Annotated in this window: 51 protein-coding genes and 1 pseudogene (1 of these 52 cut by a window edge); 24 read left to right on the top strand and 28 right to left on the bottom strand. The window is 62.0% G+C overall.

Translation table 11 applies throughout. The features are described from left to right. Nucleotides 1-360 (top strand): annotated as a pseudogene (locus WA950_RS04775) (hypothetical protein); the annotation flags it as partial. Between the two features lie 86 nt (nt 361-446). On the opposite strand, the gene WA950_RS04780 reads toward WA950_RS04775, so the two are convergent. After that, the gene (locus tag WA950_RS04780) at nt 447-1,457 is read right to left on the bottom strand and encodes a 2-hydroxyacid dehydrogenase (RefSeq protein WP_424550545.1); all 1,011 of its coding nucleotides are present in this window, start codon (nt 1,455-1,457) and stop codon (nt 447-449) included. A gap of 28 nt (nt 1,458-1,485) precedes the next feature. After that, nucleotides 1,486-2,847 carry a (R)-1-hydroxy-2-aminoethylphosphonate ammonia-lyase gene (gene pbfA, locus WA950_RS04785; protein ID WP_424550546.1) on the bottom strand — a complete coding sequence of 454 codons (1,362 nt, stop codon included), beginning with the start codon at nt 2,845-2,847 and terminating at the stop codon, nt 1,486-1,488. A gap of 141 nt (nt 2,848-2,988) precedes the next feature. On the opposite strand from pbfA, the gene WA950_RS04790 reads away from it, so the two are divergent. Beyond that, nucleotides 2,989-3,858: a LysR substrate-binding domain-containing protein gene (locus WA950_RS04790; protein WP_424550547.1), complete on the top strand. Its 870-nt coding sequence runs from the start codon at nt 2,989-2,991 to the stop codon at nt 3,856-3,858. A gap of 27 nt (nt 3,859-3,885) precedes the next feature. On the opposite strand, the gene WA950_RS04795 is transcribed toward WA950_RS04790, so the two are convergent. Next, entirely contained in the window at nt 3,886-5,094 is a 1,209-nt protein-coding gene (locus WA950_RS04795) for an MFS transporter (RefSeq protein ID WP_424550548.1), read from the bottom strand. Nucleotides 5,095-5,372: 278 nt separating this feature from the next. Here WA950_RS04795 and WA950_RS04800 point away from each other — a divergent pair, with 278 nt between their 5' ends. Beyond that, a complete protein-coding gene (locus WA950_RS04800; RefSeq protein WP_424550632.1) occupies nt 5,373-5,594 on the top strand; it encodes a hypothetical protein in 222 nt (73 codons plus the stop codon). Between the two features lie 283 nt (nt 5,595-5,877). On the opposite strand, the gene repC is transcribed toward WA950_RS04800, so the two are convergent. From repC to repA, 3 genes are all read right to left on the bottom strand, one after another. Next, nucleotides 5,878-7,092, bottom strand: a complete 1,215-nt coding sequence (repC, locus tag WA950_RS04805; RefSeq protein ID WP_424550549.1) for a plasmid replication protein RepC — start codon at nt 7,090-7,092, stop codon at nt 5,878-5,880. Nucleotides 7,093-7,290: 198 nt separating this feature from the next. Next, a complete protein-coding gene (repB, locus tag WA950_RS04810; protein WP_424550550.1) occupies nt 7,291-8,289 on the bottom strand; it encodes a plasmid partitioning protein RepB in 999 nt (332 codons plus the stop codon). Between the two features lie 28 nt (nt 8,290-8,317). Next, nucleotides 8,318-9,553, bottom strand: a complete 1,236-nt coding sequence (repA, locus tag WA950_RS04815; RefSeq protein ID WP_424550551.1) for a plasmid partitioning protein RepA — start codon at nt 9,551-9,553, stop codon at nt 8,318-8,320. Between the two features lie 517 nt (nt 9,554-10,070). Between repA and WA950_RS04820 the strand changes: the two genes are divergently transcribed. Further along, the gene (locus WA950_RS04820) at nt 10,071-12,452 is read left to right on the top strand and encodes an AI-2E family transporter (protein WP_424550552.1); all 2,382 of its coding nucleotides are present in this window, start codon (nt 10,071-10,073) and stop codon (nt 12,450-12,452) included. Nucleotides 12,453-12,523: 71 nt separating this feature from the next. Here WA950_RS04820 and WA950_RS04825 read toward each other — a convergent pair whose 3' ends face one another. The 4 genes from WA950_RS04825 to WA950_RS04840 form a co-directional block, all read right to left on the bottom strand. Then, complete coding sequence (locus WA950_RS04825; RefSeq protein ID WP_424550553.1) at nt 12,524-13,681, bottom strand: M20 aminoacylase family protein; 1,158 nt, start codon at nt 13,679-13,681, stop codon at nt 12,524-12,526. Next, entirely contained in the window at nt 13,678-14,898 is a 1,221-nt protein-coding gene (locus WA950_RS04830) for a Zn-dependent hydrolase (RefSeq protein WP_424550554.1), read from the bottom strand. Before WA950_RS04830 ends, WA950_RS04825 begins: the two co-directional genes overlap by 4 nt. Further along, the gene (locus WA950_RS04835) at nt 14,895-16,106 is read right to left on the bottom strand and encodes a diaminopropionate ammonia-lyase (RefSeq protein ID WP_424550555.1); all 1,212 of its coding nucleotides are present in this window, start codon (nt 16,104-16,106) and stop codon (nt 14,895-14,897) included. Before WA950_RS04835 ends, WA950_RS04830 begins: the two co-directional genes overlap by 4 nt. 174 nt (nt 16,107-16,280) lie before the next feature. After that, complete coding sequence (locus tag WA950_RS04840; RefSeq protein ID WP_424550556.1) at nt 16,281-16,769, bottom strand: Lrp/AsnC family transcriptional regulator; 489 nt, start codon at nt 16,767-16,769, stop codon at nt 16,281-16,283. Between the two features lie 242 nt (nt 16,770-17,011). On the opposite strand from WA950_RS04840, the gene glnH reads away from it, so the two are divergent. The 6 genes from glnH (at nt 17,012) to WA950_RS04870 (ending at nt 22,112) form a co-directional block, all read left to right on the top strand. Beyond that, complete coding sequence (glnH, locus tag WA950_RS04845; RefSeq protein ID WP_424550557.1) at nt 17,012-17,758, top strand: glutamine ABC transporter substrate-binding protein GlnH; 747 nt, start codon at nt 17,012-17,014, stop codon at nt 17,756-17,758. A gap of 68 nt (nt 17,759-17,826) precedes the next feature. After that, nucleotides 17,827-18,483, top strand: coding sequence for a glutamine ABC transporter permease GlnP (gene glnP / locus WA950_RS04850; RefSeq protein ID WP_424550558.1), 657 nt, complete (start codon nt 17,827-17,829; stop codon nt 18,481-18,483). 2 nt (nt 18,484-18,485) lie between these two features. Further along, complete coding sequence (gene glnQ, locus WA950_RS04855; RefSeq protein ID WP_424550633.1) at nt 18,486-19,208, top strand: glutamine ABC transporter ATP-binding protein GlnQ; 723 nt, start codon at nt 18,486-18,488, stop codon at nt 19,206-19,208. Nucleotides 19,209-19,601: 393 nt separating this feature from the next. Then, nucleotides 19,602-20,636 (top strand): methionine ABC transporter ATP-binding protein, encoded by a 1,035-nt coding sequence (locus tag WA950_RS04860; RefSeq protein ID WP_424550634.1) that lies wholly within the window; start codon nt 19,602-19,604, stop codon nt 20,634-20,636. Next, nucleotides 20,626-21,294, top strand: coding sequence for a methionine ABC transporter permease (locus tag WA950_RS04865; protein ID WP_424550559.1), 669 nt, complete (start codon nt 20,626-20,628; stop codon nt 21,292-21,294). The genes WA950_RS04860 and WA950_RS04865 overlap by 11 nt, the downstream gene beginning before the upstream one ends. 41 nt (nt 21,295-21,335) lie before the next feature. Then, a complete protein-coding gene (locus WA950_RS04870) occupies nt 21,336-22,112 on the top strand; it encodes a MetQ/NlpA family ABC transporter substrate-binding protein (RefSeq protein ID WP_424550560.1) in 777 nt (258 codons plus the stop codon). Between the two features lie 155 nt (nt 22,113-22,267). Here WA950_RS04870 and WA950_RS04875 read toward each other — a convergent pair whose 3' ends face one another. The 5 genes from WA950_RS04875 to WA950_RS04895 all read right to left on the bottom strand — a co-directional run bounded on the left by WA950_RS04875 (nt 22,268) and on the right by WA950_RS04895 (nt 25,215). Continuing rightward, nucleotides 22,268-22,816, bottom strand: coding sequence for a cytochrome b (locus WA950_RS04875; protein WP_424550561.1), 549 nt, complete (start codon nt 22,814-22,816; stop codon nt 22,268-22,270). A gap of 40 nt (nt 22,817-22,856) precedes the next feature. Next, the gene (locus WA950_RS04880; RefSeq protein WP_424550562.1) at nt 22,857-23,630 is read right to left on the bottom strand and encodes an anti-sigma factor family protein; all 774 of its coding nucleotides are present in this window, start codon (nt 23,628-23,630) and stop codon (nt 22,857-22,859) included. Further along, nucleotides 23,627-24,124 carry a sigma-70 family RNA polymerase sigma factor gene (locus WA950_RS04885; protein WP_424550563.1) on the bottom strand — a complete coding sequence of 166 codons (498 nt, stop codon included), beginning with the start codon at nt 24,122-24,124 and terminating at the stop codon, nt 23,627-23,629. The genes WA950_RS04880 and WA950_RS04885 overlap by 4 nt, the downstream gene beginning before the upstream one ends. A 15-nt stretch (nt 24,125-24,139) precedes the next feature. After that, entirely contained in the window at nt 24,140-24,526 is a 387-nt protein-coding gene (locus tag WA950_RS04890) for a hypothetical protein (RefSeq protein WP_424550564.1), read from the bottom strand. A gap of 119 nt (nt 24,527-24,645) precedes the next feature. Then, a complete protein-coding gene (locus WA950_RS04895) occupies nt 24,646-25,215 on the bottom strand; it encodes a YceI family protein (RefSeq protein ID WP_424550565.1) in 570 nt (189 codons plus the stop codon). A 230-nt stretch (nt 25,216-25,445) separates the two neighbouring features. On the opposite strand from WA950_RS04895, the gene WA950_RS04900 reads away from it, so the two are divergent. Genes WA950_RS04900 through WA950_RS04930 form a run of 7 tightly spaced genes read left to right on the top strand, consistent with a single transcriptional unit; the run spans nt 25,446 to nt 34,073 of the window. Next, entirely contained in the window at nt 25,446-27,602 is a 2,157-nt protein-coding gene (locus WA950_RS04900) for a 4Fe-4S binding protein (protein ID WP_424550566.1), read from the top strand. Nucleotides 27,603-27,633: 31 nt separating this feature from the next. Next, nucleotides 27,634-29,562, top strand: a complete 1,929-nt coding sequence (gene nosZ / locus WA950_RS04905) for a TAT-dependent nitrous-oxide reductase (protein ID WP_424550567.1) — start codon at nt 27,634-27,636, stop codon at nt 29,560-29,562. A 3-nt stretch (nt 29,563-29,565) separates the two neighbouring features. Next, nucleotides 29,566-30,897 (top strand): nitrous oxide reductase family maturation protein NosD, encoded by a 1,332-nt coding sequence (locus tag WA950_RS04910; protein WP_424550568.1) that lies wholly within the window; start codon nt 29,566-29,568, stop codon nt 30,895-30,897. Continuing rightward, the gene (locus tag WA950_RS04915) at nt 30,863-31,762 is read left to right on the top strand and encodes an ABC transporter ATP-binding protein (protein WP_424550569.1); all 900 of its coding nucleotides are present in this window, start codon (nt 30,863-30,865) and stop codon (nt 31,760-31,762) included. The genes WA950_RS04910 and WA950_RS04915 overlap by 35 nt, the downstream gene beginning before the upstream one ends. Beyond that, nucleotides 31,759-32,580: an ABC transporter permease gene (locus WA950_RS04920; protein ID WP_424550570.1), complete on the top strand. Its 822-nt coding sequence runs from the start codon at nt 31,759-31,761 to the stop codon at nt 32,578-32,580. The genes WA950_RS04915 and WA950_RS04920 overlap by 4 nt, the downstream gene beginning before the upstream one ends. Beyond that, the gene (locus tag WA950_RS04925; RefSeq protein WP_424550571.1) at nt 32,577-33,158 is read left to right on the top strand and encodes a nitrous oxide reductase accessory protein NosL; all 582 of its coding nucleotides are present in this window, start codon (nt 32,577-32,579) and stop codon (nt 33,156-33,158) included. The genes WA950_RS04920 and WA950_RS04925 overlap by 4 nt, the downstream gene beginning before the upstream one ends. Nucleotides 33,159-33,161: 3 nt before the next feature. Beyond that, nucleotides 33,162-34,073: an FAD:protein FMN transferase gene (locus tag WA950_RS04930; protein ID WP_424550572.1), complete on the top strand. Its 912-nt coding sequence runs from the start codon at nt 33,162-33,164 to the stop codon at nt 34,071-34,073. Between the two features lie 15 nt (nt 34,074-34,088). Here the strand turns inward: WA950_RS04930 and WA950_RS04935 are convergent, their stop codons facing one another. The 5 genes from WA950_RS04935 to WA950_RS04955 form a co-directional block, all read right to left on the bottom strand. Continuing rightward, entirely contained in the window at nt 34,089-35,036 is a 948-nt protein-coding gene (locus tag WA950_RS04935) for an MYG1 family protein (protein ID WP_424550573.1), read from the bottom strand. A gap of 188 nt (nt 35,037-35,224) precedes the next feature. Beyond that, nucleotides 35,225-36,565: an HlyD family type I secretion periplasmic adaptor subunit gene (locus tag WA950_RS04940; protein ID WP_424550574.1), complete on the bottom strand. Its 1,341-nt coding sequence runs from the start codon at nt 36,563-36,565 to the stop codon at nt 35,225-35,227. A gap of 10 nt (nt 36,566-36,575) precedes the next feature. After that, nucleotides 36,576-38,729 carry a type I secretion system permease/ATPase gene (locus WA950_RS04945; protein WP_424550575.1) on the bottom strand — a complete coding sequence of 718 codons (2,154 nt, stop codon included), beginning with the start codon at nt 38,727-38,729 and terminating at the stop codon, nt 36,576-36,578. Nucleotides 38,730-38,740: 11 nt separating this feature from the next. After that, entirely contained in the window at nt 38,741-40,744 is a 2,004-nt protein-coding gene (locus WA950_RS04950) for a hypothetical protein (protein ID WP_424550576.1), read from the bottom strand. Nucleotides 40,745-40,867: 123 nt separating this feature from the next. Beyond that, entirely contained in the window at nt 40,868-42,577 is a 1,710-nt protein-coding gene (locus tag WA950_RS04955; protein WP_424550577.1) for a hypothetical protein, read from the bottom strand. Nucleotides 42,578-43,218: 641 nt separating this feature from the next. Between WA950_RS04955 and WA950_RS04960 the strand changes: the two genes are divergently transcribed. The 4 genes from WA950_RS04960 (at nt 43,219) to WA950_RS04975 (ending at nt 45,830) form a co-directional block, all read left to right on the top strand. Then, a complete protein-coding gene (locus WA950_RS04960) occupies nt 43,219-44,043 on the top strand; it encodes a response regulator transcription factor (protein WP_424550578.1) in 825 nt (274 codons plus the stop codon). Next, a complete protein-coding gene (locus tag WA950_RS04965; protein ID WP_424550579.1) occupies nt 43,988-44,521 on the top strand; it encodes a hypothetical protein in 534 nt (177 codons plus the stop codon). Before WA950_RS04960 ends, WA950_RS04965 begins: the two co-directional genes overlap by 56 nt. A 173-nt stretch (nt 44,522-44,694) precedes the next feature. Beyond that, nucleotides 44,695-45,099, top strand: coding sequence for a SyrB-like regulator (locus tag WA950_RS04970; RefSeq protein ID WP_424550580.1), 405 nt, complete (start codon nt 44,695-44,697; stop codon nt 45,097-45,099). Between the two features lie 134 nt (nt 45,100-45,233). Beyond that, on the top strand, nt 45,234-45,830 hold the full coding sequence (locus WA950_RS04975; RefSeq protein ID WP_424550581.1) for a hypothetical protein: 597 nt from the start codon (nt 45,234-45,236) through the stop codon (nt 45,828-45,830). Nucleotides 45,831-45,852: 22 nt separating this feature from the next. On the opposite strand, the gene WA950_RS04980 is transcribed toward WA950_RS04975, so the two are convergent. From WA950_RS04980 to WA950_RS05010, 7 genes are all read right to left on the bottom strand, one after another. Beyond that, nucleotides 45,853-46,383 carry a hypothetical protein gene (locus WA950_RS04980; protein ID WP_424550582.1) on the bottom strand — a complete coding sequence of 177 codons (531 nt, stop codon included), beginning with the start codon at nt 46,381-46,383 and terminating at the stop codon, nt 45,853-45,855. Between the two features lie 226 nt (nt 46,384-46,609). Further along, complete coding sequence (locus WA950_RS04985) at nt 46,610-47,551, bottom strand: arginase family protein (protein ID WP_424550583.1); 942 nt, start codon at nt 47,549-47,551, stop codon at nt 46,610-46,612. Nucleotides 47,552-47,568: 17 nt separating this feature from the next. Next, the gene (locus WA950_RS04990; protein WP_424550584.1) at nt 47,569-48,348 is read right to left on the bottom strand and encodes an amino acid ABC transporter ATP-binding protein; all 780 of its coding nucleotides are present in this window, start codon (nt 48,346-48,348) and stop codon (nt 47,569-47,571) included. After that, nucleotides 48,345-49,229 (bottom strand): amino acid ABC transporter permease, encoded by an 885-nt coding sequence (locus WA950_RS04995; RefSeq protein WP_424550585.1) that lies wholly within the window; start codon nt 49,227-49,229, stop codon nt 48,345-48,347. The genes WA950_RS04990 and WA950_RS04995 overlap by 4 nt, the downstream gene beginning before the upstream one ends. Further along, the gene (locus WA950_RS05000; RefSeq protein ID WP_424550586.1) at nt 49,229-50,086 is read right to left on the bottom strand and encodes an ABC transporter substrate-binding protein; all 858 of its coding nucleotides are present in this window, start codon (nt 50,084-50,086) and stop codon (nt 49,229-49,231) included. Before WA950_RS05000 ends, WA950_RS04995 begins: the two co-directional genes overlap by 1 nt. A 107-nt stretch (nt 50,087-50,193) precedes the next feature. After that, entirely contained in the window at nt 50,194-51,204 is a 1,011-nt protein-coding gene (locus WA950_RS05005; protein WP_424550587.1) for a hypothetical protein, read from the bottom strand. 128 nt (nt 51,205-51,332) lie between these two features. Next, nucleotides 51,333-52,241 carry a LysR family transcriptional regulator gene (locus tag WA950_RS05010; RefSeq protein ID WP_424550588.1) on the bottom strand — a complete coding sequence of 303 codons (909 nt, stop codon included), beginning with the start codon at nt 52,239-52,241 and terminating at the stop codon, nt 51,333-51,335. A 176-nt stretch (nt 52,242-52,417) separates the two neighbouring features. Between WA950_RS05010 and WA950_RS05015 the strand changes: the two genes are divergently transcribed. The 3 genes from WA950_RS05015 to WA950_RS05025 all read left to right on the top strand — a co-directional run bounded on the left by WA950_RS05015 (nt 52,418) and on the right by WA950_RS05025 (nt 56,068). Beyond that, the gene (locus tag WA950_RS05015; protein ID WP_424550589.1) at nt 52,418-53,596 is read left to right on the top strand and encodes a hydantoinase/carbamoylase family amidase; all 1,179 of its coding nucleotides are present in this window, start codon (nt 52,418-52,420) and stop codon (nt 53,594-53,596) included. Nucleotides 53,597-53,885: 289 nt separating this feature from the next. Continuing rightward, on the top strand, nt 53,886-54,749 hold the full coding sequence (locus WA950_RS05020) for an FAD binding domain-containing protein (protein ID WP_424550590.1): 864 nt from the start codon (nt 53,886-53,888) through the stop codon (nt 54,747-54,749). A 146-nt stretch (nt 54,750-54,895) separates the two neighbouring features. Beyond that, entirely contained in the window at nt 54,896-56,068 is a 1,173-nt protein-coding gene (locus tag WA950_RS05025) for an MFS transporter (protein ID WP_424550591.1), read from the top strand. A 69-nt stretch (nt 56,069-56,137) separates the two neighbouring features. Here WA950_RS05025 and WA950_RS05030 read toward each other — a convergent pair whose 3' ends face one another. Then, nucleotides 56,138-56,689, bottom strand: partial view of a TetR/AcrR family transcriptional regulator gene (locus WA950_RS05030; RefSeq protein ID WP_424550592.1) — the 3' portion only. It continues 93 nt past the right edge of the window; 552 of the gene's 645 nt are visible here — the last part of the coding sequence; its start codon lies off the right edge, out of view — the gene reads right to left on this strand; the stop codon is at nt 56,138-56,140.

Below are 56,689 nucleotides of genomic sequence, written 5' to 3' on the forward strand. Positions count from 1 at the left end.
GCGGCCCGCTGTTTCGCCGTGTCACCGGCAAGGGCAAAGCGGTCGGGCCGGACCGTCTGAACGATCAGGAGGTGGCACGCCTCGTCAAGAAGACGGCGCTCGCCGCCGGCGTGCGCGGCGATCTCTCGCAGGCCGAGCGAAAATCCCTGTTCGCCGGTCATTCGCTGCGCGCCGGGCTTGCCTCTTCGGCCGAGGCCGACGAGCGTCATGTCCAAAAAACAGCTCGGCAATGCCAGCGCCGAAACGACCCACCTCGACCAGAGGCGCCGGGATCGGTTTCGGGTCAATCTTACAAAGGCCGCCGGCCTCCAGCCGCTTGTTGGGGCGCCCTCCCCTGCCTCAGCCAGCGGCGACCGCTAAATAGAGGCAGCCATTCACCAACAGACCGGGGAAGCTTGGTGGCGCAACGGCCCGCCCTTGCGGCCTGGCGAGCCCTGCAAGCAAGCTCAAACGAAGACGACATTCTGCATCTGTGCGCGCAAGCGCGGATCGGTCGATCGTATTTCGATCGGCCGGCCTTGCAGGATCTCGTGGCAGCGGGCCAGCGTATCGGCGGATAGCCGCTTCATCGCCTCGTCGGTGAAGAAGGCGAGATGCGGCAACAGGATGACATTCGTCCGCCCGAATAGCGCGCTGAGCGGGTGGCCCTCCTTCGCCAACGGCTCCTGCCCGTAGACATCCAGTCCGACACCGCCGAGCCGGTCCGCCAGCACCGCGTCGACCAGCGCCGCCTCGTCCACAAGCGCCCCGCGCGACACGTTTAACAACACCGCCGACTGCTTCATACAGTCAAGTTCGGTCGTGCCGATCAGATGTCGTGTCGAGGCGTTCAGCACGGTGTGGAGCGAAACGAAGTCGCATTGGCGCAGCATTGCATGAAGATCGTCGACTTTTTCGATGCCGCAGCCGGCCATCTCTAAGGCATCGACATGCGGATCGTAGCCAAGAACACGCGCCCGGAAGCCAGCCCCCGCCATGCGGGCCATGCTGCGTCCAATCTTGCCCGTTCCCACTAGGCCGACCGTCGCACCGGCGATATCGCGTCCGAGCCAACGCCGCTCCGGCCAGATCCAGCCCTCCCGCTCCATGGCCTGGCCAATCTCCGGCAGGCGCCTGGCGAGCGCAATCATCAGCGCAAAGGCTCCTTCGGCCACGGTTTCCTGCGCATAGTCCGGAACATTGACGACGGGTATGCCACGGATTGATGCTGCCGGAATATCGATGGCGTCAATGCCGACGCCATACTTGACGATCCCCTTGAGCCGCTTTGCCGCCGAGATGACACGGGCGCTGATCGGCGTGTAGCACATGAGCAGTAGGTCGGCGTCCGCCACCTCCTCCATCAGTCTGTCTTCGCAGACCCCATCCGGCAGCGTGACGAGCTCGACACCGTGGGCCCGCAGCCCCGCGTCGATTTCCGGGCAATCGATCTCCTGATCCGTTCGAACGGCCTTCATGACAATACTCCTGCTTCATTCAGTCGTTTCAGCCGGCAAGGATCGCCTGTTCGACGATCGTCAGCGCCCGGTCGAGCTCCTCGCGGGTAATCACCATGGGCGGCGAAAGCGTCATGACGTTGCCCTGGCTGATCTTCAGGCTCAGCCCGGCTTCCATGCACCGGTAGTAGGCTCTTTCGGCCAGCGCGTTGTCCGGCGCGAAATCCACCTGATCGTGTACTAGTTCGACACCGAAAAGCAGGCCGCGACCGCGGACGTCGCCGACCGCGGCGCAACCTTCACCGAAGGTACGCAGCCGATCCATTGCATAGGAGCCGAGTTCGGCCGCCCGCTCCGCAAGTCCCTCCTCCAGGATGATGGAGATCGTGGTCAGCGCGGCGCGCGTGGTCACCGGATTCTTCTCATGCGTATAGTGACCGATGGCATAGTCCCCCGCGACGTCGAGATCGCGCCGCGCGACCACGCCGGCAATTGGCAGGATACCGCCGCCGAGCGACTTGCCAAGCACGAGAATATCGGGAACGACATCGTCATGCTTGCAGGCGAAGAAGCGGCCTGTCTTGCCGAGACCCGTCGGAATTTCATCGAAGATCAGCAAGGTTCCATGCCGGTCGCACGCTTCACGCACCGCTTTCCAGAAGCCCGGCGCTGGCGGATTGGGCGTCGCCCGCATCGGCTCGGCCACGAGCGCGGCGAAATCACCCTCCCGCGCCAGAACATAGGAGATCATGCTGGCGCAGGCGCGGGCGGAACTTTCAAGATCATTCTGGCCGTAGGCACAGTGACGGCTCGCCCAAGGTGCGACGTGCTCTGCACCTGGCAGGAGCGGGCCCGCTATGCCCGAGCGGAAGGTCGCCTCCCCGCCGACACTCGATGCGCCGAAACCCGCACCGTGAAAGGCATCCCAAAACGAGAGCGTCTTGAAGCGGCCGGTCGCAGCGCGGGCTAGCTTCAGCGCGACTTCGATCGCATCCGAACCGCCTGTCGTGAAGAGCACTTTTCCGAGGTCACCGGGCGCCAGCCGGCCCAAGGTCTCGGCAAGCTCTACGGCAGGTTCGCAGGTGAACCGGCGAGGAGCAAAACACAGATCATCGAGCTGATCCTTGATCGCCTGTTTCAACCGCGGATGCCCATAGCCGATATGGTGAACGCTGTTACCATGGAAATCCATGTAGCGCCGGCCGCCAGTATCCTCGATCCAGATGCCCTCGGCCTTCGCGATCGCGGTCAGGCAGGGACTGGAAAGGCTCTGGTGCAGAAACGCCGTAGCATCGCGCGCCACGAGGGAATTAATCCGCTCATTTCCCATGCGGGCATTCCAGGCCCCGCGCGCAGCAGACGTGTTGGCTTCGCCTTCCGTGTGAACCATCGTGGGTGCCGTGGCCTTCATCGCTCTCTCCGGATAGTGCTGGGTTGTGGTGCGATGCAGGATCTATCGCACCTATCGGATGGCGCTCAAAATCGATATTATTGCAGCGACTTAAGAATCGCTCGATACTAGAGAACCCTTCTAACCGGTCCCTCGACTCTCATGCGCTATGTGCAGCTTCGGGCATTCCATCATGTCGCTTTGGCCGGCAGCTTTTCCAAAGCGGCCCGTGCTCTAAGCCTCACGCAGCCCGCCATTTCGGATCAGGTGCGCTGGCTTGAGGAGGAGTATGATGTCGCGCTGTTCGTGCGAAAACACCGCCATGTCGAACTGACAGCGGCAGGCTCACGGCTTCTGGCGGCAACACGCCGCCTGTTCGATGCAGAAGGGGAGGCACTCGAGGTTCTGCAGGAGGAGCGGTCGCTGCGTGCAGGCATGCTTCGAATCGCGGCAGACTCGGTCGATCACGTCCTTGATGTACTCACCGATTTTCAGCGCCGGTTTCCCGGCATCCAGATCAAGATCGTCCGAGGAAATTCCCACAGCATCGTGGAGGATCTGCTCGCTTATGACGTCGATCTTGGCGTGCTCGGCGAATTGCTTGATGAGCGCCCGTTCGAAGTGTTTTCGCTCAATGTCTCACCGGTCGTTCTTTTCGTCGCACGGACCCATCCGCTTGCAGCGCGCGCGAGCCTTTCGCTCGAAGCACTGAGCGCCTGGCCCTTGGTAATGAGGGAACATGGCTCGCGCACCCGGCTGATGGTCGAGAAACTCGCGGAGGCGCAAGGTCTCACCCTGCGCTACGCGATCGAGGCGGAGGGCAGGGAGGCCATCCAGCGCATCGTTGCCACCGGCATCGGTGTGGGCATCGTCTCCGAAGCGGAATTCGACAACGACCCGAGGCTGGTCAAGATCGCGCTCGAACACCAACCCCTGACCATGCATGAAAAGCTGATATGCCTGAAGGATCGGCGCAACAGCAAGGCAATCCAGGCGTTCTTCGCGAGCGCCCGCGCGCTCGCGCAAGGATAATTCCACCGCCTGCCACGCGCCCCAAACCTATCGCCTCTCATCGATGCGGGGCAGGAACCAGGCCAGCAACCCAGCCAGCGGAAGGAACGAGCAGAGCCGGTAAACGGTCTCTACTCCATAACTATCCGCCACGCCGCCAAGGATCGCCGCGGCAATTCCACCAAGACCGAAGTTCAAACCGTAAAACAGGCCGCCGATCAAGCCGATACGATTTGGTAGGAGTTCCATCGCATAGATCAGGATCGACGCGAAGGCGCTCGCCATGATCAGATTGATCATCACTGTCAGCACACCCGTCCAGAAAAGGTCGGCATAGGGCAGGAGCAACGTCAGCGGCAGCGGCCCAAGCACCGATATCCAGATGATGCGATATCGCCCGATCCGATCGCCAACAATCCCTCCGATCAACACGCCGACCGCCGCGGCCAAAAGGAAGATGAACAGCATCATCTGGGCGGAGGGAATAGAGAGGCCGAACCTGTCCATCAGATAGAAGGTATAGAACGAGCGGAAACTCTCGCCATAGGCGTTCTTTGAAAACATCAGCAACGTCAACATGACAAGGCCGATGGCGATGGTGAGAGGGGCGTGCTCGACATGTGCGCCACCATCCTTTTTGGCAGTCGCTCGCATCGCAACGAACTCGGCGCTGATCTCCCGCTGTCTGCTGCCGATCCAGACCAGCAGCAGCATGGCGGAGAGGGCGGCAACCGCAAACCACGCCAGGCTTGGCTGCCCCAGGGGCACAATGATCAACGCAGCGAAAACAGGCCCGAGCGCACCACCCGCTTGCCCTCCCACCTGGAAAATGCCTTGCGCCAGACCTTGCCGGCCACCGGCGGCATAGCGCGCCATCCTCGTTGCCTCCGGATGGAAGATCGATGAGCCGATACCGATCAGCGCGACGGATATCAGAATGGCGGTATAGCTCTGGGCAAAGGCCAGACTGAGCATACCGGATAGGGTGAACATCATCCCGACCACCGGTGAGAACGGGGCAGGGTGCCGATCGGTCACCATGCCGATCACCGGCTGCAACAGCGACCCGGCGATCTGAAAGGTCATGGTGATCATGCCGATCTGCACGAAGTCCAGCGCAAAGGCTTCCTTCAGGATCGGGTAGGCCGCAGGGATCAGCGACTGCATCAGGTCGTTCAACAGATGCGTCATTGCCAACACGAGCAGCACGGCGATGTGGGTTCGCGGGCGAGGGGAGGAGGCTATTGCAGTGGTCATTTGAATACCGCCGGATTTCTCGAAATTAGCATGCAGGACGATCGATCCTTCAAAACTCACCCTTGATCGCAAGGCGCGTGATAAGCAAGCGCGAGACGCAGAAATTTCACTCGTCGAACTGCCTGCGGAGGAAGGCCTCCGTTCTGGGCGGGGAGGGGAGACAGGCTTGGTGACTACGAGCCGGCACCCTCGTGTTAAGGACGGCCGAGCCGGGCGCTGGATATTACGTGGCCGTGCCGGAACCGGACCTTGTTTTAGAAGATAAGAAGGAACTGCAAATGGATGAGCAAACCGAGACGATGACGATCTCCAACCGGAGTGATTTCGCTCAATGGGCAATCGAACGCGCTAAGGCGATCGTTGCGGAGCAGGGTGGCGACCTCGCTGTTGCTGCAAGAGACAAGAGCGACGAAGAGATCGCGGTCCCCGCAAACGCACTTGGCCAGGCCATCGTCGATGCCTTGCTCGAGGTGTTCGACGGGTTGCTGCCGCAGGACTAGTGGACAGGTTCCGCCGCTACAAATTCTCCACGACAGGCCGAAGGCTGACCCAAACCGGAATACCTTCCAGTTCCAGCTCGCGAACGGGGAGGGGAGGCGGCTTGTCTCCCCATGCACTCTAGTTCTTGCCAATGAATCTGTTGGGATCTCCCAACAGCTCCAGGACGAGCCTCATCGCGCGCAAAAAATGCGCACCGCCCATCTCGCCCTTACCCTTCCGACCCTGCGCAGGGAAGGGCGCGTTGGGAGCTCCCAACAACCGGCTGCCGCTTGAAGGCAGGCGTCACGCCGATTGTTTCTGTCGTCCCCCATTGGCACGGTTGAGCGCCATCAGCATCGGTCCCAGAGTGAATTCGCCCTTTCTCGCCCGCTCGGTCAAATCGCGCAAATAGCCCCCGGGCGAATTGATGTGACCAGCTCGTTCGAGAATGCAGGCAATCACCACGGCAGCGCCCTCCGCGCCCATAACCTCGGCGGCCTCCTCATAGGCTGACGGAGAAATACCGAGCATCGCGCGGGCCACGGCCGATGCCATCATCAAATCCCGCCATTGGCTGATGGCCCCACCGGGTCCGTAATCCGAAATCTCCGGGCAGGCCCGCAGCACCATGTCCAACGGATATATTTTGATCGGCTCGTTCCGACGTCCAGAAACTTCACTCGGCCTCGCATCCTGCTCTTTTCGAGAGCGAGGTTCAAAATCAGGAGGAGATTCGGTATTTGAATTCTGTATGTGCTGACGGTTTTCGTCATCATTGGCAGCGTTTTTTTGCAAATTTAACTGCGTTTCCAGCGTGTTGACGATTCCCTCGCGCAGCAGCAGCATTTCGTCGAGGCCGTCGGTGAGCTCGCTCAGGGTTTTGGCAGCTCTAAGGCGGGCCACAGCGGCAATGTAAAGGCCCTCCACCTTCTCCCAGTCGCCTGCAGCTCCCTCTTCCAGGGCAGCGGAAATGAGCTTGCGGATATCCCGCCTTGCGATCGTGATCCGCTCCTTGATGATCTTGATCCGCCGGCGCTCTTCCGCCACCTCCTCCGCCATCAGGGCGAGCTCCTCGCTTCTGGCGAGCAGGGGCGCGAGGTTGAAGCCATAGGCTGTCTCGATCTCTCCGCCCCGCCCCTTGCGCGCGTAGCGCTTGCCATTCGGGCTGTCGTTACGGTGTATCAACCCGGCCTGAACGAGCAGCGCCAGGTTCTCGCGGAGCGTCGTTCCCGCGATGCCATTGGCACGTGCAGACAATTGGACATTGGATGGAAAGACAATGAGGTTGGCCTCGTCGCTCAACTCTGTCTGCGGGTAGAACGACAGAAGCGCGTTGAGAACGGCCAGCGCGCGATCACGCAATCCGAGCAGCGAACGGGCGTCACAGGTGTCGCGATATATCTTCCATTTGTCGACGGACTTGCCCTGCTTGATGTCTGCCGTTGCAAACTGGTTTTTCACCAAGGCAAGCGTCATCGGCCGGCGCCCGAAGGGCGTCGTCACCTGTCCACTCTGCATTTTCCTCTACCTTTATGAAGGCAACAGAAAAACGCTCACCAAAAATGGTGCCAAAGACTCTTGACGGCGATTCCGGGAAATGCGATTCTCTAGCTGTTCACACTACGAGAAGGGCTTCCGGATCCATTTCGGGGGCCTTTTTCTTTGCCAAGTTTCACCGCTCATCGAACGATTTGCATCTTGGCTTAATCCATCACGTCATCCCTCTCCGGTTTGCGTCTGAAATTGCTTGTATAGTTCATCCAGCTTTGCCGAGACGAACTGAGCGAATTCGGGCACTACCGCTTCCTCGAACACGATGGATGTCTTTCCATCGCGCTCTTCGATGCGAGCACCGCGCTTGCCCACTGGCGTGTTCCAGGCGCGAACCGTCGCGCGCGGTTTCGCCGCCGGCTCCTGCAGGGCGCGGAGAATTGCCTCGAAGCGGGTGTCACTGTCGGCTTTCTTGACCGCAAGAGCGCCGGCAACGTCGCGTGCAATCGAAACCTTGTCCGGCGAGGTGAGCTTTTCGACGAGCAACAGCCAGCGTGCCCGCCCCGCCTTCGGCGCGGGTCCAATCAGCCCTACGAGATCAGCCGGGACATCGCGCGCGACCGAAATATACCGGCTGACATCCGCCTTGTCCGCGCCGAGCGCAGAAACGATCGTCGTCCGGTCGCAGCCCTCGTCCTCGAGATTCTTTGCAAAAAAGGCCTTCTCGATGAAAGACAGATCCTTGCGGTCGAGGTTTTCACGCCCCTGTGCAACGATGAGCTCCGCGTCGGCCAGATCGCGAACGATCGCCCGGACAGGGCGGCCGAGCCTTTCGGCGGCCTTGAGCCGGCGGCGACCATAGGCAATCTGGAAGCGGCCGGGCGACTGCACGTTCGCGCGCACGAGGATCGGCACCTGTTGCCCGTGCTCGGACATGCTGTGCACCAGTTCGTCAAATGCGGGATCGATATCAAACGGGATACGGTCGGCAACGCCCCAATTGTCGATCAACGCAGGATCGATGGAGATGACCGCATCGCCATCGGCGAGCTGCTGCTGCAAGCGCGTGGCCTGCTTTGCATTTTCCGCCATTTCCTGCAGCGAAGCGCCCATGGCGGAAATCGCGCCGGTGCGCACCCGCTCGGCTGACTTGGCGGAGGAAGAGGGGAGGGTGGAACCCGGCTTCTTCAGGAAGAGGGAATCGATTGCATCCCGTCTGCTCATCGCGGCTCTCCAGAGTTGCGGTTGGTCGTCATATGCGCCCCCATGCCTGTTTGATGAGCATTTCAACTTCGGAGTTCACCGCGTCGAGTGCTTCCATTGCGCGGTCGTAGGTCGAGCGCGTCAGGTTTTCCCGGCCAATTTCGTAAAGCGTCTGCTTCGTCAGGCCTGCATCCGACACCGCGGCCGACTTGACCATCGGGTTGGTCAGGACATGGTCATCGAACAGGTTCCGAAGCAGGGCCGCAACTTTCGTCTGCGGCGCATCCTGCGGCTCGAAGCGGGTCAGGAGGTAGCGGATGAAATCGTATTTCAGTTCGCCACCAGCATCGCGAACAACGCCCAGCAGATCTCGCGTCATGAGCAGGAACTGGCTCATTGAGGAGATATCGAGCATTTGCGGATGGACAGTCACGATCATGGAGGTGGCTGCACACAGCCCGCTCAAGGTCAGGAAACCGAGCTGTGGCGGGCAATCGATCACCACCACGTCGTAGCGGTCGGCCACTTCATCAAGCGCGGCCGCTACACGGGCAAAGAAGAGAGCCTCACCGGATCGCGTGCCGGCGCTCAATGCCTTCGGCGTGGTGTGCTCAAACTCCATCAGTTCGAGATTTCCCGGAACGAGATCGAGCCCTTCGAAATAGGTCGGGCGGATAATATCGGAAAGCTTGCGGCGTTCCGCATCGTACCGGATTGCCGCATAGAGGGTCTGGTTAGCGGTAACGTCGAGTTCCGGCAGAACGCCCAGAAGGGCCGAAAGGCTCGCCTGCGGGTCGAGGTCGACGGCAAGGACCCGGTAGCCCTGAAGCGCCAGATATTGCGCCAGATGGGCGGTCGTCGTCGTCTTGCCGGATCCGCCCTTGAAATTCGTAACAGCAAGAACCTGAAGATGTTCGCCGTCGCGGCGATGCGGCACGAATTCAAAACTCTCACGACCGCGAGCGGACCGTGCAAGCAGAGCACGGATCTCATTGATATTGGCCAGGGTATAGAGGCGGCGGCCGTTGCTGGCGACTTCGGGCTGGGGACCTTCTCCCGCCAGGCTCATCTTGCGCAACGTCGAGTCAGAAACACCGATCAGACGCGCAGCTTCGCCAGACGTGAAGCGACGGAGCGTCTTCACAGAAGACGGCGCAAGCAATGCTTCACTCATGGATTGAAGCTGTGAACTCAAGAGCTCAGCCTGGGCACCGATCGTCTCGTCGACGCTTGGCAATGCCATGCGGTTTGGTTTAATCGCCACGCTCACGTTGATTTCTCTCATCACGGATTTTTCGCCGGAATGGCATATTTATCGTGACGATACGCAAAAGCCATTCATTGGCAAGAGCTTAATGGATATCAGGAGGTCGACGGCAGAGCTGAAAGCCGTTTGAAAAATCGTAATTATCCGTTGCATTTCAGTGCCTTATAGAATTTCAGCGCGACTGGAAGGCTGCCTCCTTATCCTGTGACTTCAGCAGCATCCTCCGCGCAGGCCCTTGGATCCCACATGAAATCCGTGCTCTCCGCTCCAGAAATCCATGGACGCATGCGATTCTGATTCGCTCCCATACCTCACCGGTCCTATAGCAGCATATGGAATGCAGCCCTTTCCAGCGGGAAGCCGAAATCGTCGGGAGGGCGCCGCTCCACACGGCACGCGAGTTGCCCCCGCCAAGTCCCAATCCCCGCAAGTTCCCGATTGAACCGATGCAACAAATGCGGGTTTGGAGCGTTGTCGTTGCTTGAGGTTCCGGCCGAGGATTTGTCGGTCGGGAGCCAGTATGTGGAGGGGATTTATGAGTGGTGAGCCGGTCGCTGAAACCTTGTCTCAGGTCGAGGGCGGGCACGCCGACATCGTGCGCTTTGCCGCCTGGCTCGGCGCGGCTGCCATTCTTATAGCAGCGCTCTATTTCGGACAGGGGATCCTTATTCCCCTTGCGGTGGCTTTCCTTATCGGTTTTGCGCTGAACCCCGTCGTGACCTGGCTTTCCCGACGCGGTTTTCCCCGTGCGGTTGCCGTTATCACGGTGATGCTTGTTCTCGTAATGCTGGTGGCAGCCCTTGGTTTTCTGGTCACGAGCCAACTGCGCACATTGAGCGCACAGCTACCTGTCTACCAGACGACGATCCGTGAAAAAGTCCACGATCTCAGCGCGGGGATGCGCGGGCCGGGTATTCTGGACAAAGCCATGAAGACAGTGGAAGTCGTGCAATCGGAGGTCAGCCCTGATGACGCGACCTCCAAGGCGGAGGCCCTGCCGCCGCCGCAGCGCGTCGAGGTCGTCGACCCGTCCTACACGCCCCTCAAAACGGCTATCACATGGCTTGCTCCTGCCGTTGAGCCGATTGCTACCGCCGGCATCGTGCTTGTGTTCGTTTTCCTCGTTTTGCTCGATCGCAGCGACCTGCGTGACCGGCTCATCAGGCTTCTTGGCGGCAACTTGCACCGATCAACCGATGCCATGCAGGAAGCCGGCAGGCGCATATCGAAATACCTGCTGATGCAGCTTGTGGTGAATGTGTCCTACGGCATCCCCATGGGGCTTGGACTTTGGGCGATCGGCGTTCCGGGGTGGCTGCTGTGGGGAACGCTCGCGGCGCTGATGCGCTTCGTACCCTATGTCGGCCCGATGCTCTCGGCGATTTTCCCGATCGCGCTCGCCTTTTCCGTGGATCCCGGCTGGAACATGGTCCTGCTGACGATCGGGCTGATCGTTTTTCTCGAACTGGTCAGCAACAATGTCGTGGAGCCCATGCTCTACGGGTCCAGCACGGGGCTGTCGGCCATGTCGTTGATTGCCGCCGCGACGTTCTGGACGGCTTTGTGGGGGCCTGTCGGTCTCATACTGTCCACTCCGCTTACCGTCTGCCTGCTGGTTCTGGGGCGCAGCCATCCGCAGCTCCAGTTCCTTGATACCCTGCTCGGGTCGGAACCTGTTCTTGACGTCCCCACGCGGATCTATCAGCGCCTGCTGGCGGATGACCCGGAAGAAGCCCTTGAGATCGTGGACGAAACTCTGGAAGACGACAAAATCGTCGATTTCTACAACGACTACGGCATCGAGGTCCTGCGGCGCGTCAGCGATGATTATCTCAGCAACGCCCGGGCAGAGCACCGCTTGCGCGTAGCCAATGGCATGGACATGCTCCTGGATGACTTGCGGGAGGAATATCCAGCGGCGCTAGACCCGTCCTCCAGACCGCGCGTCGCTTGTATCGGGGGCAAGTGGGAGATCGACAGCGTCGCCTGCGAGATGCTGGTCCATGCACTGGCGCTCGAAGGAATCGCCGCCGTGGAGCGGCGTGAAGGCGTCGTGACCGCACGCTACCTGAGCGGGCTGGAGCTCGACGGCATCGACATCATCTGCCTTAGCTACTTCAGTCGTGACCCGGGAGTCCCTGCAAGGACCTTCTGTCGCCGGCTTCGCAAGCTCTGGCCGGGCAAGAAAATCGTGCTTGCTCTATGGAACGCGCCGGAATCGCTGCTTGAAAGTGAGGCGGTCGAGCGGCTTGGGGCGGAAGAGGCCGTCAATTCCGTGCATGAAGCCGTCAGACGAATACACCGTATGATCGCGCCGGAAGCCGCACGCGAAACCCAGATAGCCGCCGCCCCCGAGAACGATGCGGAGAGGGTCAAGGCGCTGGTGGACACCCAGGTGCTGGACGGTCATGCCCGTGAGGATCTTGACGGGCTCGCCAAGCGCGCCGCCGATGTCTTCGACGTCCGTTTCGCCGTGATTTCCGCTATCGACGAGAAGAATGAGTTCATTGTCGGCCAAAGCAAGGATCTTCCCGGCAAGCTCACGCGCAACGGAACCGATATGATCACCATGCCCCGGGATGAAGCCATATGCGATCATGTCGTGAGCAAGGGGCAAACGCTTGTGGTCGATGATACGCAGCGTGATCCGCGCTTCGCCGACCATCCCGCCATCAAGCTCTGGGAAACACGCTTTTATGCCGGCGCGCCCTTGATGACGACTGACGGGATGGTGCTGGGAGCCTTGTGCCTGCTCGATACGGAACCTCGAACCCTCCAGCCCGAGGAGCTGGAATTGCTGGAGTCGATGGCGGCCGACGTCGTCTCGACGATCACCGGGAATGATATTGCACCACCATCGCCTGCACGCGACCGTGAGGGGACCGGCGCCAAGCTCGGTCAGAGAGTTCCGGACTAGCTCCCGCTGTGGACGGGCCTATTGCAGTTGGCGCCGCGCTGCCTCTATTCCCGCGCTGCCAGCGGGTCTTGTCACGCGTCCGAACTCGAAGGAAGCCTGTTCCTGACGATCGCGGCATGGATCCGCGCGCCATGGATCAAGGCCTCGTCGTTGAAGTCATAGCCGGGATGGTGAAGGGGCGGGCACGTTTCACCATTGCCGATGAAGGCGAAGCAACCGGGCACACGCGTCTGGAACCGCGCGAAATCCTCGGAGGCGGTCATCGGCTCGGCGCGAAGCGCAACCGTGCGGGATACCGGACCTGCGGCAGCCATCATCTCCTCGGTGAGAGAGGCATCGTTGATCGTGGGCACGAATTCGCGCGTGTACTTGACGTCAGCTTCCACACCGTGCCCCTCGGCAATGCCGCGGGCGATGCGGCGCATTTCCTCCTCGATCCGGGCCGAGACCTCAGGGCGGAAGCTCCGGCAGTCGCCCAGAACCCGTGCCCGGCTAGGCAGGGCGTTGCGCGTTCCGTCCGTAAGAAGTTCGGTGACGGAAACCACGGCAATCTCGGAGGGGTCGAGACGGCGGGCAACGATCGTCTGCAGGTCGAGAACCAGCGCGCAGGCCGGCACCATGACCTCGCGCCCCCAGTCGGGGCGGGAGGCGTGACCGCCTTTGCCATTGATGGTGATCTCGAAAATATCCTCCGCCGACATGATGGGGCCGGGTCGGGTTTCGAAATGCCCGAGCGGCAAGCCGGGCATGTTGTGAAGACCGTAGATCTCATCGAATGGAAACCGTTCCATCAGCCCGTCGTCCAGCATCGCGAGCGCACCCTGGCCCCATTCTTCCGCCGGCTGAAACAGGAAGCGCACGGTTCCGTCGAAGCCACCGTCCTCGGCAAGAAGCTTTGCTGCGCCAAGCAGCATTGCGGTATGCCCGTCGTGGCCGCAGGCATGCATGGTGCCGGGGGTGGCAGAGGCCCATTGCGCGCCCGTCGCTTCGGTGATCCGCAGGGCGTCCATATCGGCGCGTAGCGCGATGGCACGGTTCGACGTGCCGCGCTTGAGCGTGCCGACGACGCCGGTACCACCAACGCCCTCGGCAACCTCGATGCCAAAGTTGCGCAGGGTTTCGGCGACGAAGGCCGCGGTGCGTCTCTCCTCGAAGCCGAATTCGGGATGGCGGTGAAGATCACGCCGCCACGCGGTCATTTGTGCCTGAAGCTTTTCGAGATCGGTCATTGGCTGAGCTTCCTTGCGACGTCGAGGAGAATGTTGGCCCCTGCGACCAGATCGCTGTCCGCGGTAAATTCCGCCGGGTTGTGGCTGATGCCGCCCTTCGAGGGAACGAAGATCATCGCCGAGGGAGCGATACGCGCAATCATCTGCGCGTCATGGCCCGCTCCGGAGGTCATGCGGCGACAAACCAGTTGCCGCTCCGCCGCGGATGCTTCGATGGCGGCAACGATCTCCGGCTCGAAGATCACGGGCTGAAAGCGGGCCAACCGTTCAGCCTTCACCTCGAAACCTTCGTTACGCAGACCGTCGAGGAACGCATCGAGCGCCGTCTCCTGCCCCTGCAACAGCACCTCGTCGGGATTGCGCAGGTCAACGGTGAAGGTGGCCGCTGAAGGTATGACATTGATCGCGTTCGGCTCGAAGCGGATCGTTCCGACCGTTGCGACGGCGCCTTCTGTGTTGCGGGCGAGCTGATCGAGAAAGACGAGAACGCGGCCGGCGGCGACACCGGCGTCGCGGCGCATCGCCATGGGGGTGGTGCCCGCATGATTGGCCGTGCCGCCGATGGTGATTTTCTGCCAGGAAATGCCCTGCAGGTTTTCCACCGCACCGATCGGCCGGCCTTCAGCCTCCAGGATCGGTCCCTGCTCGATATGCAGTTCGACATAGGCATGCGGTTTCAGGAAGCCCGGCTCACGCGAGCCGACATAGCCGATACGGCCAAGCTCCGCGCCAAGCGTCGTTCCATCCGTCCCGACGATGGCCAGCGCCTCATCGGCCGAGAGGCCGCCAACGGCCACAAGGCTGCCCATCATGTCGGGTGCGTAGCGAACGCCTTCCTCGTTGGTATAGGCGACAACGGCCAGAGGACGCGACGGTCTCAGGCCCGCCTGCTGCATCGCCTCGATCACGGCAAGGCCCGACAACACGCCGTAGCAGCCGTCATAGATACCCGCGTCGATGACGGTGTCGATATGCGATCCCATGATGACAGGGTCGCCCGCCGCACCTTCCGGCTCCCATATGCCATGGATGTTGCCGATGCGATCGATCTCGATCCGCAGCCCGGCTTTCCGGAGCCAGTTGCACAGGAGGTCACGCCCTTCGCGGTCCGCATCGGTGGCGGCAAGGCGGCAAAGCCGTCCCGCCTCGTCACGGCCGGTCGCACCGAGTTCCTTCAAGCGCCCGATCAGGCGGGCGGCGTCGACCCCGATGGTCATGCTGCGGTTCCCTTCAGGACGGTTTCGGGGCTGCGTCCGACGATCTTTTCGTAGAGCGCCGGATCGGTGGCGCCTTCCGTGTTGATGACCAGCACACGCGCCTCCCGGCCAAGCCCTATCGTTGCGGCGAGTTCAGGGTCGCGCAGCACGGTCAGGACACCAGCCAGACCCGCGCCGCCGCTTTCGCCGGCTACCACCACCGGATCACCGGCGACGGGAGAGGCCAGACGGCGCATCACCTCGGGCGCAACGTCCTCATCCACGGTCATGAAGCCGTCCGCTACCCGTTCGAGAATGCGGAAAGCAACCATCGACGGTTCGTAGCATTCCAGCATCGCCATGACGGTCGGCTCGGCGTCTTCCACCTTCACGATATGGCCAGCCCGGGCGCTTTCGTAGAGGCAGGCGGCGCGCGCGGGATCAACGACGGTGACATGCGGCCGCTTGTCTGCAAGCGCGATGGCCAGATGCCCGGCGACGGAGGCGGCAAAGCCGCCGACACCCGCCTGAAGGAAGACATGGGTCGGCATCTCCGGCAGCGCGGACAGGATTTCGCGTACCATCGCGGTGTAGCCCTGCGCCACAAGGCCGGGAATGTATTCGTAACCGGGCCAGGATGTGTCGGACAAGACTGTCCAACCCTGCTCGGTCGCGACGCGGGTCGCCTCGGAGACGGAGAAGTCGTAGTTACCCTCGACGCGCACCATCTCGGCACCGAAACGGGCAATCGCCGCGATCCGCGCCTCGCTGACCCCGGAATGGACGAAGATCACGGCGCGCGCGCCCATCAGCTCGGCGCCCTGGGCGACGGAGCGACCGTGATTGCCATCGGTGGCGCAGGCGAAGGTCATGGTCGCGGCAATAGCGCGAACCTCGTCCGACATCAGCTCGTTTATAGCGACCTCGCGGCCGAGACGGCGAGAGGCTTCTTCCCGCACCAGGATCATCAGCGCATAGGCGCCGCCGAGCGCCTTGAAGGAGCCAAGCCCCAGACGGAAACCTTCATCCTTGATGTGCAGCGAGCCGAGCCCCAGCTCCCCGGCAAGCCCCGGAAGAGCGTGCAGCGGGGTTGCGGCGTTGCTCTCGCGCAATGCAAGCACTTGTGCCACCTGCTCGACCGCCGCCAGGCTCAGCGTTTCGGCATCGCGGATGTCCAGAGGCTGGCCGTGCGAGGGAAGGGTATTCATCAAATAGGGCGTGGTGGACATTGGCGGCTCCCGGCAGGTCAAGAACTGATTGATGAAATACTATTTCAAGGCCTGAGAGAAAGGCGCTGCATTTTAGTGCGTTCGATGCAATTTTTCTTCGTTTTTGCGCTCCGATTCTGACTTTTGTTTCGTGAGGCGTTCTGCACGGCACAGGCGCCGCGTAGCCGGAAGCACTCACTCCAATGGCACGGTCATGCCTACCTTGACGCGCTCCATGGACACGAAAGTTCGAAAACGCTTGACGTTGTTGTTGCCGAAGAACAGCTTGCGCGTCAGCGCCTCGTAGTCGGACATCGCGCGCACGACGATCACCAGGATGAAGTCGGCTTCTCCCGTCACGTAATAGCATTGCTGCACCTCGGGCGTCGCCGCGAAGGATCGCTTGGCCGCGTCGTACACTTCCGCCCGCTCGCTCTCCATCTCGACCTCGACGAAGAGCGTGATCGAATGATCGACCTTGGCAGGATCGATGAGCGCGACATTGGCGTGGATCACGCCAGCCTCTTCCATGCGCTTGATGCGCCGCTGCACGGCAGGGGCCGACAGATTCACTATCTCCGCGATGGTCCGCTGCGGCGTCTTGTTGTCACGCTGCAGCACCTTGAGGATGCCGAGATCCAGCCGGTCCAGCTTGAACGACGAGCCAGCTGATCTTTCGCTCATTTCCCGCCCCCACAACGAAACAAACTTGCATAGCGATAGGCGTAATAGAGCGCCTTTTTCAGAGTCAGGTGAATATTATTGCATCACATGCCTGAAGTCATCAGTGAAACACGGGCGTGTTTTCGGTTTCCGGGGCGTAACCGTGCGGCGGAGGATAGCCGCTCGGGGGACAGCGCCGCCAGACGGGCGGCATCGTCTTCTCAGCCTCCGGCAACCGAATCCAACAGGGAGAGGAATTCATCGTGAGATCAATCAAGAACATGCTTGGGGCGGCCTGCCTCGCAGCGGCGTTTCTGTCCGCCGGCGCACACGCCGAAGACATCGTTGTCGCGACCGGCTCCGGATTCGTGCCCTTCCACTTCAAGGAAGACGACAAAATGGCCGGCTTCGACATCGATGTCTGGGAGGCGGTCGCCAAGGACGCGGGCCTCACCTATTCGCTGCAGGCAATGGATTTCAACGGCATCATTCCGGCGTTGCAGACAGGGCAGGTTCAGGCCGCCATTGCAGGGATGACCATCAATGAGACGCGCGCCAAGGTCGTCGACTTCTCCGACGGCTACTACGAAAGCGACTTCCTGTTCATGGTCCCGGCCGACAGTGAGCTGACCGGCGATGCCGACATGGACGGCAAGGTGATTGCAGTCAAGACCGGTACGACCGGGCATGCCTATGCAAAGGCGCATTTCCCGAATGCTGAACTGCGCCTCTTCCCGAACGGCGAGAACGCCTATCTCGAAGTGATGAGCGGACGGGCCGACGCCTCCCTCCAGGACAAGCCCAATGTCCTCTACTTCATCAAGATGAACGGCGAAGGCCGCGTGAAGGGGGTTGGAGGCGCAATGCAGGCCGAGGACTATGGCATCGCCTTCCCGAAGGGCAGCGATCTTCGCGAACGCGTCAACGCTTCCCTTGCCAAGATCAAGGCAGACGGCACCTACGCCACGATCTACCGCAAATGGTTCGACGCCGATCCTCCGACCAACTGATTGGTCTCTCGCGGGCTCCTCGGGGGCCCGCGAGCTCCGCAAGAACAAAGCAGAACATGGAGGAAAGCATGGAGTTCGACTGGTCTGTCATCGTGGAGGCGATGCCGACTTTGCTCGTGGGTGCGCGCGTCACGATCATCATCACACTGCTCGGGCTTGCGGGCGGCATGATCCTCGGCGTGGTCGCGGGGACCATGCGCGCCTATGGAGGCACGGTCCTCAACACGATCGCCCTTGCCTATATCGAGCTGATCCGCGGCACGCCGATGCTTGTCCAGGTAATGTTCATCTATTTCGCCTTGCCCATGCTGGCCAATATCCGGGTCGATCCGCTATCGGCTGCGATTACCGCGATCATGATCAATGCTGGCGCTTACATCGCGGAAATCGTGCGCGGTGCGCTGCTTTCCGTAAACAAGGGCCTGCGGGAGGCCGGTCTCGCTCTTGGCCTGCCCACATGGAAGGTGCTGTTTTACATCATTGGGCCACTGGCCTTTCGGCGGATGATCCCGCCGCTCGGCAACCAGTTCATCATCAGCCTCAAGGATACGTCCCTCTTTATCGTTATCGGCGTCGGCGAATTGACGCGCCAGGGGCAAGACATCATGTCCACGACGTTCCGGGCAGTTGAGGTCTGGGCAGCAGTGGCCATCCTCTATCTGATCATGACCGGCACGATGACGCTCGCTCTGCGCATCACGGAGAAAAGGATGCGGATTCTATGAGTATGGTTGAATTCAAATCCGTCACCAAGAGCTTTGGCGCGATCACTGTCCTCAAGGAAGTGGACCTGAAGGTCGAGGCGGGCGAAGTGGTCGTCCTCATCGGCCCGTCCGGCTCGGGAAAGTCGACGCTTCTGCGCTGCATCAATGCACTCGAGACGATCGATGGCGGAGATCTCATCGTCGATGGCATCAGCGTCAAGGACGGTCGCTCGAAAGTTCGCCTGATCCGGCAAGAGGCCGGCATGGTCTTCCAGCAATTCAATCTGTTCCCGCAGATGACCGCCCTTCAGAACGTTTCCTTCGGATCCCGGAAGGTGAGGGGGCTCGGCAAAAAAGAAGCGGAAGAGCTGGCGCTTGAGCTGCTTGCCAAAGTCGGCCTTGCGGAACGGGGGCATCACTATCCGTCGGAACTCTCCGGTGGACAGCAGCAGCGCGTCGCCATTGCCCGCGCCCTTGCGGTCAAGCCGAAGCTGATGCTGTTCGATGAGCCGACATCTGCGCTCGACCCGGAGCTGCGTCACGAAGTCCTTCGCGTCATGCAGCAGCTTGCCGAAGAAGGAATGACCATGGTTGTGGTCACGCATGAGATGAGTTTTGCCCGCAAGGTCGGCACCCGGCTAATTTTCATGGAAGGCGGCAAGATCTCGGTCGATGGCGATCCTGCCAAACTGCTGGACGCACCCGAAAACACGCGATTGCAGGATTTTCTCCAGCACGTTCACTGAAACGGCACGGCCGCCGCAGTTCGATGCGGCGGCATTCGTTTCCTGCATTGTTCCTCCGCGCCTGAACGACCGGCAAAGACGGATCGGGAGGAGTGGGGACGATTGGTCGCGGGCCAAAGCGAGAATATTCCCCGGAACGGCCCGCTTTGGGAATTTCATTCCTGTCAAATTGCGGCGGGTCAGGGCATTGGTTCCTCATCGGAACGCCGACCATAGAGACCAAAGCCGACCCATGCCACGGATAGTCACCTTTCATCGAATGTGTTGCGTCTTCGCATGACGCCATGGCGATGCTATTTCGCCGGATGACCTGACTGAACCCGTGAGGTGAAAATGATATCCCCAGCAGTAGCGGCCGATGCCGTTTCGCATGAGCGCGCGCAAACCGCGCCCATGGTCACGTTCGAAGGCGTGACCAAGCGCTACGGCGACGACGCAAAATCCTTCACGGCGCTTGACGGCGTAGACCTGACCGTCGGCCGGGGCGCGATCACCGGCATCATCGGCCGGTCCGGCGCCGGCAAGTCCACGCTCATCCGGCTCGTCAACGGGCTCGAAAAGGCAAGTTCGGGACGGGTCGTCGTCAACGGCACCGAGGTTGGCCGGCTGAACGAGGCGGGCCTGCGCGGCCTGCGCCGCGAAGTCGGGATGATCTTCCAGCATTTCAACCTGCTGTCCTCGCGCACAGCTTTCGACAATGTCGCACTGCCGCTCGAGATCGCCGGTCTAGACCGCGCTGCGATCAGGCAGAAAGTCGCCCCGCTTCTCGACCTCGTCGGCCTCGGCGACAAGGCCGGGCGCTATCCGTCCGAGCTTTCGGGCGGGCAGAAGCAGCGCGTCGGCATCGCCCGGGCGCTCGCCACCTCGCCGAAACTCCTGTTGTCCGACGAAGCCACCTCCGCTCTCGACCCGGAAACGACGCAGTCGATCCTGGCGCTGCTGCGGCAGATCAATGCAGAACTTGGCCTGACGGTCCTGCTGATCACGCACGAGATGGAGGTCGTCAAGACGATCGCCTCGCACGTCGCCGTCATCGACAATGGGCGCATCGTAGAGCAGGGCGCAACCTTCGATGTATTCACCGCCCCTAGGCACGACACGACGCGCATTCTCCTCGCCTCGACGCTGGGCACCAGCCTGCCGGAATGGCTGCGCTCCGGCCTGAAGGCCGAACCTTCCGCGAGTGACCGCGTTCTCGTGCGGCTCACCTTCTTCGGCGCAACGGCCTTCCAGCCGCTGACCGCGCGGCTCGTCACCGAGATCGGCGGCGACGTCAACATTCTTGCCGGGGCGATCGAGGAGATCGCCGGCGAACCGTTCGGGACGCTCGTCGTCTCGTATCCGGCCACGCCCGAGGTTATCGAGCGCGCCAACAGGTTCTATGCCGCAACCGGCCTGTCCACGGAGGTGCTCGGCTATGTCGCCTGACATGCTTTTCGACCTGCTCTGGAAATCGCTGCTGCAAACGCTGCACATGGTGGCCGTTTCCGGCCTGATCGGTTCGCTGATCGGCCTGCCGATCGGCGTTTTCCTGGCGACCAGCGGCAAGGGCGAGCTTTTCCCGGCACCAGCGCTCAACCAGACGATCGGGCTTATCGTCAATGCCGCCCGTTCGACGCCGTTCATCATCCTGGTCGTAGCGATCATCCCGTTCACACGTCTTCTGACCGGCACCTCGATCGGCACCACCGCCGCCATCGTCCCGCTGACGATCGCCACCATTCCGTTCTTCGCCCGTCTGGTAGAGGCGGCGATCCGGGAGATCGACAAGGGGCTGATCGAAGCCGCCCGCGCCATGGGCGCGACGCCGATGCAGATCGTCTTCAAGGTGCTTCTGGCCGAGGCCCGGCCATCCATCCTTCTCGCCTTCACCATGACCATCGTCAGCCTCATCGGCTATTCCGCCATGGTCGGCGCAGTCGGCGGAGGCGGTCTTGGCGACCTCGGAATCCGCTACGGCTACCAGCGCTTCATGCCGGACGTGATGCTGGCCGTGGTCATCGTCCTGATCGTGCTCGTGCAACTGGTCCAGAGCGCCGGCGATGCGCTTGCCCGCCGCTTCGACAAGCGAAACCGCAAGAGCTGATTTTCAATCCCTCAACTCGTAGAACCATCAAGGAGAGACACATGATGAAGTTCCTCGCTACGGCAGCATTTGCCGCCCTGCTCAGCGTTCCTGCGCTTGCCGAAGACATCAAGGTCGGCGTCACGCCCGGCGAGCACGCTCAGATCATGGAAAAGGTCAAGGAAGTCGCCGCAAAGAAGGGCCTCAATATCGAGATCCTCGAATTCTCCGACTACGTGGTACCGAACCAGGCACTTGCCGACGGCGACCTCAACGCCAATTCGTTCCAGCACCAGCCCTATCTCGACAACCAGATCGCCGATCGCGGCTTTGATCTCGTCAGCGTCGGCAAGACCATCACCACGCCGATGGGCGTCTACTCGAAGAAGGTGAAGAGCCTTGGCGAAATCGCCGACGGCGCGACCGTCGCGATCCCGAACGACCCGACGAACGGTGGCCGCGCGCTTCTGGTTCTCGCCAAGGAAGGCCTCATCAAGGTCAATCCGGAAGCGGGCCTGAAGGTCGGCCCGGCCGATGTCACGGAAAACCCGAAGAACATCCAGTTCTCCGAACTCGACGCCGCCCAGCTTCCCCGCTCGCTCGAAGACGTCGACGCGGCGGTCATCAACACCAACTATGCCCTCGAAGCGGGCCTGCACCCGAACTCCGACGCCATCGCCATCGAAGGCAGCGAGTCGCCCTATGCGAACCTGATCGTCGTGCGCAACGCCGACAAGGATGCATCGTGGGCCAAGACGCTTGTCGAGGCCTATCATGACGACAGCATCAAGGCGTTCATCAACGAAGAGTTCAAGGGCGCGCTGATCCCGTCCTGGTAAACAGCGCTCGGGCACAAGCCCGATCCTGCAAGACTGACCGAACTGCGACATCCGGCTGGCCCCGCGCCTGCCGGATGTCGTGCATTCAGGGATAGGCCTGACGTTTGCATTGCGAAAAAAGCGCAGGACCGCATCGAGCACGGACCTATGGTTCGTCAGTGAATGCGCTGGCGATTTCCAGCTGCCCTCGTACCAAGCATCCGCACGAGCGTATCGTCTCCGCGCAGAAGATGATGGTGGATCGCTGCGCCGGCATGTACGAGCGCCAGTAGCCCCGCCCCATAGGCCAGCAGTGCATGCGTGCCCGACCAGAATGCCTCCATGGTGTCCGATCGCGCCAGCGGCAGATCGGGAATCAGGACGAGATCGAAGATGAAACTCGGAATTCTCAAGGGGGATGTCGAGGCGATCATCCAGCCGGCAAGTGGCACCGCGACCGTCAGCGCCAGCAGAAGGCGATGCGTAGCGTGCGCCGCCATGGCCTCCCATCGTGGCACACCGGCCAAGGGCAGGGGCCGCACGCTTGAAAGGAACCAGACGAGCCTCGACAGGGCAAGCGCCAGCACAACGAAGCCGAACGATTTGTGCCACTGATAGAGGTCGAATTGCAGCCGCGGATAGTCGGCCACCGCCTGCGTGAGATAGCCTAGTACCATCTGCCCGAGAAAGAGCAGGGCAATGGTCCAATGGAGGACAATCGCCACCGCTCCGTATGACGCGTGGCTATTGCGCAACATGGCCGCCTCACTCCAGTTGTTTGTAGGCCCGGAAGGCGATTTCCTGCAGCCGCTCGCGCGGCAAATCGCCGACAAGCGCGCAACTGATCGTTTCGTCCGTCCAGAAGAAGGCCTCGAGCGGGTCGAGGCTCGCATAGCGGAAGGAGGTTTCGCGGCCGGCACGCGCGGGAATGATGTAGAGCGTCACCCTGCGACCGGTCTCGTCCTCGTACATGAACTGCGCCGCCGGGCCGTTCGCCGACGGCAGCAGCCGTCCGCCGACGAGCGCGAGCCCATCGGCCCTCAGGTCCGGCACCGTCAGCGAGCGGGCAAGGCGCTTGGACAGCCATGCCTGAAGGTGATCCTTCTCGCCCGCCCCGACTTCCACGGGATGGATGACCTCGCCGGAATAGATCTGGTGCGCCATCATCGCTTCATCGACGAGGGCGGTCTCGACCGGCTGCAGCGAGGTGAACATACCGTGCCCGTACCAGCCGGCAGCCGTTCCCACAGCGAGCAAAAGCACCGCTGCTGCCGCCATCCGGCCCCAGTGGCCGGTTTCAGCCCGGTTCTCCCGCTCGATGCGATGGACGTCGAAACGTGACGGCATCGGCTGGGAAGCGACCTGGCGGTAAAGCGCGCGCAGGGTGTCGTTCTGCCGCCTCCAGCTCTCCACCTCTTCAGCGGCCGCAGGATTGTCCGCAAGATAGGCTTCGACCGCCGCATGCGCCGACCCGTCGAGCATGCCGTCGGCATAGGCGTGAAGATCGTGCTCGTTGGTCCTGGGTTTATCGCGGTTCATTTCACGGCTCTCAGTTTGGACGTCCCCGTTTCCGCCAAGCCGCGCAGCGTGGCACGGGCACGGGCCAATCGTGACATCAGGGTGCCGACTGGAATGGAAAGCACCGCCGCTGCCTCGGCATAGGTCATCTCCTCAAGGGCGATCAGGAGCAATGCTTCACGCTGTTCGGCCGGTAACGCCTGCATCGCCCGGGCGGTCTCGGCAAGCGCCAGCCGGCCCGGCTGTACATCGGGGCCGGCTGGATCGCATCCCTGCAAGGCATCGAGCGAAACTGGCGTGAGCGAGCGCCGAGACCTTCGCAGATCATTGCGATAGACATTCAGTAGGATGCGGAACAGCCACGAACGGACGGAACCGGACGGACGCCAAAGGCCACGCTTGCGGATCGCCCGTTCCAGGCAGTCCTGGACGAGATCGTCAGCGCGATCGGGATCATGGGTCAGCGCACGCGCATAGCGCCTGAGCGCCGGCACGCATCCCTGGATCTCGTCCATGACCTGTGACATCGGTTACTCTTTGGCTACATGCCAGACACCGCCGACCCCGTCTCCGGTAACATCCCCCGGTTTCTTGTCGTTCTGCCAGAGATAGAGCGGCCTGCCGTTATAGGCCCATTGCTTGCTGCCGTCCTTGCGCGCGATCTGGGTGTACTTGCCGTCCGCAGCTGCATCCATCGCGGCGGCCAGCGGCGGCCATTTTTCCGCGCAGCTATCGTAGCAGTTGGACGTGCCGTCCGCATCCTTGTCGAATATGTAGAGCGTCATGCCATTGGCATCGGTGAGAACCTCGCCCTTGGCGGTGTCCATCGACTTGATGGCGCCGCCGGCATAGTCGTCCGCATGGGCAAGGGGCATTGTTGCCGCCATGATGGCGGCAGCCAGTAGGAGGGAGCGCATGGCTGAAATCCTCTTCGTTGCGTTTTCTGAACGGGCAGTCGTCCGCCCGCAATCCAACAAAACACCGAGCGGGGGCAATTAATCCCGACACCCTGAAAAAATCGTGGCGGGGACTTCGATCATCTACGCCGTCCGTTGAGCATCATTTCGAAGCGGACGATGTTGGAATAGATCGGCGTTCCTACATCCATGCCGTAGGGCGAGCGCATCACGTCGCCCACCACACGGAAAGCAATCGTCCGTCCCTGCCGCTTGACGAGGGTCGCCTCGAATGTCTCCCTACGCGTCGTACCGCGCGCGGTGAGCACCCCCTGAATGACGGCGCGATCGGAGCCTTGCGACTGGATAGCGGTCGAACGGAACGTGATGACCGGATAGGCGGCCACGTCGAAAACAGCGGAAGAACGAAGGAATTTCTCCACCCGCGGCTCTCCGGTCGTCACACTCTCCGGCCGGAGTGAAAAGCGCACGTTCGAACGTGCAATATCGTCAGGGCGCAGGTCGAAGGTGCCTGAAAAACGCGCAAAAATGCCGTTGATACCGCCGCCGCCGATCTGGGCGACCGAGAAGGCGATACGCGAGGACGGGTCGATCGCGTAGCGCCCGTCCAGGTTCGACAAGGTATCTGCCTGCGCCGGAACGGCGAAGAACAGCACAACAAGACCGATTGCCAGCGGCGTTCTGTGCATGGGGAAATCCTTCACTCGTCATGTTTCGAAGGAGCGAGCTGAGAGGAGAACACCGCGCAACGGCAGATAATCCATGGATCCGCCGATATTTTCGCCGCCAGGAGAAAAAGGGCAACAAGCTGCCGGACGCTTCGCCCGAATAGACAATCATCACTTGTTTGACCCAGGTCAACGACCGCGCTGCGCGAACGTCCCAATGGTGCAGCAACGATTTGCGGGATTGCCTTGGAATGAAACTCATCCGTCTTGCCCTTCTGCTCTGCGCCAGCCTGTGCTTCGCAGTTTCCGCCAGCGCGGCTTCCGTGTTGCAGGAATTTTTGCCCGCCGCGACGGCCTCGGATCTCGTGCCGGGAGCGGACGGTTTCGGCCCCGTGCGGGACGATCTTGCCGCGGCCCCGGTTCTAAAGGGCGGCGAGACGGTGGCGTGGGCTTTCATCACGTCGGATTTCGTTGGAACGACCGGCTATTCCGGCAAGCCGATCCACACGCTCGTGGCGGTGGACAAGGATGCCAAGATCGTCGGCGTCCAGCTGGTGAAACATTCCGAGCCCATCGTTCTCATCGGCATTCCCGATGCGAAGGTGAAGGCGCTGGTTGCCGGCTATGCCGGCCTCGACCTCGTTGCCGAGGCGAAATCCGGCGGCACAGGGCATGAGGTGGACATCATTTCCGGCGCGACGGTGACGGTGATGGTGATCGACGATTCGATCGTCCGTTCTGGATTGAAGGTTGCGCGTGCGCTCGGCCTTGGCGGTCTGGTTTCGGAAGGAGACAATAGCGGCCCGCGCTTTACGATCGACCCCGCCGCCACCTCGCCATCCGACTGGACCGAAGCCGAAGGAGACGGCACGCTACGTCGGTTGTCGCTCGATGTGGGGCAGGTCAACGCGGCTTTCGCGGACAATTCCGATGCACGCGCCCGCGAGCGTGCAATCGCCGACGCGCCGCAGACCACCTTCATCGACATGCAGGCGGCGCTGGTCTCCATTCCCGCCATAGGCAAGGCGCTGCTCGGCCCGGCCGAGGAAGCCAATCTGCAGAACTGGCTGGCCGAGGGCGACAATGCCATCGCGGTGATGGGACGCGGGCTTTATTCCTTCAAGGGCTCGGGCTACGTGCGCGGCGGCATTTTCGACCGTATCGTGCTGATCCAGGACGACGTTTCCGTGCGCTTCCGCGACCGCGACCACCGTCGCCTCGGGTCCATCGCGCTCGATGGTGCGCCTGAATTCAACGAGATGGACCTGTTCCGCATTCCAGCCGGCCTCGGGTTCGATCCTGCAAAGCCCTTCCGCATCCAGCTCCTGGTGCACCGCGAAGTCGGACCGATCGAAAAGGTCTTCCACACGTTCGATCTCGGCTACCAGCTGCCGCAGAAATATCTCAGCGTCGTCGCGCCGCCGGCAAAGGAGGTTGCTGTTGTAGCCGACCGTGACGAGGGGACTGCGCAGGCCGACCTGTGGAAACGCATCTGGAACGACTCGAAGCTGAAGATTGCTGTTCTCGGCGCCATGCTGGTGGTGCTGACGGGAGTGTTCTTCTTCCAGACCTATGCAGTCAGAAACGCGAAGGGCTTTTATATCTTCCGTATCGCCTTCCTGACGGTGACGCTGGTCTTCCTCGGCTGGTACGCCAACGCGCAGCTTTCGGTCGTCAACCTGATGGCGCTGTTCGGCAGCTTGGTGAACGGCTTCAGCTGGCAGGCTTTCCTGCTCGACCCGCTGACCTTCATCCTGTGGTTCTCCCTGGCCGCCGCGCTGCTCTTCTGGGGACGAGGGGCCTATTGCGGCTGGCTCTGCCCCTTCGGCGCCCTGCAGGAACTGACCAACCAGATCGCGCGCAAGCTTCGCATTCCGCAATGGACGCTGCCCTGGGGCCTGCATGAGCGGCTCTGGCCGATCAAGTACATGATCTTCCTTGGTCTCTTCGGGGTCTCGCTGATGAGCGTCGAACAGGCCGAGCATCTGGCCGAGATCGAGCCGTTCAAGACCGCGATCATCCTGAAATTCATCCGCGCCTGGCCATTCGTCGCCTATGCCGTCGCACTTCTCGTCGCGGGCCTCTTCGTCGAGCGGTTCTACTGCCGCTATCTCTGCCCGCTCGGGGCGGCGCTGGCGATCCCCGCGCGCATGCGCATGTTCGACTGGCTCAAGCGCTACCGGGAGTGCGGAAATCCCTGCCAGAGCTGCGCCAACCAGTGTCCCGTTCAGGCGATCCACCGGACCGGCGAGATCAACCCGAACGAATGCATCAACTGCCTTCACTGTCAGGTGCTCTACCAGTCCGAGACCATCTGCCCTGTCGTGATCAAGAAGATGAAGTCGCGAGCCAAGCTCGCGGCCAGCCCGGGAGGAATCCCGAGCCACCAACCCGCAGCCAAAGTCTAACTGAATCCAGGATCTACAAAGGAGTCCATGCATGGAATCGAAAGAAAACAAGGGACTGAGCCGCCGCGCGCTGTTCAGCGCCACGGCAGGTAGCGCCGTACTGGCCGGCACGATGGGGCCTGCTGCACTGGGCCTCGGCACTGCGGGGCTGGCAACGCCCGCGCGCGCCGCCACCGGTGCCGACGGTTCGGTCGCGCCCGGCAAGCTGGATGACTATTACGGCTTCTGGTCTTCAGGCCAGACCGGCGAGATGCGCATCCTCGGCATCCCGTCCATGCGCGAACTGATGCGCGTGCCGGTGTTCAACCGCTGCTCGGCGACCGGCTGGGGCCAGACCAATGAATCGATCCGCATTCACCAGCGCTCGATGTCGGAAAAGACGAAGAAGCAGCTCGCCGCCAACGGCAAGCAGATCCACGACAATGGTGACCTTCACCATGTCCACATGTCTTTCACCGACGGTAAGTACGACGGCCGCTACCTGTTCATGAACGACAAGGCCAACACCCGCGTCGCGCGCGTGCGCTGCGACGTGATGAAGACCGACGCCATCCTGGAAATTCCCAATGCCAAGGGCATCCACGGCATGCGTCCGCAGAAGTGGCCGCGTTCGAACTACGTGTTCTGCAACGGCGAGGACGAGGCGCCGCTCGTCAATGACGGCTCGACCATGACGGACGTTTCGACCTATGTGAACATCTTCACGGCGGTCGATGCGGACAAGTGGGATGTCGCCTGGCAGGTCAAGGTTTCGGGCAACCTCGACAACTGCGATGCCGACTACGAAGGCAAATGGGCCTTCTCGACCAGCTACAACTCGGAAATGGGCATGACCCTGGAAGAGATGACCAAGTCCGAGATGGACCACATCGTCGTCTTCAACCTCGCCGAGATCGAAAAGGCCATCGCGGCCGGCCAGTACGAGGAGATCAACGGCGTCAAGGTGGTTGACGGGCGCAAGGAGGCCAAGTCCCTCTTCACCCGCTACATCCCGATCGCCAACAACCCGCACGGCTGCAACATGGCGCCGGACAGGAAGCACCTGTGCGTCGCCGGCAAGCTGTCGCCCACGGTCACCGTCCTGGACGTGACGAAGTTCGACGCCTTGTTCTACGAGAATGCAGAACCGCGCAGCGCCGTGGTGGCGGAACCGGAACTGGGCCTCGGCCCGCTTCATACCGCCTTCGACGGACGCGGCAATGCCTATACCTCGCTCTTCCTCGACAGCCAGGTGGTGAAGTGGAACATCGACGAGGCCATCCGCGCCTATGCCGGTGAAAAGATCAACCCGATCAAGGACAAGCTCGACGTCCAGTACCAGCCGGGGCACCTGAAGACCGTGATGGGCGAGACGCTGGATGCCGCCAACGACTGGCTGGTGTGCCTGTGCAAGTTCTCCAAGGACCGCTTCCTCAATGTCGGTCCGCTGAAGCCGGAGAACGATCAGCTCATCGATATCTCGGGCGACAAGATGGTACTGGTGCATGACGGCCCGACCTTCGCCGAGCCGCATGACGCGATCGCCGTCGCCCCCTCGATCCTCCCGAATATCCGCTCGGTCTGGGATCGCAAGGATCCGTTGTGGGCCGAAACGCGCAAGCAGGCCGAGGCCGATGGCGTCGATATCGACGAATGGACCGATGCGGTGATCCGCGACGGCAACAAGGTGCGCGTCTACATGACGTCGGTTGCGCCCAGCTTCAGCCTGGAGAGCTTCACGGTGAAGGAGGGCGACGAGATCACGGTGATCGTCACTAATCTCGACGAGATCGACGACCTGACCCACGGCTTCACCATGGGCAATCATGGTGTGGCGATGGAAGTCGGGCCGCAGCAGACGAGCTCCGTCACCTTCGTCGCGGCCAACCCCGGCGTCTACTGGTACTATTGCCAGTGGTTCTGCCATGCCCTGCACATGGAAATGCGCGGCCGCATGTTCGTGGAACCGAAGGACGCCTGATCCATGACGCGTCTGCCCGTTCTTCTCATCGGCCTTCTTCTCGCCTTGCCGCTCGCGGCGGCGGAGCGCGACGTCGCGCCGGGAACGGGCAGTCTGGCCGCTGCCATCGCCGGGGCTGAGCCCGGCGATGTGCTGCACCTGACCGACGGAGCCTATCGCGGCCCCGTCACCATCGACCGTCCGCTTACCATTACCGGCCCGCGCGGCGCGGTGGTGGACGGCGGGGGGCAAGGCAGCGTGGTGACCGTTTCCGCGCCGGACGTGATTTTGACGGGCTTTGCCGTCACCGGTTCGGGCCGGGTGAACCAGGATCTCGATTCAGGCGTGAAAATCCTTCAGGGGGCTGACCGCGCCCGCATCGAAAAGCTGCTCGTCACCGGCAACATGCACGGCATCGACGTGCATGGCGGCCGGAACGCCGCCGTCATCGGAAACGAGATCGTCGGAACGGACAGCCCGCGCATGAACGAACGCGGCAATGGCATCTATGTCTGGAACAGCCCGGGCACGCTGCTGGAGGGAAATTCGATCCGCTACGGCCGCGACGGCATCTTCTCCAACGCCAGTGCCGACAGCGTCTATCGCGGCAACACCATGCGCGATCTGCGTTTCGCCGTGCACTTCATGTACACGCGCAACACCGAGGTTTCCGGCAACATCTCGATCGGCAACCATCTGGGCTTTGCCATCATGTTCTCCAACCGGGCGAAGATCCTGAACAATCTCAGCCTTGGCGACCGTGAACACGGGCTGATGCTGAACTATGCCAACAACGCGGATGTCTCCGGCAATCTGGTACGCGGCGGCACGAAGAAGTGCCTCTTCATCTACAACGCCCACAAGAACCTCGTCTGGGACAACCGTTTCGAGGGCTGCGGCATCGGCATCCATTTCACCGCCGGCTCGGAAAAGAACGTCCTGACCGGCAACGCCTTCATCGCCAACCGTGAGCAGGTGAAATATGTCGGCACCCGCAACATGGAATGGAGCCATGAGGGCAGGGGCAATTTCTGGTCGGACCATCCGGCTTTCGACCTCAACGGCGACGGCGTCGCCGACAGCTTTTATCGACCCAACGACCTGATGGACCAGATTCTCTGGTCGCAGCCGGCGGCAAGCCTGCTCATCGGTTCGCCCGCCGTGCAGCTCGTGCGCTGGAGCCAGCGGGATTTTCCCGCCACGCTCCCCGGAGGCGTGCGTGACAGCGCGCCGCTGATGCGGCCCCTGACTATATCCGTCCCGCTCGAAGTCCTTGGCCATGAAGCCGAGGCCGCCGGGCGCTGGACCGAAGGAAATTATGATGACACCGACCCTGACAATCTCTCGGCTCACTAAGCGCTTCCAGACGGTGGAAGCACTGAAGTCGGTTTCCCTGACGCTGGAACCGGGAAGACGCGCAGCATTGCTCGGCCACAATGGCGCGGGCAAATCGACAATGATGAAGATCGTGCTTGGCCTGATCCCCTTCGATGGCGGCGAGGTCTCGGTCTGCGGCGCTGCGCCCGGTTCGCCGGCTGCGCGCACGCAGGTGGCCTATCTGCCGGAAAACGTCGCTTTCCACCCGGCCTTGACTGGCGAGGAGCAGCTTCGCCACTATCTGGCCCTGCGCGGCGAGAATCCGCGCCACGCCATGGATCTTCTCTCGCGCGTCGGGCTTGCCCATGCCGCACGGCGGCGGATCGGCACCTATTCCAAGGGCATGCGCCAGCGGGTGGGCCTTGCCCAGACGCTGATCGGCCGCCCGCGCCTGCTGGTGCTGGATGAGCCGACCTCGGGCCTCGATCCTGTGTCGCGGCGGGACTTCTACGACCTGCTCGACGGACTGTCCGCCGAGGGAACCGCGATCCTGCTCTCCTCCCATGTGCTGACCGAGGTGGAGGCCCGCACCGACCGCATCCTCATCCTGTCCGGCGGGGAACTGGTGGCGGAGGGTACGCTTGCGGACCTGCGCGCCCGCGCCGCGCTGCCGGTCGCCTTCTCGGTTCGCCCCGCGTCCGGCCATGGCCCATCGCTGGCGACGGCCTTTCCCGAAGGCATGCAGGATGACGACGGTCTTTTGCGCCTTTCCTGCACGCAGGCGGAAAAACTGCCGCTTCTCGCCCGTATCGCAGCGCTTGGGGAGGCAGTCACCGACCTCGATGTGCTTCCGCCCAGCCTCGAGGACATCTACAGCCATTTCAGCCGGAGGGACGGGCAATGAGCCGCATCCTCGCCACCGCGATGAGCGAATTCCGCATCGCCTTCCGCAATCGCTGGGTCTCCATCGCCACCGGCATGATGGTGCTGTTCGCGCTGGTTCTGGCCTTCGCCGGCTCCGCCCCGACGGGCGATGTCGGCGTCGATCGGCTCTCCGTGACAGTTGCCTCGCTCACCTCGCTCGCCGTCTATCTCGTGCCGTTGCTGGCGCTCTTGATGAGCTTCGACGCGGTGGCAGGGGAAGTGGAACGGGGCACGCTGCCGCTTCTGCTCACCTATCCCGTTTCACGCCTGCAGGTCCTGCTCGGCAAGCTTCTGGCGCATCTGGCAATCCTCGCCCTTGCGGTGACGCTCGGCTATGGCGCGGCGGCGCTGGTGGCCATCTGGACAGACCCCGGCGCGATCGCCGGGCTTGGCTCGCTGTTGCGGCTGATCTGGTCCTCGGTCCTGCTGGGGGCAACCTTTCTTGGCGCCGGCTATGCGCTCTCCGCGCTGGCGCGGCGGCCGTCCGGCGCGGCAGGGTTGGCCATCGCCCTCTGGCTGGTCGCGGTCGTGCTCTACGATCTTGCGCTCCTCGCGCTGATCGTCACGGACGGCGGCGGGGCTTTCACGACACAGGCCCTGCCGGTGGCATTGCTCGCCAACCCGGCTGATGCCTTCCGCGTCTTCAATCTTTCAGCGGCAGAGGCTGTCGCGGCTGCCGGTGGCATCGGCGGTGCTGCGGGTGCCATCCCCCTCTGGCAATCGGCCGCTTCCCTCGTCCTCTGGCCGCTTGCCGCCATCGCGCTCGCCGTCGCGGCCTTCCGGAAGGTGACGCCATGAAGAACCTGCTTCGCCCCGTACTGCTCGTGGCAATGCTCACGCTGCTTTCCGCCTGCAAGGAGGAAGTCGCGCAAAGCACAGCACCCCAGGACATGACGCCCGAAACCCTCGGCCACTATTGCCAGATGAACCTGCTGGAACATCCCGGCCCCAAGGCCCAGGTCTTTCTCGAAGGCAACCCCGCGCCACTGTTCTTCAGCCAGGTGCGCGACGCCATCGCCTATATGCGCGGCCCCGAGCAGGTTGCGCCGATCCTCGCCGTCTATGTCAACGACATGGGGACTGCGGGCGCAACGTGGGAGCAACCCGGCGACGGGAACTGGATTGTTGCCGACAAGGCGTTCTACGTCGTCGGCTCGGCCCGTCAGGGCGGCATGGGTGCGCCTGAGGCGGTGCCCTTTTCCAGCCGGCAGAGCGCCGCCGCCTTCACCCTTGTGGAGGGCGGCCATGTGCTGGCGCTCGCCGACATTACCGATGACATGGTTCTCGCCCCGGTCGAGACCAGCACGGACCAATCGGCCGACGACGACGATTTTAACGGTCGTCTACGTGCCCTGCCCAACAAAGCCGGAGGCTGAACCATGGCAATTACTCGCCGTCGCCTGATTACAATTTCCGCCGCACTGGCCGTTCTGCCCGCCGCCGCCCGCGCCGAGCCGGGAAGCACCCGCCTGTGGACCGGGCAGGCGCTTGGCGCGCGCGCCTCGATCCGGCTGAACCATCCGGATGCAGAGGCTATCAGCGCTCGCGTCATGGCCGAGATCGAACGGCTGGAGGACATTCTCAGTCTCTACCGCCCGCACAGCGCATTGTCGCAACTCAACGGCAAGGGGCATCTCGCCGCGCCACCATTTGAATTGCTGGAATGTCTGTCACTGGCAGGCGCCGTGCATCGGGCGAGCGGTGGACGGTTCGATCCTACCGTGCAGCCGCTCTGGGCGCTTTGGGCACAAGCTGCCGCCGGCGGCAGTCGGCCCGATGCGAAAGCTGTCGAACAGGCGCAAGCCAGAACCGGCTGGGGCAAAGTGGGGCTCGATGCTGCGGCGATCACGCTGCAGCCGGGCATGGCTCTCACCCTGAACGGGATCGGTCAGGGCTATGTCGCCGATAGGGTCGCCGCGCTGCTGGAGGCCGAGGGCCTGACCGATATCCTGATCGACACCGGCGAATTGCGTGCGCTCGGCGGGCAGCCGGAGGGCAGTGACTGGCCGGTGCGGCTGGAGACGGGCGAGCGCCTCGCCTTGCGCCAGCGCGCGCTCGCAACGTCAGCGCCTCTGGGCACCACCTTCGATCAGTCCGGACGAGACGGCCACATCCTTGATCCCGCGACCGGCATGCCGGCACCGGCGATCTGGCGCGCGATTTCGGTCTCCGCTCCCACGGCCGCCATCGCCGATGCACTGACAACAGCCGCTTGCCTGATGCCGGACACAGGATCGATCCACGCCATGATCGAAGGGTTTACGGGGGCGAAGCTGGAGGCAGCGGCGTAGGCCTTCAGCGTAAGGTCACGCTGCGGGCGTCGCCCGCGCTTGCGCGGACAGAGCTTCCGCCACGGCAATCGAAGCCATTTCGAGGGCTGCTTCCCGCGTCCTGGCCGCGGCGATGAAGAGGCCGTTATGGCAGAATGTCGCCCCGGCCACGCCGCTGGCCTCTTCCAGCGCCGGACCAGTCAATCCGGCCCACGCTGCCGGAAGGTCGGCGCGCAGCTCGAAGCCTTCGCTCGATCGGCGGATGCCGGTCACGCACCAGTCGGTGTCGCGCGGGTGGACGACGAACAGGAGATGGTCGGCGCCCGATTTCACGATTGCCGGCCGGAAGGGCATTCCCATCGGAAGCTCCAGAACGCGGCTGGCGCCTGCCGAGACGATGGCCTGACGCACCATCGATTCCGCCCGCAGCTTGGCGGCGCTCTGGGCAATGGTCGCTTCCACGAAACTGCGCGCGATGGAAAGCGCGGCGTGGAAGGCCCGGTCGTCCGCATCCGGCTCCGTCTCATCGAAGACCGGCTTCAAGGTTTCGAGAAGGCTGGGCAGCGTCAGCTTGGCCATCTGCCCGGCGGCCGACGGGCTCAACGCGCCGTTGTCCATGAGATCCACCGGCAGAACGAAGTCGGCGTCGAAACTCGCATGTATGGCGTCGACGTCCGCTACCGGGACGCCGATGGCATTCAGGTAGCCCCGCCCGAACTGGCGCCAGATCAGTCCGAACGAACTGAAGGGCTGGCCGTCATCGCGCAGCGGCGCCCCGCGCTGGTGGTGATCGAAAATCCGCGCGTCCGGATCGTAGGCCCCGCCCACGTCGTAGATGATCCTGTCGGACGCCGGTGTAATCCACTCGGGCTTCCGGCTGCGGATCAGGCGTGCTGCGGGAAACAGGCGCGTCAGGACGACGCTCGACAACAATTCGTCGGCATGGAAGCCGCCAGAATGCGTGACAAGAAATTCCGGGGCCATAGGGATCAACTTTCAAGAGCTTTGCGGGACCGTTCCTACGCGTCGGATACCGACTGGAGGGCCGTAGTTCAAGAGGCAGCTGATCCCACTGCACGTCACCGGACGCGTATTTCAAAATCTCCCGCATGGCGGGAACATGCGCGCACGAAAGCGTCGATGATCTTGCGTTCAGCCGAATATCGAGGGCGTCAGCGTTCGGTGAATGCGCGTGACATGCTGTCGGTAATCGGCTTCACGATGTAGCTCAGGAAGGTTCGCTCGTGCGTTTGTATCATCACCTCGACGGGCATTCCGGGGTGTGGCGCGAAGCCCTTGACGCGCTTGAACTCTTCCGCCGAGACGTTCACCCGGGCGATATAGACGTCATGGGTCGTCAGTCCCGCCTTGCTGTCTTCCAGCGCATCAGCGGAGACGTAGAACACCTCTCCGTTGAGAACGGGTGTTGTCCGCTGGTTCAATGCCACGAGACGAACGCTCGCGGTCTGGCCGATCTTCACGTTGTCGATTTCGCTGCGCGAGACCTTAGCCTCGATGATAAGCGGCACGCCTGACGGCAGAATCTCCATGATACCCTTGCCGCTTTCGATCACGCCGCCGGTGGTGTGGTAGTAGGTTCGGATGACCGTACCGGAAACAGGCGCCAGGATCGTGGCCCGGCGCAGGATATCGTCGGCTTCACGGGACTGTTCGCGTGCGGTGTCCCGATCCCCCTGGATCGACTGCAGACGGTCCAGCGCGTCCTCCCGATAGCTTTCCTCGGCCTGGGCGATCTCCCGCTGCTCCTTCAGCAGTTGAACAGCGGTTTCAGCAATTTCTGCTTCCAGTCGACCGATCTGTCCCTCGGCATCGACGATCGCGCGCTGCATCGCCTTTACTTCCGTAGCGCGCAGCAGACCCTTCTTCAGCAACGCCCGCTTGGTCTTGTACTCTTCTCCGAGCAATTCGACCTGGCGCCGGATCGCCTCCTTGTGATTGGTGTATCCTTCGCCACGAAACTCCAGTGCCTTTGCATTCTGCTTGACGAGCGCAACCTCGGTGGAAAGCTTGACGCGCTGCGCCCTGAAATTGAGCTGCTGCGTCAGGACGATCTCGGCGACATCCGGATCGTTCTTGAACTCCGTGACGAAGTCCGGGACTGTCATGCTTTCTGCATTTTCGGATTGGGCCGCCAGCCGTGCCGCCGTCACCTCCAGTCGGACACGGCGGAGGAATATTTCGCGTTTTCTGGAAAGCGCCGCCGTTTCGTCGAGACGCACGACAGGCTGGTTCCTGATCACCTCGTCGCCTTCCTTGACGATGAGTTCCTTGATGATGCCGCCCTCGAAATGCTGGACGATCTTGTTGCGACCGGTCGCGACAAAGCTTCCCTGGGCGATTACCGCGGCGGCCAGAGGGGCGGTCGCAGCCCAGGTGCCGAAACCGCCAAAGGCGAAGCCTGCCAATACCAGCCCGGCCAAAGTCTGTTTCCAGATCGACCGCGGGACCTCGGAGTACCATTCGATATCGTGCAGTCTGGGAGTGTCGGTCATGATCCGGTTCCTACTCCAGCTGATGGCCAAAAGAGCCGGCGTCGATACTGATCCCGCGCGCCTCGATCGCGCTCAGCACGTCCATGCGCATGCCAAACAGCGCGACCGTCCCGTTAACCAGCAGCAGGATCTTGTCGACGGAATTCAACAGCGCGGGCCGCTGCGTGATCGTGGCCACGGTGATCTTGTTTTCCTGGGCGTGCCGAAGCGCCCGCAGGAGCGCAGCATCGCCGGCATTGTCGAGGTTCGAATTCGGCTCATCCAGAATCACCAGACGAGGATCGCCAAAGAACGCGCGGGCGAGGGCGATACGCTGCTTCTGCCCGCCCGAAAGAGGAGAGCCGTCGGCGGCAACCACCGTTTCATAGCCGTGCGGGAGGTTTGCAATCATCTCGTGAACATCCGCCAGCATGGCCGCGCGGTAGATCTGCTCGTCGGACGCATCCGCGCGCATCCGTGCAATATTGGCCTTGATCGTGCCGGGAAAGAGTTGAACGTCCTGCGGCAGATAGCCGATGTTCTCGCCAAACTGCCGTTGATCCCAGTTGCGGATATCCATGAGATCAAGTCGCACATTGCCCGAGGTCGGCAGGATCGAGCCGACCAGCATCTTGCCGAGCGTGGTCTTCCCGGCCCCGGAGTTCCCGATGATCGCAAGCGAATCGCCGGGCTGCAGCGAGAAGGAGATTCCGTTCAGTACGACCCGCTTGGTGCCCTGGGGCACGTAGAGCAGACGCTCGACATCAAGCTTGCCTTGCGGTTTCGGCAGGTTCAGGCGCTCGAAATTAAAGGGTGAAGCTTTCAAAAGCGCGGTTATCCGACCATAGGCGGCGCGCGACTGGCTGTACTGGTTCCAGCCCTCGATTGCGCCTTCGATCGGCGCCAGCGCGCGCCCTGCGATGATGGACGCGGCGATGACCATGCCGCCCGTCATCTGTCCTTCGATTGCCAGATAGGCTCCCCAGCCGAGCATTCCGATCTGCGTCAGGAGGCGAAAGGCCTTCGAGATGGCCGCAATCGTGATGTTCCGGTCCTGCGCGATCACCTGCGACTTGAGCGATGAAGCCGTGTCCTTGCCCCAGATCTGCACGGTTTCCGGAATCATCGCGAGCGCATTGATGATCTGCGAATTGTGCGACATGGCCTCCAGATGGAGGTTGGCCTTCACCTGATCCTTGTTTGCCTCGGCGAAAGGCTGCGCGGTGATACGCTGATTGAGCAGCGTGAACGCAAGCAGAAGAATGGCGGTTACCACGACGATGAAGCCGAGATGGGGATGGATAAGGAAAACGGCCAGCACGAAGAGCGGGGCAATCGGCGCATCGAGGAAGGACAGCAGGGTTCGTGACACAAGGAAGGAGCGGACCTGCTGAAGGTCGTTGAGGACCTGGTATTCCCGCCCGTTGCTGTGAAGCGCTGCCCGGGCCGCAGCGGACAGGATGGGCGCCCCGAGGTGGGCGGCCACTTCGACGGCCGTCCGCATCAGGATGATGCGACGCAAAGCGTCGAAGGCCGACTGAAGCACGACGGCCATGACGATGACGATCGTCAGCATCGCCAGCGTATCGAGAGAGCGACTCGTCAGCACCCGGTCGGATATCTGGAAGAGATAGATCGGAATGGCGAGCACGAGGACATTGCTGGCAATCGTGAACAGCATCACGATCGACAGGTTGAACCGGACCGCGTTGATCCCTGCCCGCAGGCTTGCGGAGAAATCCACCGGCGGGAGACGCTTGTGGAAGGCGCCGCCACCCGTTCCCGAGCCCGATCCGCCGCCGCCGGCCTCGCTCTGCGGTTTCTTGCCGGGATCGGGCGTCTCGGCCTTGAGCGGGCCGGTGTTGCCTTCAATGGTGATCATGCCTTCGGGGGATTTCGCCTCCGTGGCGTCACGCCTCACCGGCCTGGGGCGGGGTTCCACGACGGGTTCGGCCGTCGTGGTGTCGCGCGGTAAGTCAACAATATCCGCGATCAGTGGTTCGGAGGTAGACGCAGGGGACAGTCCGGCTCTATCGGTTGCAGGAGAAGCGGTATCGGACGACAGCTTCACGCACTCCTCCACGGCGCGTTCCAGTCTGTTGTAGATATCGTCCTCCTCAGCTTGCCGCTCCACGTCCGCATCCCGGGTTGGCATGAACTCCACCCGTCTTCCTGTTTCCGCCATGTGGTTTCCCTCTATCCAAGCATGTGTTGCAGTCCGTCACCCTGATCGTAATTGTCCGGTCCGGTGGAGATCGGAGCGGCCTCCTCTTCCACGCCGTCGCCGAGCATCGAACCGTCGAGGAATGCGACCGCCTCGTTGACCAGCGCATCTGGATCACGCGCGGCAAGCTCCGGTTGATCCGCGACCAGTCCCGACTGGAACAGCGTTTCCTGTGAATATTGCCCGCCGCCGACATAGGTTTTGCCGATGGCATCCAGATCTAGGATGGCGGCATTGTTTATGAGTGCGTTGCCTCCGGTGGAGACCGACCAGTCGGCGCCCGGCTGCGGTGCAACGGCGTCCATGGCGAGCGCGATCTGATCGCTGTCGCCCATGATGCTGACCTGCTTGATATACTGGGTGTTGATCAGGTCGCCGCTGACATAGAGGACGCGCAGGCCCGCAAGGCCGGCAAAGGCCGGGTCCTGCAATATGTCGCCTGAAAGCGACATGCTTCCTGAAGCCATTGCCTCCACCGCATCCAGATAGGCGGAAGGCAATGCGTCAAACCGGTCAGCGCCGCCGATATTGTGGATATACGCCTGGTTCCACAGCAGGTTCCCCGAGGCGGCAATCGTGCCGGCGCCGGTCGTCGCAAATTCAGAAACCGCCCCCACCACGTCATTGTCGAACAGGATGTTGATCTGCTGGATGATGTTGGCGTCATAGATGGAGCCGCCTACGATGATGAGGTCGTAGGAAAAACCCAGCTCGAAGATCGACAGCTGATTGGTGCTCAGATTGCCGCCGGCCATGACGCTGGTGGTAATGCCGGAGGAAGACAGGATGCCGATATCGTTGTCGGACATGAATATGTATTGCTGAAGCCAATTGGTGATGATCAGATCGCCCTGGATTTCGGCAACGGCCCAGGCGCTCGGAAAGCCAATCTGTCCAGACTGGTCGGCCCCATCGTCCTGGAGGGGATCCGTCCGCTCGAAGGTGGCGATATTGTAGATTTCGTTCGGCTGGTTTTCCTGCGTCCAGGACCTCACCGCATCGGTAATCGCGTCGGTATCCCAGACTGCATTGACCTGGATAATGGCATTGATCTCGAAGTGATCGCCAACGACGGCCGTGACTTTGGCGCCCGTCCAGAGGTTCTGCACGACGGCATTGTTAAGCGCGGTGTTGCCACCTGCTTCCACTTCCACCGAGCTCAGGATCGTGATCGATCCATCCGGCGATTGCACGGTATTGGACTTGAGACCGCCCTCTGTTGCCGTCTCCGTGTCGTCCTCCGGCTTGTCGAAGCTGTGAAAATCTTCCAGCTTCGGCGCTTCATCCACAAGCACGCCGTTGACGTAAATTCCTTCGATCGTATCCGCTTGATGGACGAAAGCGTCGCCTGCCTCTTCAGATGCCGCGACAAGGGCTTCCAGTTCCAAGGTCATCGACTGGATGACTGCGATGAGTTCGGCGCTGGATCCGGGAATCTCGTTGCCGCCGATCGTTGAAGCGGAAAGGACATCGCTGGTTGCACGCAGAAGATCGGCGTTGTCGATGGCCTGAGGGGTAAAACGCAACCCGTGCCCACCGACACTGAAATAGTCGTCATCGGCGAGCGCCGCCGCCTGAACAATATAGTTCACCACCGAACCCGGCGGATCGATCTCGAATATTTTCTTCGCATTCACGATACGGACGGCAGCCGGATCCCTCTCCAGGTCATCGATGAAGCGCGCACGCCCCCCTTCGACAACGGGATCGGAATGAAGGTGGCTGCTGAGCACGTAGGACGCAGGCAATACCGGCATAAGGCCACCGGGAGCCTTGTATCGGATTTCCGGATCGAAGCCGAGCAGATCGTAGGAAGCATCGAACTCCGTCTGCCAGAGCGGATGCGTCGGTAGATGGTCCTTGGGAACCAGATAGGAGAAGTCGGTGTAGGTGTCGCGCCCGCGCGCGTCTTCGACGATCGTGTGGAAAAGACCGATAAAGTGGGAGATCTCTTCGGTGATCCTATCCATCGTCATGAGCCCGAACCTCACTGCTTGCTGCTTTTCGCTGCACGTTCTTCAGAATGAACGGACTGCGCAGGGAGCCTGCGCAGTCCAGTGACACGATCTTCGCGATGTGGCGCGAAGAGACGCTATGTCTTACGTGCCATCGTCCAGATCGTCGCCGACCGTGGTGCTGCTCAGGCTGCCGCCAACGATCGTCATATCGATCGCGTTCTGCTGCAGGTTCGCACCCATGACGATTTCCTGGTTGAAGGCGCTGGTATCGATGGAAGCATCCGTCGATGCCGAGCTCGTCCCGGTGACGAACCCGTCGTCGCCGTTGTTGGAGCCCCAGGTCCCGCCGGCACCGCCAGCGCCGCCGTCTCCGGTCAGGGCACTGCCGCCAGCGCCGCCGTACCCTGCAGCTCCACCGACAGCCCAGCCACCGACCGCGCCGCCGCCGAACCCGTCGGCCCAGGCGCCGCTGAGCGCAGCCCCGCCGTCACCGCCGGTCGACCAGGCGTCGCCTCCATTGGCTTCGCCGCTTACGGCAGCGCCACTGATAGCACCGCCGCCAACGCCGCCACCGCCAGCGCCACCCGCGCCACCGGCACCTACGCCACTGCCTGCGCCGAAGCCGGCGCCAAGGCCTGCGCCGAGAGCATCGCCGCCCCCGCCACCAGCACCTGCGCCACTGGCCGCGCCACCCGAGCCGCCGTCACCGCCGACGGGATGGCCACCGTCACCGCCGTCGTTGCCGCCACCGGAGCCGGTGGTCCCGCCGTTACCGGCATCGTTGTCAACGAAGAGCGGGTTGATCAGGCCAAGGCTTCCGGCCAGGGTGGTTGCCGCCCCGCCCGTGGAAGCGCCGCTGTCGCCAGCATCGGAGGCATCGCCTCCGGTGGAATCGCCGGCATCGCCGCCATTACCACCATCGCCGGCTGTGTTGCTGCCGCCATTGGCTCCGTCACCAGCCATAGCAAGGCCGGCGCCAAGGCCAAGACCCAGGCCGAGTCCCAGGCCGAGACCATCACCGCCGCGGCCGCCAGCGCCGCCATTGCCGGTGCCGCCACTGGCAGAGCCGGAATCAGCATTGCCGCTGTCGCCGTCACCGCCGGTCGAGTCGCCGCCAGCGCCGTCTCCGGCATTTGCGGTACTGGCAGCAGCGCCGCCTGCACCAATGCCGCCGAGGGCGAAGCCACCCAAGGCCGTGCCGCCGCCGCCGCCATTGCCGCCATTGGCATAGGCGTCGTTACCGCCATCGCCGCCGCCGCCGCCGGTCTCGATGCCTTCCGCGGCGCTTGCATGGCCACCCTGGGATGTCGGCGTCAGGTTGAACGAACCGTTGTTGCTGACATTGGCACTTTCGAGATGGTCATTGTCCTGGATATTGGCGACCTGGCTTATGGCGTTGCCAACGTCATTGCCCTGGCCGTTCAACGCATCGTTCATGACGTCGTCGATACGGATGTTGAACATTCCGTCGATGGAACTGTCCCTCATGTCGACATCGGCGAAGTCATTGTCTTCGGGCAGGTAGTCTTCAAGACCGACAGCCACCGTCACGTCGACTGTGGTCGTGCTGACGTTCTCATTGTAGTTTTCACTGGCGTTGAAATTGGCGTTCAGGTTGCCATTGCCATTGCCGTTCAGATTGCCATTGCCGTTCAGGTTGCCGTTCCCGTTGCCATTTCCATTGGCGTTCCAGGATTCGCTACTCTGATGCTGGCCCTGTCCTTGGCCCTGACCTTGTCCTTGGCCCTGTCCCTGGCCCTGCTCTTCCTGCTGTTGCTGCTGCTGCCTTTCCTGCTGCTGTTGTTCCTGGCTGTCGTCATCGAACAGATCAAAAAGGGTTGGCTTTGCCATAACTGCATCCTCACATCTTTGTCCGCTATGGCTCGACCTCCATTCATCTCCTTGGGGTCATCGCCTGCGGTGTTGAAGTCGCATGTCCTTGCTGAAGCTCGCGGATGCGCGTCTACGCAGCCGATCGCTTGTACTTCCTTGTGCGATATCCTCTGATGGGGCCTCCTCTCAGCTCCCGGAGGCGTGAGGGTCGAGCGTGATCGTCCGGCGACGCGCTACCTGGCGCCAACGGTCCGCCCTGACCTGTCATCTAGCCTTGGAGCGCGCCCACTGTGTTCCCAATGGGCCGAAGTTTTAAGACAACAGTTCGAGCTAGAGCGGTCTGATGACCACGATGTAGACCCGCAGGCGAGAGGTGGAGATGGTCGGGACATAAGAGGTAGCCCTCTCGGCCGGCTTACCGCCTAAGTATGCGACGGTTGCCGTTTTTCCTTCGGCACGCCGATTTTGATCGCGTTTTGTTCTCTATTTCCGCGGCAATTCCAGCGCTTTTCAGCCGATTGTACGCCTCCCATAGCTCTTTTGAGCTATTCCAAGCGGTTGGGCCGTGGCGTACCGTTCATCCAATAAAAGACCGAAACAACTTCACTGAGTCATGCCGGTCGAAGGGCAGGCCGGCCGAATGGCAGGGGGGTAGACACATGCGTATGCCGCACAATTTGCAGGATCGCCCGATTGCCAGCGCAACGAACACGTCACTGATCAAGGTGAATTCTTTCCGCACGTTGCTCTTTGTATGCGCACCTGGAACTGTATCGAATGCCATGGTGGCCGCGATCGAAAGCGACTTTCCCTGGCTTTCCGTCAAAACCGTCCCGCATCTGAGGCTGGCCTTGACGGATTTCGACCATCCCGTGCAGCTTGTCTTGCTGGAATTCGGCATGGCGCCGCTGCTCGACGAGTATTGGCCGCATTTTGCGAAAATCCACCCTGCGGCGCGCCTCGCTTTTCTGAGCAACGAGGATATCGGTGCGGCGGGCGCGGAGCATCTGGGCTCGCTCGATCCTCAGACCGTGCGCGGTCTATTGGGCCTCAACACGCATCTGGATGTATTCCTTTGTATATTACGTCTTGTCCTCAAAGGCGGGACCTATTTTCCGCCGTCGGGCAAGCGGCCGGAGAATGGAGAGGGGCCTGGGCGCCATGAGAGGCAAAATCTGGCCCACCATGCGGCGCCGGAGCCGGCCAAACCAATGCGCCCGTCAATGGACAGACTGACGAAGCGGGAGAAGGAGATCGTCTGCAGGATTGCGATGGGAAACCAGAACAAGATCATTGCCGCCGCGCTCGGCCTCTCGGAGCACACGGTGAAGATCCATATCCACAACATCATCACCAAGCTCGGCCTTCACAATCGCACTGAAGTCGTTGCGCTTTATTTCGAACAGAAGAGCAGGGAAACGACCAGCCATGCACGCAGCACGAACAACCACGACGGCGACACCCCAATCAGAGCCGAGGACTGACCGGTTCCACGACGTTCTCCTCCTGCTTGGCCAGTTGAACTATACATGGACGAACACCGAGAGCCTCCTGATACACATGATTGCCGGCCTAGCGAAGGTCGACAAGGAGACGGCGATCGTCATTTTCCTTACCCTCAACACGACACGCGCGCGCATCGATATCGTCGAGCGGTTGACGAAGATGCAGAAGACGCCGGCCGTTTGCCGGCGGGATATACTCGAAGCGACGCGCCGCCTTTCCGAAGAGGCTAAACTTCGGAACAAATACAATCATTGCATCTATTCATTCGACCCCGACAGCGGGCGCGGCCTCACCCAATCTATGCGGATTTTCGACAGCCGGGAGGAAATCAAGTACGGCAAGATCGAGGAACTCGACGATCGGGAAATGCGGCGTATCAGCGAGAGCATCCGCTCGCTGGGCGAGATAAACCGGATGTTCTGGGCGATCACCGATCGATATGAGTTTCCCAGATAGGACAGGCGTCAAGGGCCACCCAGGCCCATTGCGCTCTCACACCCCGCCCCGGACAGTAAAATCGCTGCACAAATCGCCTGTCTGCTGCCCTTCGCAGTCATAGACCGCCCCGGATATTGACTCTATTCATCGCGCACCCGAAGAATAGTGCGAGCGATCAAGGGAGATAAATGATGGCTGACGAGCAGACACCAACCGGCAATACCGAAGTTGTTTCGACAAATGCAGACGCCACCGCGCCAGCCGTCAAGAAACAGCGCCCGCCGCGAGCCAAAAAAGCTCCGGCAGAAGCAAAGGTAAAATCGCCCCCCTCCAAGACTGCGAAAGTCGACGGGCGCAAGAAGCGCGGCGCCGAAGCGGCTCCCGCTGCCTCATCCGAGCCGGTTGTTGCAAAACGTCGTGGCAATGCTGTTGCGGCAAAGAAAAGCGGCACCGTCGCGCGTGCGCCAGCTTCGGCCGGCGACGAGATGGCAGCGCTTCTCCAGCTCGAGGAAGAAAACAAGCGGCTTCGCAAGACCTTGGCTGACAAGCTTCGCGCGGAAAATGCCGACCTGCGCAAGAAGCTTGGTCTCGCCTGATCGGCGAACGGATCGGGGCTGAACCGTTTCAGCCCCGGTCTACATCGTCGGCAGCGAAATTGCCCCAGGTTCCGTCGCGGGGCGGGGCAGTGGGCTCTGCTTTTCGTGGCGGGAATGCGCTAGGTTGAAGCACGATGAAATCACCATGGAAATTTATCGGGAACCTGATCTCGCGCGGCCGGCCGGCAGAGCCGGATGATTCCGCACCTTCGGACATGCCCGAGGCAGCGGCAGAGGGGCGCCCGAACCTGCCGCAGCAAAGTGCAGAGCTTGTGGCACCACCGGTAGAGGCAGAGCTCAAACCACCCGCCAACGACAGCCCCCCAGTTCGTGAGTCGGAACTCGCACCAGCGGAAAGAAGCCCGGATAGCTTGGCTTTGACCGATACGGCGCGCATGGACGGTCCAGCCGAAAAGCCAGCACCCGTGCGGCAGGGCAGGGCTCGCACCGGCGCGGGCAAGGCTTCGAAGCGGAACGAGACGATCAAAGTCGTCGCAACCCGGCCGAAACGAACCGGCCGGGCAAAGAGTCCCCCAGCCACCGCCGGCGTTGAAAAGCGCGAGGCCGGGAACACCCAGATAAAACGACCTGCACAGGTACAGGACGGTTTCCACGCTGACGTGGAGAATATGGAAATCGAGGTCCAGAGGCTGAGGCGCCAATTGGCGCAGGCGCTGATCGTGCAGAATGCGCAGCTCAGAAAACTGCTGGAGCGGTTTGGCGAGGCGTGATCGTTTCGTCCTGGCCCGCGGATCATCCCGTGATGTTGCGGCGCTCCAGTCGCTCAAGCATCCGGACGAGCTGTGCGCGCTCCGCTTCAAGCTTTTCACGCCAGCGGGCCGCCAGCGTCCGGTTTTCGCCCTCAAGTTTCATCAGCGCACCGAAAGTCATCACAGCGGCCACCGGCACTTCGACCAGTTGCGGCGCAGCCTTGCGGTGCGGCCGCGATGGCTGTTCCGTCGTTGCACGCTGGCGCGAAGAGCGCCGTTTCTGGGTCATCAGTGCGGGTGGGGTAGCACCAACGGGCTTGTCCGTCGGGCTTGTCTCGACTGGTTGAGCCCGGTCGGAGGGCTCCAGGGTGTCGGCCGCCTGTTTGTCCATGATCGGTGCGGTTTCCGACGCTGCGGCTGATTGCTGCTGTTCCTCGAACACGTGTGGCGCGTGAACCTCGGCGTCGCGGGCGAGCGCCTTGAAATCCGTGTCCCCCCAGATGGAGGATGCCTGGGCCTTCTGTCGGCGGCGGCTGGATTTTCTCTCGACAACAAAACTGCGCTGCGATTTCATGCCGGACAGACCTTTGGCTCAAATCAGGTGCCCCACGGGTCGCAAGGCCTGCCGTGACATACAGTCGTCGCAGCAGTCATACAACCCTCAGCCTGTCACGAGCCTTTTGCGGAGCGCCGGTCTGCGAGCTGACCGCGAAGGCCAGCGCGAGAAATCGTCGTTAATCCCTTCATGAGCTACCCCGAAAACGGGAAAGCCGTGGCAGGCTCTCCCGTTCCTGGCGCTATCATTTCGGCTTGATGCGTTCCGGCTGGCGCTGCAATCCGAGGATATTGAGGATCAGGCGGGCGATGACATGCGCGGTTGCGTCGCCGATGTCCCTGGCGGGCTGGTACTCCGTGAAGACGATGCCGGCCAACCGGTTGTTCCGGGCGAGATGGTTCAGGAGGATCGCCGTCTGGATGAAGGTCAGTCCGCCCGGCTCTATCGCGCCGACGCCCGGCGCGACGGACGGGTCCATGCCGTCACAATCCAGCGAGACAACCCATCGTCTGGAAAGATCGAGCGATTCCGCGACGGATTTCGCGCCGTTTTCATAGACGTCCCAGACAGTCACGATCCTGTTGCCGGCCTTCTTCGCGGCTTCCACTTCCTCCCGGCGGGCGCTGCCGATGGCGCGTGCTCCGACCTGAACGAGATCGTGAACGCAGGAATAGTCGCGGGTGCGGCGCATCGGACTGGAAAAACCGTCGCGACGGCCGTTTATCTCGTCACGGAAGTCGATATGCGCGTCGATCTGGAGAACGTTGATTTCCTCCTGGCCCTCGAAAGGGGCGATGAGCATCGGGGGCACCGAATCCATGCCGCCGATCACCACAGGCACAATACCGGCCTTGACGAGCGGCCCGAGCACGGCTGCGGCGTCCGCAACGATACACTCAGGATCCCGCACATTCGCGGCAATGTTGCCGAGGTCGGTCAGGTTCGGCTTTCCGTCCTCGAACTGCGGTTCGCCGATGTCGAAATTCCAGTGCGTCAGGAAACGGGTATAGGCATGCGCAACGGCCGAAGCGCGCACCTTGTCGGCGCCGCCGGCAGCCGCCGACAATTCCCAGGCCTCGTACGAGGGACCGTAAGGGATGCCGAGAAAGGCATAGGGCGTTTTGACGTTGGCGGGATCGACGCTGCTTTCAGCGCCGAGGAAGGTCGGAAATGAAGGGGAGAGCATTGTCGTACTCCGAAAAGTTATTCTAGGATTCTGCGCAGGAAAGCGCGGGTGCGTTCGTGTTCAGGATTGACCAGCACATCCTGCGGCTTGCCCTGTTCCACCACGACGCCGCCATCCATGAACATGACGCGGTCGGCGACGCTGCGGGCGAAACCGATCTCGTGGGTCACGACGATCATCGACATCGCGTGCGAATCCGCGAGAGAGCGCATCACATCGAGAACCTCGCCGACCAGTTCGGGGTCGAGCGCCGATGTGGGCTCGTCGAACAGCATGACCGAGGGCTCCATCGCGAGCGCACGGGCAATCGCAACACGCTGCTGCTGGCCACCGGAAAGGGCACCGGGATAGGTGTCGATCTTCTCGGCAAGGCCAACCTGCTTCATCAGGCGCTCCGCGCGCTGCGATGCTTCGGTCGCCGACAGGCCAAGCACCCGGCGCGGCGCTTCCATGATGTTCTGGCGCGCCGTGAGGTGCGGGAACAGGTTGAAGCGCTGGAACACCATGCCCATGGCGGCACGCTGCTTTTGTATCTCACGCTCGGGCAATTCGCGGAAAGTCGTACCCGACAGGCGGTAGCCTACCGGCACGCCGTTCAGCTCGATCATGCCGCGATCCGGTTGTTCCAGATGGTTGATGCAGCGCAGCAGGGTGCTCTTTCCAGAGCCTGAAGGTCCCAGGATGCACAGCACTTCACCCTTGGCGAGGTCGAGGTCAACGCCTTTCAGGACTTCCAGTGCGCCGAACGATTTGCGAATGCCGCGTGCGCGGATGGGATTCACCACAGAGCCGCTCATGGGCGCACCACCGACTTGGCGAAATGCCGTTCGATGCCGGACTGAATGATCATCAGGATCGTGCTGACGATCAGATACCACAGGCTGGCGACGAGAAGCATCGGAATGACTTCGAAGTTGCGCGAGGAGATGAGCTGCGTCGAATAGAGCAGATCGGGCAGGGCGATGACGCTCACCAGCGAGGTATATTTCAACATGGACAGCGTCTCGTTGCCGGTTGGCGGGATGATGACGCGCATGGCCTGCGGCATCACGATGCGCCGGAAGGAGTCCCAGGACGACATGCCGAGCGCGCGGGCAGCCTCACGTTGCCCGGAATCCACCGAGTTGAGGCCCGAGCGGACTATTTCGGCCATATAGGCGCCTTCGTTCAGCGACATTGCGATGATTGCCGCGCTGACGGCGGTTATCACGCTGTTGGTGTCGAATTCGACGATCGGCGGGAGGAAGGGGATGCCAAAGCCCAGTTTCGGGTAAAGCGCCGCCAGATTGTACCAGAAGATGATCTGGACCAGCAGCGGGATGGCGCGGAAGATCCAGATGTATCCCCTAGCGACAGATGACAGCACCGGATTGCGGCTGGCGGCGGCAACAGCGACGACGATGCCGAGCAACAGCGCCAGCGTCATGGAGATTGCTGTCAGCATCAGCGTCGTGAAAAGGCCCGCCATCACCTGGGGAGCGAAGAAATACTCGCCGACGACGGGCCAGCCGAAGCCCCGATTGGTGAGGATCGAATAGAGCGCATTCGCAAGCACCAGCGCGACGGCCACGGCCGCGACCCATGTCCACGGCTGCCGGCGTGGCATCAACTGCGCCGATGCGAGCTGCTCGTCCGTGAGAACGGACGGCAGCCCAGCCTGGTTGGCGGTACCGGCCATTATCTGTCCACACCGCCGTTGATGACAGCCTTGGTGACGTAGGACTGTGGGACGAAGCCGTTGCGCTCCATGATCTCGGCATAGGTTCCATCGGCGATCATCGAATCGAGGGTTTCAGCGATCAGCGGACCGAGCGGAGAGTCCTTCGGCACGGCAATGCCGCACGGGCCGAAGTTGAAGGGCTCGCCAACCATCGTGAACTGTTCCGGCTGCTTCCTAGCAAGCATGCCGACATAGATGAGGTCGCTCATCGCGACATCGGTGCGATTGCTCGTAAGGGCCGTGATCTGGGCGCCGGTGTCCGGGAAAAGCTGTACTTCGATGGCAGACTTGCCGTCGGCGACGCACTTTTCCGACTGCTTGGAAATCGACAGCGATTCCATCGAGCCACGCAGCGCAGAAGCCTTGAGGCCGCATACGTCGTCGAGGGACGCAATCTTCTGCTCGGAGCCGGCCTTCTGCATCATGGCGGAGCCGCCCATGATGTGATCGACAAAATCAACCTTCTTCTGGCGGACCGGCGTGTCGAGCATGTCGGACATGATGACGTTGATGCGGTTTGCTTCAAGGCTGGGGATGAGTGAATCGAAGCCGAGGTTGTTTACTTCGAGCTTCAGGCCCAGACGCTTGGCGATCTCGGCGGCAAGCTCGGGTTCGACGCCGACATAGACGTCGCTGGTGCCTTCCTTGATGCCGGTCCAGGGCAGGCCGATGCTGGATGTCGTGCCGAGCACCAGAACGCCCGATGCCTTGATCGCTTCGGGAAGCTTTTCGTTCGGCGCGGCAAAGCTGCCCGATGCGAATGTTACGCATGACAGAACCGCGATGGCGGGCAGGATAGAAATAAGTTTCCGCATGATGTTCTCCTCCGGTGTGGACTGGGTGACCCCAATCCCGTGATTTTCTGAAGTCTGGTTGGGCCGCGCCGCCCTATGCCGGCGCAGTTGTAGGCTGTCTCGCGCCTTCAGACGCGAATGAGTGGCTGATGGGCGCAGCGGAAGGAACCACCGGCCATGCAGGGCACGCGATAGGGAATGCGAATGACCTCGAACTTTCGGGCTGCAAGCGCCTCGGCCACCGGATCCAGCGCGTCTTCCGAGGGAACCACAACGGTGTGGTCGTCGAGCACGAGATTGTTGCAGCCCATATGGCCCTTGGCGAGGCTCTTTGGAACGGCAAAAACGTCCCAGTCCTTCATGAAGGCCGGCAGTCCCTCGGGGAGCGCCTCCATGCAGGCGACGGCGACACCCTCGCGCGGGGTCATCAGCACGCAGTCGAGATGCGGGAACATCGGATCGATCTTGACCGTCTGGACGCGATAGTCCGGCCCAAGCATGTGCTGCAGCCAGCGCGCGCCTTCGGGGTTGCTGCAACCGCCCGAATTGCCGACCAGAATGTCCCTGCCGAGCACGAAGACGTCGCCGCCCTCCAGATATCCCCATCCGGGGCCTTCATTGTAGTCATCAGCCCCGCTGTCGGGCTGGGAGAAGTAGCGTGCGCCGCGCTCCATGGTGCCGGCGAGAATTTCGCGGATGGCAAAGCGCTGGCGGCGGTGGAAGAAGCTGCGCGGCGCGAGCTCGATCACATTGTTGCCGATCGTCACGAAGGGGTCGCGCATCCAGGGCGTCGAAACACCATGGTCCTGTCCGCGCGGATATTTGCGGTTGTTGGCGCTGATCTCACCGGCCACATGGACCTTGACGCCATGCTTTTCCAAAAGGCTGATCGCGCCGTTGATCTGGCTGTTGAATTCGGCGAACAGCTCGGGCGATGCGTCCTTGACGTCGCGGCCCTGGTTCTTCGCCCAGAACTCGCCGAACTCGCCCTGGGCACGCAGCTTCACATCGCTGAGGAAGACCGGAAGAACCCATGTGTCGGGCGATCCATAGACGCATTCCTTGAGCGGAGCCCATTCGGATTCGACATAGATCTGATCCACGGGTGAAGTCGTCGACGCCGACGTCGAAGCAGCCATGCATTCCTCCATACATTGCAAGGTTCGTGAAGGTTCACTGAAATTGACGCTTGCAAAAGCGCAAAGGGCGCAATCGAACTTGCAGAAAACGCAAGTTACGAACAGTCATGAAGATTTCCGGAGGGTGGCTACCGTTTGCGGAAGCAATCGAGCATGGCCCGGATCGCACGGCGCTTGGCAGCATCACGCCGATAGGCGAAATGGAACTGGACATCGATGGGTGTATGCCGTGTCTTTACTTCAACGAGCTGGATGTCACCCGCACTCTGCACCAGATGCGAGGGCAGCAGCGCGCATCCAACGCCCGCAAGCACGGAGGCCAGAATGGCTTCCAGTGTGCTGCCGCGCGCCACGACCTGGAACGGATATTCGCGCTCGAACGGCTTGAAAATATCCGTGCGATACTCCCGCGCGATATAGGGGACGCGCGGTTGCGTGTGGCCCTGCGGCCTCTCGTCCATCTTGAGGGTGAGGTCGAAATAGGGAGAATGACGGGCTATGTAGAGTTGGTGGCTTTCCACGAATGCGGGTTCGTAGACCAGCTGTTCCAGCTCCTCGGGCTGACCCGTAATCCCCACATCCAACTTGCTGTCCCGCACATATATGTCGATGATCGAAACCGTGTGCATGCTGACATTGACCTGCATGTCGGGGAACATACGATGCATCCTCGCCAGCGCCGCCACTATTCCCGCATTCGGATTGGTGATCACGCTGTCTATCGTGCCCAGCATCAAGGTGCCGCCGAGGGACTGGCGCGTGTTCTCCACCGTCTCCTCGAACGACTGCAGGGCTGAGCGCAGGCCGACTGCCGCCTGATAGACGTCCTCGCCTTGTGGCGTAAGCGAAAAGCCGGAGCGGCCGCGCCGGCACAGTTCAAGGCCAAGCCTCGTCTCGAACGCGGTCAGGTCGCGGCTCACGCTGGAAAGACTGACGCCAAGGCGATAGGCGGCGGAAGACAGGCCGCCATGCTCGACGACGGCGAGAAAGGTACGCAGGTGGCGTACGTCGTAGCTGGAGGTCAAAAAGCGGGCCATTCAAACTCTCACTTGCGCAAAACAGCAAGTGAACTAATCATCTTGAACCTTTCTCCGCAACATCGAACCGCTTAGGCTCGATGCTGCGGGCATGCGGCGTTTCGAGGAGAGGGGCTGCGGCTTCCCTAAGGAGGATGAGATCGACCATGGCCAGCTTCAGGATAAACACTCAGCGCATGCTCGCGGATCTGGACATGCTGCGCAGCATCGGAGCGGTGAAAACCGGCGTCGTCCGCCCGGCCTATTCCGAAGCAGACCGACTGGCGCGGATATGGCTGGCCGAACGCATGGAAGATGCGGGGCTCAAGGTTACGGTCGACGCCATCGGAAACGTCTTCGGCCTGCCGCCAGGAGACGGAAAATGCATTCTGGTCGGCTCGCACTCCGATACCCAACCCGAGGGCGGCTGGCTGGACGGGGCCTATGGGGTCATCGTTGGGCTTGAGATCGCCCGCGCAAGTCTGGAGCAGGGCGGCCCTCCGGTTGCCTGCGTATCCTTCCAGGACGAGGAGGGGCGCTTTTCGACCCTTCCGGGAAGCCGGGTCTGGGCGGGCCTGATGTCGCTGGAAGAAGCCGATGAGTGCTGCGACAGCACCGGACTGCGCCTCGGGCAGGCACGGCTGGAGCGTGCGGGCCTGCCGGCTCCACGGGACGTCTCCACGGAGCGGTTCTCGGCATTCCTGGAAATCCACATCGAACAGGGGCCGGTGCTTGATACGACCGGCGAGCGTATTGGCGTTGTGGAAAATATCGTCGGCATCCGAACCGAGAAGATGAGTTTCCTTGGCGAGCAGAACCATGCCGGCACGACGCCGATGCATCTGCGCCGTGACGCTTTCCAGGGCTTGAGCCGTTTCGTTACCCTGGTGAACGAGCGGCTGGCCGAAGTGGCGACGCCGGCCACCGTATGGACGATCGGGCATGTCGATCTTCATCCCAACGCCAATTCGATCGTTCCGGGCCGCGCGGATTTCACGATCCAGTGGCGCGACGCGGATGATGCGCGGCTCGACCGGATGGGAGAGATCATCTACGCCACCGCGCGCGAGACGGCTGGCGGCCTTGGTCTCGAATGGCAGCATTTCGGCTGCGACCTGATCGCGCCGACACAGTCGAATGCGGCAGTGGTGGAAGCCCTGGCGGAGGCTGCCGAGCATCTGGCTCCCGGTCTCTGGCGCCGAATGCCTTCGGGCGCTCTTCACGATGCCGCCAATGTATCGAGCGTGCTGCCCATGGCCATGCTGTTCGTGCCATCCAAGGGTGGTATCAGCCATAATTTTGCGGAGGACACCGACAGGGCGGATCTGGCTCTGGGTGCTGAAGTGTTGGCCGAAGCCGTCGCCAGATTGAAATAGAATTGGCGAACGGCCAGCGTTCAGCAGCAGCCCGGTGATGCGATCATTGCCGGGCCGCTTCGCGTAGTGCTGCGGATCACCCGCATACAGGTTGCCGGCGCACGCTGTAGCGCCTCGTTCCGTGCTTTTCCGGCGGATGCTGATCGGTGCAAGTTTAATCGCATGTGTTTGACAAGAGAAAAGTGACCAGATGGTCACTTTTCTCTTGTCAAACACACCCATTCCCGGCATTTATAACCAATTGGTCACGAATTGCGCCGAGGGCCGCTCAGGCCGAAATGGGACAAGCATGAAACCATCACCTTTCGGATACCGGCTTGCGGAAAGTCTTGAACACGCGCTGGAGCTCCATTCGGAATCTGCCGGCGACGCGATCTGGCTCGCTGGCGGCCATAGCGTCGTACCCTCGCTGGCCCTTCGCCTGCAGGCGCCCGCCGTCCTGGTCGACATTTCCCGCCTGCCCGAACTCTCGGGCATCACCTACGACGATTGCGGTCTACGCATAGGCGCGCTTACGCGGCACGCAGAGATACTCTCTCACCCGCTTGTCGCATCCCATGCCCCGATGCTGGTCGAGGCGGCCCGTTTCGTGGCGCATCCTGCGATCCGGAACCGCGCGACCTTCGGCGGCAATCTGGCGCTTGCCGATCCGGCCTCGGAATTTCCCGCGGTCGTGCGATGCCTGGGTGCCGTTTTCGATATTGTCGGTCCTGAGGGCGAGCGCGAAGTGTCCGCCGAGGATTTCTTCCTCGACCTCTACACGACCGCGATCGAGCCCGGCGAGATCCTGCGCTCGATCCTGATTCCTTCCGCGCCGCTCGGAACCCTGACGGCATTCGATGAGCTTGCTCGCCGTCACGGGGATTTCGCGATGGTGGGAACCGCTGTGCGGATCGTGCCGCGAGCCGGCGCAATCGAGGATGTGGGAATCTGTTTCCACTCCGTGGGGGCGACACCCATGCGCGCCAGAGCCGCCGAGGAGCTCCTGCGGGGCCGCCCACTGGATCGTGCGGCGATACGGTCGGCGCAGGAGGCGCTCTCGCTGGATCTCGACCCCATGGACGACCCCACCTTGTCGGGCGCGACGCGGCTGCATCTGGCCCGCGTGCTCCTGGGGCGCATCCTGGCACGACTGGCGGAGCAAATGGACTAGGCAGGCCGCTGGAAGGAGCCAGCGGGCGGGCAACTTGATCGGGAATATTCGCAAGGACGGTAAGCGCGAGACAATCGCGCCATCAAGGGAGGACAAACATGGACAACACGCAAAGCGGCACCCCACATCGATGGAAGGTGCTCCATATGACGTTTCTGGCCTATCTCTACGATAGTCTGGATCTTCAGATTCTGGCCATCTGCATGCCGGTCATCATCGCCGCGCTCGGTCTTTCGCTGACCGATGCGGGCCTGCTCGCATCCGCAACGATGATCGGCACCGCGCTCGGCGGGGTGATCTTCGGATGGGTCGCGGAAAACTGGGGCCGCAAGAACGCCGCCGTCATCTGCCTGATCGAGTTCGGCATCTTCACCGCCGCCGTCTACTGGGTCACGTCCTGGGAGCAGCTCATGGTGCTGCGCTTCCTGCAGGGCATCGGCATGGGCGGCCTCTGGGGGCCCATCGTGGCGCTCATCGCCGACCACTGGGCGCCACGCTACCGCGCCAGAGCGGCCGGCTTCATGCTCTCCACCTTCGCGCTCGGTGGTATCCTGGCTTCACTGATGGGACGCTATCTTCTCGCCGACCTGGGTTGGCGGATGCTGTTTGTGATCACCGGAACCGCGGCGATCGTCGGCATTCTCTTCTGGCTCATCGTTCCGGCAGATCCGCCACGTCCTGCAAAGACCAAGCAAAAGCGCATCGGTTTCGGCGGCCTCTTTACGCCCGACATCCGCATGCTCACGATCGGCGCGACGATCGCGGCGGCCTGCCAGATGGGCGGCTTCTGGGGCGTTTCGTCGTGGATCCCGACCTATCTCGTGCAGGTCCGGGGGCTCGACGTGGCATATATGAGCCTGTTCTCGGTGGTGATCTTCTCGGGCGCCTTCGTCGGTTACTTCGTCTTCGCCTGGATCGCCGACCATATCGGCCGGCGGAACGCACTCATGCTGGCATTCCTGGCGGACACGATCATTGTGCCCCTCTATGTGATTGTCCCTGACGCAGAGCTGCTGTTCTGGCTGGGGCCGCTCATGGGCCTGTCGTTCGGCGGCGTGTTCGGGCTCTTCGGCGCCTACTTCGCCGAACTCTTCCCGCAGGAAATCCGGGCCATGGGCTCCGGCTTCGCCTTCAACATCGGCCGTGGCATCGGCGCCGTCGTCACCCCGGTCACGGTGGGGGCAATGGCCAAGACGCAAGGTCTCGCCTTCGGCATCGGCGCCTGCTCGATCGTCTTTTTCATCGGCGCGATCACGGTCTGGATGATGCCTGAAACGCTGAAGCGCGAAGCGGAAGCAGGGGTTCCGAAAAGCGCCTGATATCAATGATTGCCCGGGCACCGGCATGGCCGGAGCCCGGGCAATCTCATTTTCTGGCAGGTGTGTAGTTCAGGCGCCTTCGGCCTGCATCTGCGCCCTTATTCCGGCAAGGAACGCGCGGGTCGTCCGGGTAACAGTGCCCTCGATATCCTCCGGCACTCCCACCTCGTATATGTATTTGCGGATGGCGACGTAGAACACGCCGCCATGGAGCGCCCAGAAAAGCTCCTGCTCTGCTTCCGACGGAGGCCGCTCCGGCAGGCCGAGATCGTGCCGCATCTCGGCAACGGCGGGCACGATCACGCGGTCCCGGATGATGCCCAGATAGCGTTGCGGAAGTCCGTAGGACTTCAGGCCGGACGAGATGAAGATCCGCACCCAGTCATATTCGAAAACGCGGTCAGCATATTCCCGATAGAAGCGCACCATCCGCTCTTCGAGCGACAGGCTGCGATCCACGATAAGCCCGTTCCAGCTCTCGCGCCAACGGCTGGTATAGACCTGTGCATAGACGCGCTCGATCAGGTCTTCCTTGCTGGCGAAGTGCCGGTAGATCACGGCATGGGAAACCCCCAGTCGCGTTGCCAGCTCACGGGTTTGCCCTTCGAAGCCGCACTCGGC

It is taken from the genome of Shinella sp. (assembly GCF_049651085.1).
GTDB lineage: Bacteria > Pseudomonadota > Alphaproteobacteria > Rhizobiales > Rhizobiaceae > Shinella.

Bases quoted from the DNA above. Each gene is read 5' to 3' on its own strand.
- WA950_RS04780 (WP_424550545.1), bottom strand. From the start codon at position 1,457: ATGAAGGCCGTTCGAACGGATCAGGAGATCGATTGCCCGGAAATCGAC.
- pbfA (WP_424550546.1), bottom strand. From the start codon at position 2,847: ATGAAGGCCACGGCACCCACGATGGTTCACACGGAAGGCGAAGCCAAC.
- WA950_RS04790 (WP_424550547.1), top strand. From the start codon at position 2,989: ATGCGCTATGTGCAGCTTCGGGCATTCCATCATGTCGCTTTGGCCGGC.
- WA950_RS04795 (WP_424550548.1), bottom strand. From the start codon at position 5,094: ATGACCACTGCAATAGCCTCCTCCCCTCGCCCGCGAACCCACATCGCC.
- WA950_RS04800 (WP_424550632.1), top strand. From the start codon at position 5,373: ATGGATGAGCAAACCGAGACGATGACGATCTCCAACCGGAGTGATTTC.
- repC (WP_424550549.1), bottom strand. From the start codon at position 7,092: ATGCAGAGTGGACAGGTGACGACGCCCTTCGGGCGCCGGCCGATGACG.
- repB (WP_424550550.1), bottom strand. From the start codon at position 8,289: ATGAGCAGACGGGATGCAATCGATTCCCTCTTCCTGAAGAAGCCGGGT.
- repA (WP_424550551.1), bottom strand. From the start codon at position 9,553: ATGAGAGAAATCAACGTGAGCGTGGCGATTAAACCAAACCGCATGGCA.
- WA950_RS04820 (WP_424550552.1), top strand. From the start codon at position 10,071: ATGAGTGGTGAGCCGGTCGCTGAAACCTTGTCTCAGGTCGAGGGCGGG.
- WA950_RS04825 (WP_424550553.1), bottom strand. From the start codon at position 13,681: ATGACCGATCTCGAAAAGCTTCAGGCACAAATGACCGCGTGGCGGCGT.
- WA950_RS04830 (WP_424550554.1), bottom strand. From the start codon at position 14,898: ATGACCATCGGGGTCGACGCCGCCCGCCTGATCGGGCGCTTGAAGGAA.
- WA950_RS04835 (WP_424550555.1), bottom strand. From the start codon at position 16,106: ATGTCCACCACGCCCTATTTGATGAATACCCTTCCCTCGCACGGCCAG.
- WA950_RS04840 (WP_424550556.1), bottom strand. From the start codon at position 16,769: ATGAGCGAAAGATCAGCTGGCTCGTCGTTCAAGCTGGACCGGCTGGAT.
- glnP (WP_424550558.1), top strand. From the start codon at position 17,827: ATGGAGTTCGACTGGTCTGTCATCGTGGAGGCGATGCCGACTTTGCTC.
- glnQ (WP_424550633.1), top strand. From the start codon at position 18,486: ATGGTTGAATTCAAATCCGTCACCAAGAGCTTTGGCGCGATCACTGTC.
- WA950_RS04860 (WP_424550634.1), top strand. From the start codon at position 19,602: ATGGTCACGTTCGAAGGCGTGACCAAGCGCTACGGCGACGACGCAAAA.
- WA950_RS04865 (WP_424550559.1), top strand. From the start codon at position 20,626: ATGTCGCCTGACATGCTTTTCGACCTGCTCTGGAAATCGCTGCTGCAA.
- WA950_RS04870 (WP_424550560.1), top strand. From the start codon at position 21,336: ATGATGAAGTTCCTCGCTACGGCAGCATTTGCCGCCCTGCTCAGCGTT.
- WA950_RS04880 (WP_424550562.1), bottom strand. From the start codon at position 23,630: ATGAACCGCGATAAACCCAGGACCAACGAGCACGATCTTCACGCCTAT.
- WA950_RS04885 (WP_424550563.1), bottom strand. From the start codon at position 24,124: ATGGACGAGATCCAGGGATGCGTGCCGGCGCTCAGGCGCTATGCGCGT.
- WA950_RS04890 (WP_424550564.1), bottom strand. From the start codon at position 24,526: ATGCGCTCCCTCCTACTGGCTGCCGCCATCATGGCGGCAACAATGCCC.
- WA950_RS04895 (WP_424550565.1), bottom strand. From the start codon at position 25,215: ATGCACAGAACGCCGCTGGCAATCGGTCTTGTTGTGCTGTTCTTCGCC.
- WA950_RS04900 (WP_424550566.1), top strand. From the start codon at position 25,446: ATGAAACTCATCCGTCTTGCCCTTCTGCTCTGCGCCAGCCTGTGCTTC.
- nosZ (WP_424550567.1), top strand. From the start codon at position 27,634: ATGGAATCGAAAGAAAACAAGGGACTGAGCCGCCGCGCGCTGTTCAGC.
- WA950_RS04910 (WP_424550568.1), top strand. From the start codon at position 29,566: ATGACGCGTCTGCCCGTTCTTCTCATCGGCCTTCTTCTCGCCTTGCCG.
- WA950_RS04915 (WP_424550569.1), top strand. From the start codon at position 30,863: ATGACACCGACCCTGACAATCTCTCGGCTCACTAAGCGCTTCCAGACG.
- WA950_RS04920 (WP_424550570.1), top strand. From the start codon at position 31,759: ATGAGCCGCATCCTCGCCACCGCGATGAGCGAATTCCGCATCGCCTTC.
- WA950_RS04925 (WP_424550571.1), top strand. From the start codon at position 32,577: ATGAAGAACCTGCTTCGCCCCGTACTGCTCGTGGCAATGCTCACGCTG.
- WA950_RS04930 (WP_424550572.1), top strand. From the start codon at position 33,162: ATGGCAATTACTCGCCGTCGCCTGATTACAATTTCCGCCGCACTGGCC.
- WA950_RS04935 (WP_424550573.1), bottom strand. From the start codon at position 35,036: ATGGCCCCGGAATTTCTTGTCACGCATTCTGGCGGCTTCCATGCCGAC.
- WA950_RS04940 (WP_424550574.1), bottom strand. From the start codon at position 36,565: ATGACCGACACTCCCAGACTGCACGATATCGAATGGTACTCCGAGGTC.
- WA950_RS04945 (WP_424550575.1), bottom strand. From the start codon at position 38,729: ATGGCGGAAACAGGAAGACGGGTGGAGTTCATGCCAACCCGGGATGCG.
- WA950_RS04950 (WP_424550576.1), bottom strand. From the start codon at position 40,744: ATGACGATGGATAGGATCACCGAAGAGATCTCCCACTTTATCGGTCTT.
- WA950_RS04955 (WP_424550577.1), bottom strand. From the start codon at position 42,577: ATGGCAAAGCCAACCCTTTTTGATCTGTTCGATGACGACAGCCAGGAA.
- WA950_RS04960 (WP_424550578.1), top strand. From the start codon at position 43,219: ATGCGTATGCCGCACAATTTGCAGGATCGCCCGATTGCCAGCGCAACG.
- WA950_RS04965 (WP_424550579.1), top strand. From the start codon at position 43,988: ATGCACGCAGCACGAACAACCACGACGGCGACACCCCAATCAGAGCCG.
- WA950_RS04970 (WP_424550580.1), top strand. From the start codon at position 44,695: ATGGCTGACGAGCAGACACCAACCGGCAATACCGAAGTTGTTTCGACA.
- WA950_RS04975 (WP_424550581.1), top strand. From the start codon at position 45,234: ATGAAATCACCATGGAAATTTATCGGGAACCTGATCTCGCGCGGCCGG.
- WA950_RS04980 (WP_424550582.1), bottom strand. From the start codon at position 46,383: ATGAAATCGCAGCGCAGTTTTGTTGTCGAGAGAAAATCCAGCCGCCGC.
- WA950_RS04985 (WP_424550583.1), bottom strand. From the start codon at position 47,551: ATGCTCTCCCCTTCATTTCCGACCTTCCTCGGCGCTGAAAGCAGCGTC.
- WA950_RS04990 (WP_424550584.1), bottom strand. From the start codon at position 48,348: ATGAGCGGCTCTGTGGTGAATCCCATCCGCGCACGCGGCATTCGCAAA.
- WA950_RS04995 (WP_424550585.1), bottom strand. From the start codon at position 49,229: ATGGCCGGTACCGCCAACCAGGCTGGGCTGCCGTCCGTTCTCACGGAC.
- WA950_RS05000 (WP_424550586.1), bottom strand. From the start codon at position 50,086: ATGCGGAAACTTATTTCTATCCTGCCCGCCATCGCGGTTCTGTCATGC.
- WA950_RS05005 (WP_424550587.1), bottom strand. From the start codon at position 51,204: ATGGCTGCTTCGACGTCGGCGTCGACGACTTCACCCGTGGATCAGATC.
- WA950_RS05010 (WP_424550588.1), bottom strand. From the start codon at position 52,241: ATGGCCCGCTTTTTGACCTCCAGCTACGACGTACGCCACCTGCGTACC.
- WA950_RS05015 (WP_424550589.1), top strand. From the start codon at position 52,418: ATGCTCGCGGATCTGGACATGCTGCGCAGCATCGGAGCGGTGAAAACC.
- WA950_RS05020 (WP_424550590.1), top strand. From the start codon at position 53,886: ATGAAACCATCACCTTTCGGATACCGGCTTGCGGAAAGTCTTGAACAC.
- WA950_RS05025 (WP_424550591.1), top strand. From the start codon at position 54,896: ATGACGTTTCTGGCCTATCTCTACGATAGTCTGGATCTTCAGATTCTG.